The following is a 46,565-nucleotide window of genomic DNA, read 5'->3' on the forward strand; positions in this document are numbered from 1 at the left end:
GGTGTCGAAGACGAAGCCCGTGCCGGTGCCGCCCTCGCCGCTGCTGCTCTCCGCCTCGATGGTGACGGTGCTGGGCAGCGCCTTGGCGGCGACCGCCGCGACCGTGCCGGGCTCGCGCTTGAAGTCGCCGCCGCTGTCGGGGGCGGAGACCGTCGTCGAGCTGGTGCCGTCGTCGTTCTTGGCCAGGGTGTAGCCGATGCCGCCGCCCAGGCCGCCCGCGACCAGCGCGGCCACCAGGACCGCGGCGAGCAGTCCGCCGCGCCCGCCTCGGGACCGCTTGGCGGGGGGAGGGGTGGTGGCCTGGGGGTCGTGGTAGGCGGCGCCCCACGGCTGCTGCCCCGGGTCGTGCGGGTTGCCATACGGGTTGCCGTGCGGGTCGTCGTGCCGGCTGCCTTGCTGGTCGTTGTACAGACCGCCGTACTGGCCCCCCTGTGCGCCGCCGTGCTGGCTGTCGTGCTGGCCGCCGTACGGGTCGCCCTGCTGGCCGCCCTGTGCGCCGCCCTCGGCCGTCGTCGCCTGGGGCGCGGGCGGCGGGTATGCCGCGGGGGGCGGCGGCCAGTTGGCGTCCGGGGCCGAGCCCTCGTGCCCGGCTCCGGGCGGCGGTGGCGTCGGGGCGTCGCCCGCCTGCGGGGAAGCTGCGGGGGTGTCCACCGGCACGGGGGGTGCAGACGGGGCCGGGGGTACCTCAGTGCCCTCGTTCTCGGTGCTCACAGCTCTTCTCCTCGATCCACGGCTGGGTGGCTATGTGTTTGTATGCGGTCAGCTTTTCCCACGGGCCATCAGGGCACCATAAACGGTCGCTGTGGACTCACGACCATCCTTTATATAAGACATTTACGAACAAGAATATGCATCCGCGATAAAAGTGGATGAGCCGCCGGGTGTGGGCGGACGCCACCCCACCCGCCCGGATACCCCGTCCCGGTGGCACCATGACGCGGTGATGACTCACGCACGCCAGCAGCGGATCCAGGTCGTCGCGCACCGCGGCGCCTCCGAAGACGCGCCCGAGCACACCCTGGCCGCGTACAAGAAGGCGATCGAGGACGGCGCCGACGCCCTGGAGTGCGATGTGCGGCTGACCGCCGACGGCCATCTCGTCTGTGTGCACGACCGCCGCGTCAACCGGACGTCCAACGGCCGCGGCGCCGTCTCCGCCCTGGAACTCTCCGACCTCGCCGCCCTGGACTTCGGCTCCTGGAAGAACCGCGACGCCTGGCGCGGCCGGGACGAGGAGCCGGACTGGGAGCACCGCCCGGAAGACCCCGCCGACACCTCCGTACTCACCCTGGAGCGGCTGCTCGAACTCGTCGCCGACGCCGGGCGCCCGGTCGAGCTGGCCATCGAGACCAAGCACCCCACGCGGTGGGCCGGCCAGGTCGAGGAGCGGCTCCTGCTGCTGCTCAAGAGGTTCGGTCTGGACGCGCCGCGCACGCCGGAGGAGTCCCCGGTGCGGATCATGAGCTTTTCGGCGCGCTCCCTGCACCGCGTCCGCGTCGCCTCCCCGACGCTGCCGACGGTCTCCCTCATGCAGTTCGTCACACCACGGCTGCGCGACGGTCGGCTGCCGGAGGGCGTAGGGATCGCGGGCCCCTCGATCCGGCTGGTGCGCAACCACCCGGTGTACGTCGAGCGGCTGAAGCGGGCCGGGCACCAGGTGCACGTCTGGACCGTGAACGAGCCCGAGGACGTCGACCTCTGCGTCGACCTGGGCATCGACGCCATCATCACCAACCGCCCGCGCGAGGTGCTGCGCCGCCTCGGCCGCTGAGATCGCCTGCCCGCCGCACCCGTCACGGGGAGTGCTCCGGCGCGTTCGTTACGTGTTCGATCGTTGCGAATGCGTCACCGGAAGAGGATTGGCCGGTTTCCGGTACAGGCCAATGGGGCATCCACTCGATGGCGTGGGGCGAAGGAGGTCTCGGGGGTGGCGTTGGTGGTGGCACAGGAGGTGCCCACGTCGTCGAGCATGGCCGTACCCCATGGCCCTGCGGGCGTGGGGGAGGCAAGACATCGGATGCGGGCGCAGCTGCGCCGCGGCGGTGTGGCGGAATCGGTCATCGACGACGCCGTACTGATCCTTTCCGAACTGCTGAGCAACGCCTGCAAACACGGGCGGCCCCTGGGCGACGCCCTCTCCGGCGACGGTGACGTACGGGCCGCCTGGCGCGTCGACCCCGGCGGACGGCTCGTCGTCGAGGTGACGGACGGCGGCGGCCCGACCCGCCCGGCCCCCGCGACCCCCTCGGTCACGGCGCACGGCGGCCGGGGGCTGAACATCATCACCGCTCTCGCAGACGACTGGGGCGTACGGGACGACGTCCGCGGCGAGGTCACGGTCTGGGTCGTCGTCCATGACGACGTGTACGACCCCGACGCCGGGCGGCGCCGTGACGACTTCGCCACCCGGATCACCGCCCCGCCGATATCGGCCCTCCCGGACCTGGACTTCGCGGACGCCTTCGACGAACTCGACTGAGGGGGCCGGGCTGAGGGACCTCGACTGAGGGGCCTGGGCTGAGGGGCCCCGGCCCGCGCCCCTCACCCTCACCCCCGGTCCCGCCCGTTCCCGCCCCGCCCCCGAAGTTCGTCCACAGGGTCCCGCTGCCCGTGGCGTGAACGGCTAGGCTCCCGGCGTACCAGACGAGCCTTTCCGGGAGACACCCACCATGGCCAAGAAGCGACCCCAGACGAAGGCCAAGCGCCCGCAGCTCACGGACGGGGAGATCCCGGTCGTCGGCGCCCGCGAGCCCTGCCCCTGCGGCAGCGGCCGGCGTTACAAGGCCTGTCACGGCCGGGCCGCCGCGCAGGCCGAGACCGAGCTGGTGCAGCGCCCGTTCGAGGGGCTGCCCGGCGAGTGCGACTGGGTCGCCCTGCGCGAGCTGGTCCCCGCGGCCACGGTCGCGCTGACCCTCAAGGACGGCCTCCCCGAGGGCGTCCCGTCGGTCACGCTCGCCACGGTGCTGCCGATGGCCTGGCCCGCCCTGCGCCGCGACGACGGCTCGGTGCTGCTGGGCCTCCAGAACGACACGGCGTCGGGCGACATCAGCCGCGACCTCGCCGACACGCTCCGGCGCGCGCTGGAGGCGGAACCCGGGACTCCGGTCCAGGGCCGCCGCGCCCCGGCCGACGGTCCGCGGCTCCAGGACCTGCTCGACCCGGAAGGCGCGTTCGAGCCAGTTGTGCACCCGGGCTTCGAGTTCTGGGTCCCGGACGCGGAGAACGCCACCCCGGACGTGGCCGCCTCCCTGGAGCGGGCCAACGCCGCCGCCATCCCGACCGTCCGGCTCCAGGGCGTGGACGCCGCCTACTGGTGCGAGACCCCGGAGAAGAACCACCTGCGCTGGGTCATGCCGCATCCGGAGGAGCAGCTTCTGGACGCTCTCGCGCGGCTGCACGCGGAGGGCCGCTCCAGCCTCGGGGAGGGCACCCGGCTGGTGGGCTCCTTCCGGGCGCACGGCCTCACCGTGCCGGTCTGGGACCTGCCGAGCGGTGTCGGGGCGGACGACATCGAGAAGCCGGCCGCCGAGTTCGCCGAGCGGCTCGCCGCCGCCCTCGCCACCGACGCGCCGCTCACCGCCGACGAGCGCCGCGCCCGCGGCGGGCTGACCAACCGGCAGGTCACGCTCAGCTGACGCGCGGCACGGGGACGGTGTCCGGCTGACCGACCGGTCAGCCGGAACATCAGCCGTGAAAACGGGGCGGAATGACTGACTCCGGTTGCGCCTCCCTCGCCAACTGACGCTGGAGACAAGCCAGTCGATGTCCAAATACCCGAGCAAAAACCGAGATCGAATTTGCTAACTGCCGATCTCTTGTTACCGTTCCAGTAGCCCGGTTGCTGGTGCATCCCCCGTCGCCAGCAACCGGGTCTTTCTGTCTCCGTCCCTGTTTACGGAACGCCGTCACGTGTCAACCACGCGTAGGCGCCCCGGAGTTGGGAAAGTTGCCGGAGTTGCTTCCGGAACGCAGCAACAGCCGCCCCGCCCCGCCCGGCTCCGCGAACTCCGTCACGGCCGTGTAGTCGGCGGGCCGCCCCGTATCGCGGCCCCGCGGCGTGTCACAGGTGGCGGGCGCGTCCTCGGCGCCCACCGCGCAGTTCATCCGCACCGTGCGGTCGTCCGGGCCCATGAGGCTCAGTACGGCGTCCAGCGCGCCCCCGGTCGCGTTGCGGTAGTAGGTCCGGCCCCAGGTCTCCTCGCCCTGCGTCAGCACGCACGTCTGTGCCTCGATGCCCTCGGGGGAGGTGAGTTCCGGTCCGCAACGGGCGGCGGTGGCCAGGCCGAGGCCCAGGGTGAGCGGGGAGGCAGTGGCGGCGACGGCGCCCTTGGCATCGCCGGGGGGCGAGCGGTCCGGCCGTACGAAGACCGAGTGGTCCTGAACCAGCACCGTGCTGTCCGGTCGTACGACGGTGTGGTCCCGCTGGGCGGCCGGGTGGTCCCGGTCGCCCACCGGCCCCGCGGACGCCATGGCCAGGGGCAGTGCCACCGCGCAGGCGGCGACGCCCGCGAGGGCGAGCAGTCGGACGTTCATGGGCTGGAAGATAACGAGCGGGCGGGGGCGCGCGGTTGCCCGCGCGCCCGACACCCTAGAACTCGGGAGCGCTCACACCCGTACGAGTGAGGGCGTCGACCACGGCGTCCACCACCGCCTCCACATCGGGCACCCACGGCGAGGCGGAGCCGGGCAGCGGGGCGCGCTCCCAGCGGATGCCGCCCTGGCCGGTCCCGGAGGGCGGCAGCGCGAGGTAGCCGCCCTCGCCGTGGAAGCGCAGCGAGCCGGGTACGAAGTCCTTGGCGTAGAGCAGTTCGCCCAGCTGTTCCATGGTGTACGGCCGGACGAGCACCGCCCAGCGGGTGGGTGAGGCGACGACCGGGCCGAGGCGCGTCCCCGAGCGGTCCAGGGCGGCGAGGGCGCGCGCGGCCGCGGGGGCCGGGAGACTGACGGCACAGGGGGCCGTGCCCCCGGTGGCCAGGACGATCGGAGCCGTCGGCCTGTTCGTCCACCACCAGCGCACCATGCGCTCGTCGGTGGTGGCCGCGAGCAGGCCGGGGTCGAAGGGGTGGGCGCCGGGCACCGCGCACTCCGGGTCGGGGCAGCCGCAGCCGGACCGACCCTGGGGGTCGGACGCCACGCCCGGGAGTACGGGCCACTGCCATTCCGTCGCGAAGGTCACGGCCGCGCCGAGCAGCTCAGGCCCCCCGCCCTTCCGCCGGAACAGGTGCCTGCGTCGCCTTCCGAGCCTTCCGAGGATCTCGCGCATGAGCGCTCGTTCCTTTCCGTTGCACGCCTGGCAACACCGTGGTCCACATCACACCATGTGTCGATCACTTCACTGTGCGTACCTGCTGGCGCATCACACCCCGGCGTTCGAGCACGGGGAACCCCTCTGGGCCGAGCGTCGGCCACTGCGTCCGCGGCCGTTGCGTCCCTACTGCGTCTATCTAAAGCACGGGCGTGGCGTGGGGTGGCGAACTATGGCGTTTTGCCGTCCCGCGTATTTCTCTCCGCCTCCGCCACGGGAGGATGGGGCACGGTCGTCGGTGGATAGGACGCCCGGGTCCGTCGCCAGGTTCCGGGCGGTTCCCAACCACCCCTGGCCTTCACCGAGTAGGTACCCATCACGACCGCTGTGACGCTCCGTCGAACAAGGCCAGTCGACCTCAATAAGCCGTTGCCCGAGTCAGTTTTAAGCCAATTTTGCTTTTCTGCAAGGGAACCGAGTGAAGACCGCGAGAAGCCCCCTGTCCACCCCACTGGCCCCACTGACACCAGCAATCCCAGCAGGACAATGCTGGACATCCCCTCACGAGTGCGTGTACATGTGGAGACACTGCTAGCGGCGCAGATTGACATGGGGGTTTGCGATGCTTTTGAGCAATACGCACCGGTCGGAAAGCCGTACACCATGAACGCCCCGCACCCTCCGAAAGTGGCCGGAATCGATTCAACGGTTCCCGCTCCCGCACACACTGTCGCGCCCGCGCCTTCCGCCCCGGACACCCCCGGGGTCCACCCCGCCCCCGGCGCCCTCCTCCAGGACCGGCTCGCGGGCTGGGTCTCGGACCTCACCACGCTGCACGAGCTGACCGAGCGTCTGACCCGCACGAACACCCTCCCCGACGCCCTTCAGGAACTGCTGCGCGCCGGTGCCGCCCTGGTGGGCGCCCGGCGCGGTCTCGTCGTACTGGAACCCGGCGACGGCCTCGGCCCCGCCACCACCGTCGGGCTCGGGCTCGCCCGGTCCGATCTCGGCCACCTGGAGACCGTGCCGCGCGCCTCCCTGCCGTACGGCGAACTCCTCGACACCCGGGCCGGACTGCCCGGCGGTGTCACCGAGGTCGTACGGTCCGACCTGTTCGCCGAGAAGGGGCTGCATCCACGCCATCGCGAGGTGGCCGCCCGCCTTGGTTTCGCCGCGAGCTACGCGCTGCCGCTGTCCACCGAGGCCGCCGGACGACTGGGCGCCGCCGTCTGGCTGTACGACGAACCCGCCGAGCCGGACGAGCGGCGCCGCCATCTGGCCGGGCTGTACGTCCGCCACGCCACCGGGCACCTCGCCCGGCTGCTGGAGGTCGAGCGCACGCGCGCGTGCATGGCGACGATGACCGAGGAGCTGCTCCCCTCCCGGCTGCCCCGGGTCTCCGGCGTGCAGCTCGCCGTACGGCACCGCACCGGCCCGCGTGGGGGCGGCGACTGGTACGACGCGCTGCCGCTGCCGGACGCGGCCCTCGGGCTCGCCGTCGGGTCCGTCACCGGGTCGGGGCCCAGCGCGGTCGCCGCGATGGGACGGCTGCGGGCCAGCCTGCGGGCGTACGCCGTGATGGAGGGCGAGGACCCGGTCGCCGTCCTGTCCGACCTGGAGCTGCTGCTGCGGCTGACCGAGCCCGCCCGCTCGGCCACCGCGCTGTTCGCCTACTGCGAGCCCGCGCTGCACCGGATCACCCTGGCCGGGGCCGGGCACAGTCCGCCGCTGGTGGTCGGGGAGCGGCGCACCGAGTACGTGGAGACCACCGTGTCCGCGCCGCTCGGCATGCTCGCCTGCTGGGAGGCGCCCAGCGTGGAGTTCCAGGCCGCGCCCGGAGAGACGGTTCTGCTGTACACCGACGGGCTGCTGCACCGCACCGGCGACCCCGTCGACCGCGCCTTCGCCCGGCTGCACGCCGCTGCCGCCGGGGTGCCGAGGGCGGCGCGCCACGACCCCGGCGCGGTCGTCGACCACGTGCTGCGGACGGTGCTGCCGGACGGCGGCGCGGCCGACGCGGAGTCCACCGAGGACGTCGTCGTCCTGGCGGCGCGGTTCGAGTAGGGCCGCGCCGGGCGCGGTAACGGGCGCCACGGCCCTGGGCCCCCTTCCCGTCGGACGTGCGAACGTACGATGGACGGGGTCCAGTGCCGTATCAAGGAGGATGACCGTGGCGGACGAGCGGAACCCGGCGACCCCGGAGACCTCGGAAACCGAGTCCGAGGAGCCCATCAAGCGCCGGAAGAACGGCCTGTACCCGGGCGTCTCCGACGAGCTGGCCGAGAGCATGAAGTCCGGCTGGGCCGACACCGAGCTGCACGACCTGGAGCCGATCGCCCAGGCCGCCGAGACCGCCGCCCGGCGCGCCGCGCTCTCCGCGCGCTTCCCCGGCGACCGTCTGGTGATCCCCGCGGGCAACCTGAAGACCCGCTCGAACGACACCGAGTACCCCTTCCGCGCCTCCGTGGAGTACGCGTACCTCACCGGCAACCAGACGGAGGACGGCGTCCTCGTCATGGAGCCGAAGGCCGACGGGCACGAGGCGACGATCTACCTGCTGCCGCGCTCCGACCGCGAGAACGGCGAGTTCTGGCTCGACGGCCAGGGCGAGCTGTGGGTCGGCCGCCGCCACTCCCTCACCGAGGCCGGGAAGCTGTACGGCATCCCCGCCTCCGACGTGCGTGAGCTGGCCGACAAGCTGCGTGAGGCGACCGGGCCGGTGCGCGTCGTGCGCGGCTACGACGCCGGGGTCGAGGCCGCGCTGACCGACAAGGTCACCGCCGAGCGCGACGAGGAGCTGCGGGTCTTCCTCTCCGAGGCACGGCTGGTCAAGGACGAGTTCGAGATCGGCGAACTCCAGAAGGCCGTCGACTCCACCGTGCGCGGCTTCGAGGACGTGGTGAAGGTCCTCGACAAGGCCGAGGCGACCAGCGAGCGCTACATCGAGGGCACCTTCTTCCTCCGCGCGCGCGTGGAGGGCAACGACGTCGGCTACGGCTCCATCTGCGCCGCCGGCCCGCACGCCTGCACCCTGCACTGGGTGCGCAACGACGGCCCGGTCCGCTCCGGCGACCTGCTGCTGCTCGACGCGGGCGTGGAGACGCACACGTACTACACCGCCGACGTCACGCGCACGCTGCCGATCAACGGCCGCTACAGCGAGATCCAGAAGAAGATCTACGACGCCGTGTACGACGCCCAGGAGGCCGGTATCGCGGCGGTGAAGCCGGGCGCCAAGTACCGCGACTTCCACGACGCGTCGCAGCGCGTGCTGGCCGAGCGGCTCGTGGAGTGGGGCCTGGTCGAGGGGCCGGTGGAGCGGGTGCTGGAGCTGGGCCTCCAGCGCCGCTGGACGCTGCACGGCACCGGTCACATGCTCGGCATGGACGTCCACGACTGCGCCGCCGCGCGCACCGAGACGTACGTCGACGGGGTGCTGGAGCCGGGGATGTGCCTGACCGTCGAGCCGGGGCTGTACTTCCAGGCCGACGACCTGACCGTGCCGGAGGAGTACCGGGGCATCGGCGTCCGTATCGAGGACGACATCCTCGTCACGGAGGACGGCAACCGGAACCTGTCGGCCGCGCTGCCGCGCCGCTCCGACGAGGTCGAGGCGTGGATGGCCGGGCTCAAGGGCTGAGTTCGTACGGTGTTGTGGGGCCGGGTGCCTGGACGGGTGCCCGGCCCTTCACATGCTCTCAGGACGCTGTCACCAGCGGGGTGTTCGGGGCGTTCTCGCGCCACTTGAGGATCTTGTCGAAGCTCACCACGGTGCCGCGGCGGCCCGGCTTGGGGCCGATGTGGACGTGGTCGGCGAGTTCCCGGATGAGGCAGAGGCCGCGGCCGTGCTCGGCGTCGGCGCGGGGCGGCAGCCTGAACTGCGCTCGCCCGGTGTGGGCCGCCGGGAAGCCGGGTCCGGCGTCGGCCACCTCGATGCGGCACTTCTCGCCGTCGAGGTAGGCGGTGACGCGGTAGGCCTCCGAGGGGCCGCCGGTGGTGCCGTCGCCGCCGTGTTCGACGGCGTTGGCGCAGGCCTCGGTGAGGGCGACGGAGAGGTCGTAGGAGATGTCGGGGTCGACGCCCGCCGTCTCCATCGTGCCGAGCAGCAGGCGGCGGGCCAGGGGAACGCTCGCGGCTTCGCGGCGCAGATGGAGTGACCACCAGATGCTCATGCTCCAGCCTCCTGGCCGCGGCTCGACATACCGTTACGTATTGCCGCGACCGCTCCCGCGTAAGCGTGGATTTGACGTGATGCCGCCCATATGGGCGATGCGGTGAGGGTGGGAAGCGGTGTATGTGGGAGCAGTGGGGACCAGTTGGACCCTTGTCCACCAGGCGCAACAGAACGAGACCTTCCGGTTCGTAGGGCATCTTGTGGACCTGCCATGTGGCGGCGGTCGGGCCAGTGCGATGATGAGCCCGCCATGACTGCCCCCCACGCGCGCACGGCGCACTCCGGACACCCGGTCCGGTATCTGCGGGCCGCGGTGTTCGCCGCGGTCTGTGTCGTGCTGTCCGGGGCCTCCCACGCGATCGCCTCCTGTGTGTCGCTGCCGTGGTGGACGCTGGCCGCGGGCTTCCTGGGGGCCGCCGCCGTGGTGGTGCCGCTCGCGGGGCGGGAGCGGTCGCTCCCGGGGATCGCTGGGCTGCTCGCGGTCGGGCAGGTCGTGCTGCACACGTTGTTCGGTCTCGGGCAGCACGCGGGTGCCGCCGCGTCCGGTACGGCCGCGGGGGCGGGGCGCCTCAGTGACGCGGCGCTGGTCGAGCAGGCCGCGCGGCTGGTGTGCGGGACGACCGTGGCGGCGCTCAGTCCCGTGCAGGCCCACCGGATCCTGGTGGACGCGCGGGTGGTTCCGGCCGCGTCCGGATCGCCGGGCGCCGGGGCTCATGCCGGAGCGAGTCACCATCCCGCGGACGCGCTGTCCACGACCTCGGACTCGTTCGCCTCGCTGCTGCCGTCGCTGCCGATGCTGCTGGGGCACGTCCTCGCCGCCATCGCCGCGGGATGGCTGCTGCGCCACGGGGACCTGGCGCTGCGGCGCCTCGTCGAACTCTCGGCACAGGGTGTGAGCGAGGGCGCGCTCGTCCGCTCCCTGCGCGGGGCGCTGGCGCTGGCGCGCGCGCTGTACGCCGGGCTGCCCACGGCGCCGTCGACGGGGCCGCGCGTCCCGTGCGCCGCTGCCCACGCGCCCCCTGAGCCTCGTACGACCGCTCTTGAGCACACGGTGATCCGGCGGGGCCCTCCGGCCGCCGCCCTCGCGCTCGCTGCCTGAACACGACGCGACCACCCGTACTCACCCTGATCAGGGACGGGGCGGGAGGGACGCGCGTCGTGCGGCACGCGCGCGTACCCCTCTCCTCGCCGGAAGTCACCGGCTTCACCCAGACCTGACTCAGAGTGGAGTGCTCATCCTCATGACCGCCATGAAGGCGTCCCGTATCGCCGCCGTCGGTGCCGTCGCCGCGTCGGCCGTCGTCGTCCTGTCCTCGCCCGCCCTCGCGCACGTCAGCGTGCAGCCGGAGGGCGCGGCCGCCAAGGGCGGCTACGCGACCGTGAACTTCAAGGTCCCCAACGAGCGCGACAACGCCTCGACCACCAAGCTGGAGGTCACCTTCCCGGCCGACCACCCGCTCTCCTCCGCCATGCCCGCGCCCGTCCCGGGCTGGGACGCCAAGGTCACCAAGGCCGAGCTGGACAAGCCGCTCGAGGTACACGGCAACAAGGTCACCGAGGCCGTCTCGAAGATCACCTGGACCGCCACGGGCAAGGGTGTCGAGCCCGGCTTCTTCCAGAAGTTCCCGGTCTCCGTGGGCGCCCTGCCCGAGGACACCGACGAACTCGTCTTCAAGGCCGTCCAGACGTACTCCAACGACGAGGTCGTGCGCTGGATCGAGGTGCCGCAGGAAGGCGAGGAGGAGCCGGAGCACCCGGCCCCGGTGCTTGAGCTGTCCGCCGCCGAGGACGACCACCACGGCTCGTCCGGGGCGGAGGACGCCGCCGAGGACGACGCGGCGAGCGCCGAGGAGGCCTCCGACGACGCCTCGGCCGCCGCGGCGAACACCACCGCCGACTCCGGCGACTCCGACACCAGCGACACCACCGCCCGCGTCCTCGGCGTCGTCGGCATCGTCGTCGGCGCGGCGGGTGTCGCCTACGGCGTGCTCGCCGGCCGTAGGCGCGGCAACGCCTGAGGCACTGCCTCGTTCAGCGGTGCGCGCCGGGGGCGTGCGGGCGGTGGCCATGCCGCCCGCGTCGTCGGGGCTCCGGCCCGGCGGAACGACCCCGGCGCGTACCGGAACCATTACATCTGGGACATTTTTCTATGCGCAAGAAGACCCTCGCCGCGGCAGCACTGCTCGCCGCCGCCTCCCTGACCCTTTCCGCCTGCGGCAGTGGTGACGACGGCGGCTCGCCGGTCTCCGTGGTGTCGGAGGCCGCCGACAGCGCCAAGGCCGCCACCGTCCTCGACAAGCCCTTCGAGAAGCCGGACCTCGTGCTGACCGACACCAACGGCGACGAGTACGACCTCCGCGCGGAGACCGCTGGCAAGCCGACGCTGATCTACTTCGGGTACACCAACTGCCCCGACGTCTGCCCCCTGACGATGAGCAACATCGCCATCGCCAAGAAGCAGCTGTCCCAGGCCGAGCAGGACGAGCTGCGGATCGTGTTCGTCACCACCGACCCGGAGCGGGACACCCCGGAGGCGCTCGGCGAGTGGCTCAAGGGCATCGACTCCCAGGTCATCGGCCTGAGCGGCGACTTCGACACCATCCAGGCGGGCGCCCGCACCCTCGGCATCTCCATCGAGGCGCCGGAGAAGGACAAGGAGGGCAAGGTCGTGTCCACGCACGGCACCCAGGTCATCGCCTTCTCGCCGAAGACCGACGCCGGTTACGTGCTCTACGGCGAGGACGCCACCGTCGACGACTACACCGCCGACCTGCCCAAGCTCGTCAAGGGGCAGAACCCGTGAACCGCCTGCGGGGCGGGGCGGTCGCCGTGCTGGCCTCCGGGGCGCTGGCGCTCGTCCTCGCGGGCTGCGGCTCCGGCGACGGCGGCGAGGCGGGCGCCGGACTGTCCGTCGATGGCGCCTACATGCCGCAGCCCGTCTCCGACTCCCTCGCCGCCGGCTTCCTGACCGTCACCAACGACGGTGGCGACGACGACACCCTGGAGTCCGTCACCAGCGACATCGCGGGCCAGGTCACCGTCCACGAGACCGTGGGCCAGTCGATGCGCGAGGTCGACGGCCTGAACGTGCCCGCGCACGGGAAGCTCGTCCTGGAGAGCGGTGGCAACCACCTGATGTTCGAGCAGCTCAAGCGCAAGCCGAAGGAAGGCGAGACGGTGTCGGTGGTGCTGCACTTCGCCCACACCGATCCCGTCACCGTCGAGATGCCGGTCAAGCCGATGACGTACCGCCCCGCTTCGGGGAACTGAGGGAGGGACCACCTTGACAGCGACCGCCGCTCCACGCGTCCGGGCCCTGGCACTGCTGCTCCTGGCCGTCGTCTGCGCGCTCTTCGCCAGCGCCGGACCGGCCTCGGCGCATGCCGCGCTCACCGGCAGCGACCCCCGGCAGGGGGCGGTGGTCGACAAGGCCCCCGGCCAGATCGCCCTCACCTTCTCCGAGGAGGTCTCCCTCTCCGACGACTCGCTGCGGGTCCTCGGCCCCAAGGGCGAGCGCGCCGACACCGGCGAGGCGGGCAGCATCGGCGGGACGACGTACGGGGTACGGCTCCATGCGGGGCTGCCCGACGGCACCTACACCGTCACCTACCAGGTGGTGTCCGCCGACAGCCATCCCGTCGCCGGTGCCTTCACCTTCTCCATCGGCGCGCCCTCGGAGACCTCCGTGTCGGTCTCGGGGACGGAGGCGGGCGGCGGGGTCATCGGCTGGCTGTACGGGTTCGGGCGCTATATGTCGTACGCCGGGTTCATTCTTCTGGCGGGCGGTGCCGCCTTCGTCGTGGCCTGCTGGCCGCGCGGCTCCGGGGTGCGTGTCGTGCAGCGGCTCGTCGTCTCCGGGTGGGTCGCGCTGACCGCGGCCACCCTGGCGCTGTTGCTGCTGCGCGGCTCCTACACCCGGTCCGGCGGCATGGGTGACGTCTTCGACCTGGATCTGCTCGGGGAGGTCCTCCAGACCAAGACGGGTGCCGCGCTGGTCTCCCGGCTGCTGCTGCTCGCCGCCGCCGCGCTGTTCGTCGCCGTGCTCTTCGGCGCGTACGACAAGCGTGAGGACGAGGAGAAGAAGGACCTCACCTTCGGGCTCGCCGTGGGCGGGACCGTGGTCGCGGCCGGGCTGGCGGCGAGCTGGGCCATGGCCGAACACGCCTCCAGCGGGCTCCAGCCGGGCATCGCGATGCCCGTCGACGTGCTCCATCTGCTGGCCGTCGCCGCCTGGCTCGGCGGTCTCAGCGCGCTGCTGGTCTCCCTGCGCTGGGCGCCCGCCGACACCCCCGTCGACGCCTCGGCCGTACGGCGGTTCTCGAACGTCGCCCTCGGCAGTGTGCTCACGCTGGTGGCGACCGGCACCTACCAGGCCTGGCGGCAGGTCGGCTACTGGTCGGCGCTGACCGGCACCCGGTACGGGCAGCTGCTGCTGGTGAAGATCGGGCTGGTGGCGTTGCTGGTGGGGGTGGCCTGGATTTCCCGGCGGTGGACCCGGCAGTTGGCGGAGACGGGACAGGCCGAGGCGGTCCGGGAGCCGGAGCCGGTGGCCGCCGGTTCCGAGGGCTCCGCCGCCAAGGCCGAGGGTGCCGCCTCCGGTGACGACCCCCGGCGGGCCGCTCAGCTCGCCCGGCAGCGGGCCGCCGTGGACGCCGCACGGCAGAAGCGGCTGCGGGACGCCGATCCGCTCCGCCACGGGCTGCGCCGCTCGGTGCTGGCCGAGGCGGGCATCGCGGTGGTCGTGCTCGCCGTGACCACCGCGCTCACCGCCGCCGAGCCGGGGCGCACGGCACAGGACGCCAAGTCGGCCACCTCCGCCGCCGTCTCGGACTCCGCCACCGGGGCGCTGACCCTGGAGATGCCGTTCGACACCGGCGGGGAGGACGGCAAGGGCGTCGTCCGGCTGGACATCGACCCGGCGCGGGTCGGCGGTAATGACATGCACGTCTATGTGGAGCGGCCCAACGGCCGCGCCTTCGACATCCCCGAGGTGAAGGTCGCCTTCACCCTGGAGTCCGAGGACATCGGGCCGCTGCCCGTGGTCCCGGACCACATCACCACCGGACACTGGTCGGCGAGCGGAGTCCAGATCCCCATGGCAGGCACCTGGAGGGTCGCCGTGACCGTGCGGACCTCCGACATCGACCAGGTGACCGTCTCCAAGAACGCGCAGATCGGCTGAACCTCATCATGGCTGACCAGTCCATTCCGGAGGCCCGGCTCCCTCTCGTCGAGGAGAGCGTCACCGGCTCCCCCGACACGGGCATCTCCCGGCGGCGGCTCCTCGGCACCGCCGGTGCCACCGGGCTAGTCCTCGGCGCGGCGAGCGGGAGTGTGGGGTACGCCGCCCGGCCCGCCGAGGCCACCCCGCTGACCTCGCTGGGGGCGGGGCAGGTCGAGTTTCACGTGAAACATCAGCCCGGCATCACCACCCCCATGCAGGCCCGGGGCCATCTCGTCGCCTTCGACCTCGCGGCCGGTGCGGGGCGCAAGGAGGCCGCCGCGCTGCTGCGCCGCTGGTCGGAGACGACCCGACGGCTGATGGCGGGGGAACCGGCGACGCAGGGCGACACGGATGTGGCGACCGACGCCGGGCCCTCGTCGCTCACGGTCACCTTCGGGTTCGGCCACAGCTTCTTCGCGCGGACCGGTCTGGAGAAGCAGCGGCCGGTCGCCCTCGACCCGCTGCCCGACTTCTCCTCCGACCAGCTGGACAAGGGCCGCAGCAACGGCGACCTGTGGGTGCAGATCGGCGCCGATGACGCCCTGGTCGCCTTCCACGCGCTGCGGGCCCTCCAGAAGGACGCGGGCGGCGCGGCCCGGGTCCGGTGGCAGATGAACGGCTTCAACCGGTCGCCGGGCGCCACCGCCCAGCCGATGACGGCACGCAATCTGATGGGCCAGGTCGACGGCACCCGCAATCCGAAGCCGAGCGAGCCCGACTTCGCGCGGCGGATCTTCGTCCCCGAGAACGGCGAGCCCGCGTGGATGGCGAACGGCTCCTATGCCGTCGTACGCCGTATCCGCATGCTGCTCGACGACTGGGAGAAGCTGTCGGTGAAGGCGCAGGAGGCCGTCATCGGGCGCCGCAAGTCCGACGGGGCGCCGCTCTCCGGGGGCGGGGAGACCACGGAGATGGACCTGGAGAAGACCGACTCCGAGGGGGCTCTGGTGGTGCCGATCAACGCGCACGCGCGGATCACCCGGCCCGACCAGAACGGCGGTGCGGCGATGCTGCGGCGCCCGTTCTCCTTCCATGACGGCATCGACGCGGACGGGGTGCCCGACGCGGGGCTGCTGTTCGTCTGCTGGCAGGCCGATCCGCTGCGGGGCTTCGTACCGGTGCAGCGCAAGCTGGACCGCGGGGACGCGCTGTCGCCGTTCATCCGGCACGAGGCGAGCGGGCTGTTCGCGGTGCCGGGCGGGGCGGCGGAGGGCGAGTACGTGGGGCAGCGGTTGCTGGAGGGGTGAGGGTGACCCGTGGGGCGCTGCTCGGAAGTGTCCGGCCGGTGGGCCCATTAGGGTGAGGTCATGCCAGCGAGCTATGCGTATCTCGGCCCCGAGGGCACCTTCACCGAAGTCGCCCTGCGGACGCTTCCCGAGGCGGCGACCCGTGAGCTGATCCCGTACGTGTCCGTGCAGTCCGCGCTCGACGCGGTGCGGGGCGGCGAGGCCGAGGCCGCGTTCGTGCCGATCGAGAACTCCGTGGAGGGCGGGATCACCACCACGCTCGACGAGCTGGTGGCGGGCAGCCCGTTGATGATCTACCGCGAGGTGCTGCTGTCGATCACCTTCGCGCTGCTGGTCCGGCCCGGTACCAAGCTGTCCGACATCAAGACGGTCACCGCCCACCCGGCGGCGCAGCCGCAGGTGCGCAACTGGCTGAAGGCGCACCTCCCGGACGTCACCTGGGAGTCCGCCGCCTCCAACGCGGACGGCGCCCGGCTGGTCCAGGAGGGCCGCTACGACGCCGCCTTCGCCGGTGAGTTCGCCGCCGCTCGCTACGGTCTGGTGCCGCTGGAGACCGACATCCACGACGCGGAGAACGCGCAGACCCGGTTCGTGCTGGTGGGCAGGCCCGCCCGGCCCGCGGCGCCGACCGGCGCGGACAAGACGTCCGTGGTGCTGTGGCAGCGCGACGACCACCCCGGCGGGCTGCGTGATCTGCTGGGCGAGTTCGCCACCCGGGGCGTCAACCTGATGCTGCTCCAGTCCCGGCCCACCGGTGCCGGGATCGGGAACTACTGCTTCTGCATCGACGCCGAGGGCCACATCTCGGACCGTCGGGTCGCCGACGCCCTGCGCGGGCTCAAGCGGAGCTGCCGTGAGGTGCGGTTCCTGGGGTCGTACCCGCGGGCGGACGTGACGGTGGCGGACGTACGGAATCCGCTGCCGGGGACCTCGGACGAGGAGTTCATGGCGGCGGCCGACTGGGTGGCACGCTGCCAGGACGGCCGTTTCTAGCCACGTCCGGCTGGTCCTACCTGCATATCTTCGTTATCCACAGAAGTTATCCACAGGTCCGCTTCTCGATCTGGGGACAAGTCGACAGAGAAGCGCCAGTCAGTCGACAAATCGCCCTACGAGCCACCCTCGCGCGACCCGCCCCTCAGGTCACCCTTCGTCCACTCTTTTCCTTTGATCAATCCTTTGGGGCGACCTCTTTACACTCGAAAGTGCGGGTAAATGAGGTTCGCGCCGGGAATCCTCAACCTTGATCACAGAGAGCGGAGTGATCAATTCCAACATCCACAGATCTTGCGCACAGCCTGTGGATAACTCTTCGAAGAGTGGGGAACCCTGTGGACAACCGAGTACCCCGATAGCGCCAAGTCCCGTTCTCCACAAGGGAATCGAGTCAACCACGCGCCCGTTGACTGCCTCGTTCCGGGGAGTGGGGCACTGTTTATTGACAAAGATCGGCTATTTTCTCAGAACGGCACATAAGCCGCATCCCGGAATAGTGAGTCGTGGGCCCTCACCCCGCACCGGTAGCCTTGTCCGCGTGATTGACCTTCGCCTGCTCCGTGAGGACCCCGACCGTGTGCGCGCGTCCCAGCGCGCCCGTGGAGAGGACGTCGCGCTCGTCGACTCCCTCCTGTCCGCCGACGAACGGCGCAGGTCGTCCGGCGTCCGCTTCGACGAGCTGCGCGCCGAACAGAAGGCGCTCGGCAAGCTGATCCCCAAGGCCGCCGGGGACGAGAAGGCGGAGCTGCTGAAGAAGGCGAGCCAGCTCGCCGCCGACGTCAAGGCCGCCGACGCCGAGCGGGACGCCGCCGACGCCGAGACCCAGCAGCTGCTGCTCCAGCTCGGCAACCTCGTCCACCCCGACGTCCCCGTCGGCGGCGAGGAGGACTTCGTCACGCTGGAGACGCACGGCACCATCCGCGACTTCGACGGCGAGGGCTTCGCGCCCAAGGACCACCTGGAGCTGGGCCAGCTGCTCGGCGCCATCGACGTCGAACGCGGCGCCAAGGTCTCCGGGTCGCGCTTCTACTTCCTCACCGGCGTCGGCGCGCTGCTGGAGCTGGCCCTGGTGAACGCCGCGATCGCGCAGGCCACCGCGGCGGGCTTCACCCCGATGCTGACGCCGGCGCTGGTCCGGCCGCAGGCCATGGGCGGCACCGGCTTCCTCGGCCAGGCCTCGCAGGACGTCTACCACCTCGACAGCGACGACCTGTACCTGGTCGGCACCTCCGAGGTGGCGCTCGCGGGCTACCACATGGACGAGATCATCGAGGCCGACCGCCTCCCGCTGCGCTACGCGGGCTTCTCGCCCTGCTTCCGCCGCGAGGCCGGGTCGCACGGCAAGGACACCCGAGGCATCTTCCGCGTACACCAGTTCGACAAGGTCGAGATGTTCTCGTACGTCGCCCCCGAGGACTCCCAGGCCGAGCACCAGCGCCTCCTGGAGTGGGAGAAGCAGTGGCTGACCTCGCTGGAGCTGCCGTTCCGGGTCATCGACGTGGCCTCCGGCGACCTGGGGTCCTCGGCCGCGCGCAAGTTCGACTGCGAGGCGTGGATCCCCACCCAGGGCAAGTACCGCGAGCTGACCTCGACCTCGGACTGCACCGAGTTCCAGGCCCGGCGGCTGTCCATCCGCGTCCGTGAGGAGAAGAAGGTGCGCCCGCTGGCCACCCTCAACGGCACGCTGTGCGCCGTACCGCGCACCATCGTGGCGATCCTCGAGAACCACCAGCAGGCCGACGGTTCCGTACGCGTGCCCGAGGTGCTGCGGCCCTACCTGGGCGGCCGGGAGGTCCTGGAACCGGTGGCCAAGTGAGCACCGACGCCGGGCCCACCGCCGGAGGCTTCCCCTACCGGCTGATCGCCACCGACCTCGACGGGACGCTCCTGCGCTCCGACGAGTCGGTGTCGGCGCGCACCCGTGACGCGCTCGCCGCGGCCACCGCGGCGGGCGCCGCGCACATCGTCGTCACCGGCCGTGCGGTCCCCTGGACCCGGCACATCCTCGACGACCTCGGCTACCAGGGGCTCGCCGTCTGCGGGCAGGGCGCACAGGTCTACCACGCCGGTGAGCACCGCCTGCTGACCTCCGTCACCCTCGACCGGCAGCTGGCCGGGGTGGCGCTGGCCAAGATCGAGGCGGAGGTCGGCCCGCTCTTCCTGGCGGCGAGCCGGGACGGGCTGGACGGCGAGGTGCTGGTCGGCCCCGGGTACGCGGTCGCGGGGCACCTTCCGGCGATCCCCTTCACGGACGCGGCGGACCTGTGGACCGCCCCGCTGAACAAGCTCTACATCCAGCACCCGACCCTCACCGACGACGAGCTGGCCGCGGTCGCCGACCAGGTCGCGGGCGGCTTCGTCTCCGTCACCATGGCGGGCGAGGGCATCGTGGAACTCCTCCCCCTCGGCCTCTCCAAGGCGACGGGGCTCTCCCTCGCGGCCCGCCGCCTCGGCCTGAAGGCCGCCGACACCATCGCCTTCGGCGACATGCCCAACGACATCCCGATGTTCGCCTGGGCCGACCACGGCGTAGCCATGGCCAACGCCCACGAGACGCTCCGCGCGGTGGCGGACGAGGTAACGACCTCCAACGACGAGGACGGAATCGCCACGGTGGTGGAACGCCTGCTGGCGGGGGCGCGGTAGCTACGGGCTCATCCGCCTGGCTGCGTGCTGTCCCCGCATCCCGCGCCCCGCCCCAGGCGCACATCGCCTCCCCCAAGAGGCGACACCTGGGAAGGCGGCCCACGCAAGCGCAGCGCTCACGTGCTCGAAGCGACCGCCCCGGTCCTGCCCCAGAACAAGGCGTCCCAGAACAAGGCGCCGGTCCGACCCGGCGTCATGGACAACACCACTGTGCCGCTCCACAACGACGGGCCGCCACCGAATTACCGCCCCCTCGGCTCACTCCTCCCCGGCGAGCGTCAACGTCCGCAGTTTCTGCCCCGCGTACCAGGTCGCCACCGCGGTGACCCCGACGAGCAGCACCGTGGCCGTCGTCAGCCCGACGTCCGAGGTGACGATGGAACCGTCGGCGACCTCCTGGGCCACGGCCAGCGACCACTGCTGGACGCTGAGCGTGCGCGCACCCGGCACCAGCGAGCCGAACAGCGCCTCCCAGACGAGGGCGTACACCAGCCCGAACACCACCGCGTGCCGTGACACCGTCCCCAGCAGCAGGAACAGCGCGGCGTACGCGATGGAGGCGACCAGCGCGGCGACCGTGTAGGCGACGGCGATCTGCTGGCCGTTGCCGTTGAGGATCAGCCCCGCGATCAGCGTCGGCAGGGCGGAGAACACCATGGTGACGGCGATGGCCACGAAGAGCTTGGTGGAGATGATCGTCGGCCGCTTCAGCGGCTTGGACAGCAGGTACACCACGGAGCCGTCGTCGATCTCGGGTCCGATCGCGCCCGTGCCAGCGATGACACCGATGATCGGCACCATGGTGGCGAGGGCGAGCCCGCCGAGCACGTCGGCCGCGGTCTGGTCGTCGGCTCCGGCCAGTGCCCGCACCGCGACGGAGATCGCGATCAGCAGCAGCGGCAGCGCGCCGAGGATGAGGGCCCGGCGGCGGCCGAGCAGGGCTCGGTAGGTGAGCCGGGCGACTGTGGGGTCGTACATCTTCGGCCTCCTACGCCGCGACCAGATACGAGAAGACGGACTCGAGGGACTCGTCGGACGGGGAGACCGTCAGCAGCCGGATGCCGTGGTCGCGCGCGACCCGGGGCAGCAGGGTGGTGAAGCGGCCGAAGTCGACGGCCTGGACGCGCAGCGCGCCCTCCGCCAGGTCGACCTCGATGCCGGACGTCGACGGGTCGGCGATCAGGGCGGCCGCGAGGGCGCGGTCGTCGCTGGAGCGGACCAGGTAGCGGTGCGGGCGGTCGGTCATCAGACGGCGGATCTTGCGGAAGTCGCCGCTGGCCGCGTGCCGTCCGGCGACGACGACCTCGATGTGCCAGGCGAGCTGTTCGACCTCTTCGAGGATGTGGGAGGAGAACAGCACCGTGCGGCCCTCGTCGCCCATGCGTCGCAGCAGGTCCATCAGCTGCATGCGCTGACGGGGGTCCATGCCGTTGAAGGGTTCGTCGAGCAGCAGCAGTGAGGGCTCGTGGACCAGCGCGGACGCCATCTTCACGCGCTGGCGCATGCCCTTGGAGTACGTGGAGATCTTGCGGTCCTGGGCGTACTCCATCTCGACGGTGGCCAGGGCCCGCTGGGCGGCCTTGGCGCCGAGGCCGTGCAGTTCGGCGTTGGCGAGGACGAACTCGCGGCCGGTGAGGAAGTCGTACATCGCCTCCCGCTCGGGGACGATGCCGATGTGCTTGTAGATCTGCTCGTTGCGCCAGACCTGCTGGCCGTCGAGGGTGACGGTACCGGTGGAGGGGGCCAGGAAGCCACCCATCATGTTGATGAGGGTGGACTTTCCGGCGCCGTTGGGGCCGAGCAGGCCGGTGACGCCGGGGCCGATGGTCATGGTGATGTCGTTGACGGCGACCACGTTGCCGAACCAGCGGGAGACATGGTCGATGTTCAGCGTGGTCACAGGCCCACCTTTCGGTAGCGGCGCATCAGGAGGCCGTAGCTGGCGGCGATGAGCCCCAGGGCGACGAGGACGTAGACGAGTCCCTCGCCGGTGCCGGGGCCCTCCCCGCCGGGGAAGGCGGAGGGCGCGCCGAGGAAGGCGGACTGCACCCCGTCGATGAGGGTGGTCGGCGAGAAGAGGCCGAGCCAGGCGATCGCGCCGGTGCTGGACTGCTCGTAGGCGATGGCCTGGACGACGGAGACCGTGCCGTAGGAGATGGTGAGTACGGCGATGACGGCGGCGATGCCGAAGCCCCGGCGCGGGGTGACCGCGGCGATCACCAGGCCGATTCCGGCGAAGAGCAGGGAGAGCAGTGCCACGGAGACGAGTCCCTGTGCGAAGCCTTCGGTCTGGTCGGTGAAGTCGAGCTTGGCCAGCAGCGCGCCGATGTAGAGCACCAGCAGCGGGGCTGCGGTCAGGACGAACAGCGCCGAGGTCAGCGCCGCGTACTTGGCGAGGACGTAGTCGGCGGTCTCGATGGGCCGCGAGAAGTACAGCGGTACGGTCTTGAAGCGCAGGTCGCGCGAGACCGACTGGGGTGCCTGCGCGGCGACGTACAGGCTGATCACGGCCTGCATGATGATCGCGTAGCGGGTGTAGTCGACGGGCAGGTCGTTTGCGTCGGTAGCGACGGCGACCGCGACCATGATGCCCGCGGGCAGGCACATCACCACGAACAGCAGCATCGGCAGGACCTTGGACTTCGCCGAGCGGCCGAGTCCGTAGGCGCCGCGCAGGGACTGCGAGTACAGCGAGCGGCGGGCGTAGGCGCGGCCGAGGCGGGGGCCGTCGTAGTCGCGGTAGCCGATGTTGTGGATGCGGGTCTCGTCGCCGCCCGGTGGCGTCGCGACGGGGTGGTCAACGGCCATGGCCCACGGCCTCCTTCCTTTCCTCAGCGGGTTCGCTGTCGGCGTTCTTGAAGACCTCGGAGATGTGGTGGCGCCGCTGTTCCATGCGGACCAGGCCGAGGCCCAGGTCGGCGACGACGTCCCGGACCAGGTCGTAGGTCTCCTCGCCCGCCGCGGTGAGCAGCAGGATGTGTCCGGCGCCGGGGAGGCCGCCACTGCCGTCGAGGACGTCGACCCCGCGCGCGCCGAGCGCCTCACGCACCGCGCGGGTGCCGTCGGGGTGTTCGTCGGAGTCGGTGACCTCGATGGCGAGGGTGGTGGTGGTCTGGGTGAAGTCTGTGGTGGAGCTGGAGCGCAGCAGCTTGCCGCCGTCGATGACGACGACGTGGTCGCAGGTGCGTTCGAGTTCGCCGAGGAGGTGCGAGGTGACCAGGACCGAGATGCCGAAGTCGGTGTGGATACGGCGGATCAGGCCGAGCATGTCGTCGCGGCCGACGGGGTCGAGGCCGTTGGTCGGCTCGTCGAGGAAGACCAGCTTGGGGTCGTGGACGAGAGCCTGGGCCAGCTTGACGCGCTGCTTCATGCCGGTGGAGTAGCCGCCGATGGGGCGGTACCGCTCCTCGTAGAGGCCGACGTGGCGCAGGGTGTCGGCGGTGCGCTCGCGCGCGGCGGTCGGCGGCAGGCCGGACATGCGCGCCATGTGGACGACGAACTCGGTGGCCGAGACGTCGGGTGGCAGGCAGTCGTGCTCCGGCATGTAGCCCACGCGCTCGCGGATGGCGGCGCCCTTGGTGGCGACATCGAGTCCGAGCACTTCGGCGCGGCCCTCGGTGGCCGGGGAGAGACCCAGCAGGATCTTGATCAGGGTCGACTTGCCGGCGCCGTTGGCTCCGACGAGTCCGGTGACACCGGGCCCGACGTCCACGGAGAGCCGGTCAAGCGCGGTCACCCGGGGGAACCGCTTGCTCAGGCTTTCGGTCGCGATCACAGTCACGTCCTAGACAGTAGTGACGCGGACCACTGCCGGTCGTCAGACCGCAGATCTGTCTTCCGGTCACTCTCGAGTATTACGGGCCCGTAGGGGGCGCCCTGCCTGAGAGCTACGGAGGCCCGGGGGGGGGAGTGGCCTATTGACGCTTTCTCTAACAACTGGAAGATTCGCGGACGTCACGTTACTGGCACGTACCGCGGTCGGGCGGTGGAGGAGGTCCAGGGTGCTCAAGGGCGCGCGGGAACGCTGGGTGCGGACCGGGGGCGTGGAGTTGTGCGTGGCCGAACTGGGCGACCCCGGGCGGCCGACCGTCGTCCTGGTGCACGGCTATCCCGACAGCAAGGAGGTCTGGTCGCAGGTGGCCCACCACCTCGCGGACCGCTTCCACGTGGTGCTCTACGACGTACGCGGCCACGGCCGCTCCTCGGCACCGCAGCCGCTGCGCGGCGGGTTCACCCTGGAGAAGCTGACGGACGACTTCCTGGCCGTCGCCGACGCGGTGAGCCCGGACCGGCCGGTGCACCTGGTGGGACACGACTGGGGTTCGGTGCAGGGCTGGGAGTTCGCCACCGTCCGCCGCACCGAGGGCCGGGTGGCCTCCTTCACCTCCATGTCGGGGCCGTCGCTCGACCACTTCGGCCACTGGATCAAGCGGCGCGTGCGGCGCCCCACCCCGCGCCGGGTCGGCCAGCTCCTCGGCCAGGGCGCCAAGTCCTGGTACGTCTACCTCCTGCACACGCCCGCCCTGCCCGAACTGGCCTGGCGCGGCCCGCTCGGCAAGGCGTGGCCGAGGCTCCTGGAACGCGCCGAGCGGGTGCCCGGGGCCGGATACCCGACCGCGTCGCTGCCCATGGACGCGGCCCACGGCGCCTGGCTCTACCGGGACAACGTACGGCCCCGGCTGCGCCGCCCGCGCGACGACGCGTACGCGCACGTGCCCGTGCAGCTCATCACACCCCTGGACGACGTGTTCCTGTCCAAGCGCCTCTACGACGACCTGGAGCGGTGGGCCCCGAGGCTGACCCGAAGGACCCTGCCCGCCAAGCACTGGGTGCCGCGCAGCCGCCCCGATCAGCTGGCCGCCTGGATCGCCGAGTTCGTGACCGGCGCCGAGGCCGGGCGACCCGCGCCGAAGGTGACCGGGCGGTACGCCGAGCGGTTCGGCGGGCAGCTGGTGCTGGTCACCGGCGCGGGCAGCGGTATCGGCAGGGCGACGGCGTACGCCTTCGCGGGGGCCGGTGCGCGCGTGGTCGCCGTCGACCGGGACGCCGAGAGCGCCGCCCGCACCGCCGAGATGGCCCGGCTGCTCGGCGCCCCGGCCGCCTGGGCCGAGACCGTGGACGTCTCCGACGAACAGGCCATGGAGAAGCTCGCCGACAAGGTCGCCACCGAGTACGGCGTGGTCGACGTCCTCGTCAACAACGCCGGGATCGGACTGGCGGGCTCGTTCCTGGACACCACGCCGGAGGACTGGCGCCGGGTGCTGGACGTCAACCTGTGGGGGGTCATCCACGGCTGCCGTCTCTTCGGGCGGCAGATGGCCGAGCGCGGCCAGGGCGGTCACATCGTCAACACGGCTTCTGCGGCGGCGTACCAGCCGTCCAGGGCGCTGCCCGCCTACAGCACCTCCAAGGCCGCCGTGCTGATGCTGAGCGAGTGTCTGCGGGCCGAGCTGGCGGGGCGGGGCATCGGGGTGACGGCCGTCTGTCCCGGGTTCGTCAACACCAACATCACCTCCACGGCCCGCTTCGCCGGCGTCGACGCCGACGAGGAGCAGCGCCGCCAGAAGCGCACCGCCCGGCTGTACGGCCTGCGCAACTACCCGCCGGAGAAGGTCGCCGACGCCGTGCTGCGTGCCGTGGTCCGCAACGAGGCGGTCGTGCCGGTGACGGCGGAGGCGCGCGGGCTTCGGGCGCTGTCCCGGTTCGCGCCGGGGGCGTTGCGCGCGATCGCCCGGCTGGAACCGCCCGTGTGAGACGGGGAGTTGGAGGGCCTGACGGGGCCATGTTGTCCACAGGATCGCCAAATCCCCTGTGGATAACTACCGTTGCTTGTGGATCAAACCTCTTCCACAAAAGAATATGCGTGATCCAGGTCTCTCCCGGCACCCTGGGGCCATGGATGAAAGCTCTGGGGCCAGGGATGAAATCTCTGAGGCCATGGACGAAAGACGCACCGTCAAGGTGTCCAAGTACCTCTCCAAACACCTCCGTCACCAGCCCGAGCGGATCGGCCTCACCCTCGACGAGGGTGGCTGGGTCGAGATCGACACGCTGATGGCTGCGGCCAGGGCGCACGGTTTCCGGTTCACCCGGGAGGAGCTGGACCATGTGGTCGCCCACAACGACAAGAAGCGCTTCGCGGTCGACGGCACCCGTATCCGGGCCAGTCAGGGGCACAGCATCGAGGTCAACCTCGGGCTGCCCGCGGCGACCCCGCCGCCGTACCTCTACCACGGCACCGTGGCCCGTCTTCTGGACGCCATCCGCGCCGAGGGACTGCGACCCATGAACCGGCACGACGTGCACCTCTCCGCCGACCGGGAGACCGCCACCCGTGTGGGCGCCCGGCGCGGGCGCCCGGTCGTGCTGCCGGTGGACGCCGGGGCCATGCACCGCGACGGCCATGAGTTCCGGGTCAGCGCGAACGGCGTCTGGCTGACCGAGGCCGTACCGCCGCAGTACCTGCGCTTTCCCGAGGGACACTGACAGCGCCGCTCCCGCGGTCCATGATCAGAGGTATGGACCAGCACCTGCCCAGCACCGAGGCCGCCGTCAACGCCCTGCGCGCCATCGCCGAGGAGTACGGCCGTGAGATCGACGTCACGCATGACATCGGCGCCGACCAGACCTCCCGCCGCAGCGCCGCGGGCATCGGCGTCATCACCGACCCGGACGGTTCGCTGCCGCACGAGGCGTTCGTCGAGTTCGGCGGCCTGCCCCGGCTGAGCGTGCGGCTCTACCCCGACGACGACGCGCTGATCACCGTGGAGGGCGTCGAGTGCCCCGACATCCCGCGCGACGACGTCCCGGCCTTCCTCCGCTCCGTGTTCGACGGCCTCGCCCATGTCAGGGCGCGGCGCTTCCCGCCCGGGTACTTCCTGATCGTGCCGTTGCCCGGCGACCGCACGCACAAGGAGTACATGCCGATGATCACCCTGAGCCCGTGGCTCAGCAGCCGCGTCCGATGACCGCCTCGCCGGGTGTTTCACGTGAAACACCGCTGGCCACATAGGCTCGGTGCCATGAGTCTGCGACTGAGCACCGTGATCCTCCCGTACCGCCGCTGGCACGAGGGCGGCCGTCAGGCCTGGACACGGGCCGAGCAACTCGGCTTCCACACCGCCTACACCTACGACCATCTGTCCTGGCGGACCTTCCGGGACGGCCCCTGGTTCGGTGCCGTACCGACGCTGACCGCCGCCGCGGCCCTCACCGAGCGGCTGCGTCTGGGCACGCTGGTGACCTCGCCGAACTTCCGGCACCCGGTGACCCTCGCCAAGGATCTGATCACCCTGGACGATGTCTCGGGCGGCCGGATCACCCTGGGCATCGGCGCGGGCGGCACCGGCTTCGACGCCACCGCGATGGGGCAGGAGCCGTGGACGCCGCGCGAGCGGGCCGACCGGTTCGCCGAGTTCGTGCCGCTGCTCGACCGGCTGCTGACCGAGGACTCGGTGTCGTACGAGGGCGACTACTACTCGGCGCACGAGGCGCGGAACATCCCCGGCTGTGTGCAGCGGCCCAGGCTGCCCTTCGCGGTCGCCGCCACCGGCCCGCGCGGGCTGGCGCTCGCCGCCGGGTACGGGCAGGCGTGGGTGACCACGGGCGATCCCCGGCTTTACGAGAACGGCACCCCCGAGCAGTCGGTGCAGGCCCTGCGTGGGCAGGCCGAGAAGCTGGCCGACGCCTGCGCCGCCATCGGCCGTGATGTGTCCGCAGTGGAGAAAATCCTGCTCACCGGCTTCACCCCGGACCGCGGGCGTCCGCTCGAGTCCCTCGACGCGTTCGTGGACTTCGCCGGACGCCACCGCGAGCTGGGCTTCACCGAGCTGGTGCTCCACTGGCCGATCCCCGACTCCGACTTCGCCGCCGACGAGAAGGTCTTCGAGAAGATCGCGACCGAGGCCCTCGCACAGCTGGACTGAGCGGCTGGCCCGATGGGCTGGACCGATGGACCGGGCGGCTGGACCGACGGACCGGGCGGCTGGACCGAGCGGCCCTTTCGGGCCTCACAAGGCCACATCCACTCACATGTGCGGACTCCCGCACGGTCGTGCAGGCATATGCGGGACAATGGCGGGGTGACCTCAGCGACCCGACAGCCCGACACCCAGGCCCCCGCCACACCGCCGCGGCTGATCGCGACCGATCTCGACGGCACCCTCCTGCGCGACGACAAGTCCGTCTCCCCACGGACGATCGCCGCGCTGGCCGCCGCCGAGGAAGCGGGCATCGAAGTCTTCTTCGTCACCGGCCGCCCGGCCCGCTGGATGGACGTCGTCAGCGACCACGTCCACGGCCACGGCCTCGCCATCTGCGGCAACGGCGCCGCCGTGGTCGACCTGCACGGCGGCCCCGGCGCCCACCGGTTCGTGAAGGTCCGCGAGCTGGCCCGGGAGAACGCGCTGGACAGCGTGCGACTGCTGCGCGAGGCGGCCCCGGGCACGATGTTCGCGGTCGAGCAGACCTACGGCTTCCACCAGGAGCCCGACTACCCCAAGATGCACCTGGAGGTCCCGGACACCCTGGAACCGGCCGAGCGGCTGCTGGCACCGGACGCCGCCCATGCCGACGAGCCCGTCCTCAAGATCCTCGCCTTCCACCACGAGCTGGACCCCGACGGCTTCCTCACCCTCGCCCGGCTCGCCATCGGCGACCGCGCCAACGTCACCCGCTCCAGCCCCAGCGCCCTGCTGGAGATCAGCGGCCCCGGCGTCTCCAAGGCCAGCACCCTCGCCCTGTGCTGCGCCGAGCGCGGCATCTCCCACGAGGAGGTCGTCGCCTTCGGCGACATGCCCAACGACGTCGAGATGCTCACCTGGGCCGGTCAGTCGTACGCCATGGGCAACGCCCACCCGGATGTGATCGCGGCGGCGTCGGGCCGTACGGTCGCCAACAACGACGACGGCGTGGCCGTGGTGATCGAGCGGATGCTGGCGGAACGGGTGTAGGCGCGGCGGCCCTCGTGCCGGGGGCCCGCCGTCTCACAGGTGCACGCCCCGCGTGGCCAGCCACGGCACCGGGTCGACCGCCGATCCCAGTTCCGGAGTGACCCGCACCTCGAAGTGCAGATGCGGGCCGGTGGAGTTGCCGGTCGAGCCCGACTGGCCGATCCACTGCCCGGTGCGCACCCGCTCCCCCTGGTCGACGGCGGCGGACGCGAGATGGGCGTACTGCGTGTAGTAGCCGCCGGGATGCTGGACCACGATCTGCATCCCGAAGGCTCCCCCGCAGGCCACCTTCACCACCCTGCCGTCGCCGACCGCCCGTACCGGCGTGCCGATCGGTACCGCGAAGTCCTGCCCGGTGTGCCGGTTCGCCCACCGCGTGCCACCGCTGCCGAAGCCTGCCGACATCTCGTACGTCTCCACCGGCGCCACCCACCCGTCCTGGAGGCCGCTCTCCGGCTGGTCGAGCCGGACCGCGCCCCGGCAGGAGCCCGCGGCGGCCGAGACATCGGCCTGTCCCTGCAACCGTTCCCTGGCCTCCTCAAGCTTCCGCTGGAGGGTGTCCTTCATGGCGGCCAGTTCGGCGTTCCGCCGGTCCAGCCGCTCCCACTGTGCCCTCGCCCTCGCCTCGTCGGCGGAGAGCCTGGCCTCGGCACGGCGGCTCTTGCTGATCGCGTTGTTGACGGCGAGATCGGCCTGCCACACCGCGTGCTGACCGCGCATCAGCTCCTCCGGGCTGTCCGCCAGCAGCATCCGCGCCGCGACCGGCAGCCCACCGCCGGTGCGGTACTGGGCGCGCGCGATCCGCCCCAGGTCCTCGTGCAGCACCGAGATGTCCTGCCGCTGCCGGTCCAGCAGCCCTTCCAGATGCCGGGCCCGCTCCCGCTGCGCCTCGGCCTCGCGCCGCCCCGCCTCGTACTGCTCCGTCGCCACCGCCGCGTCCTCGTACAGCCGCGCGACCTCGGCGCTGATCCGGGAACCTGCGATGCCGTCCCCGCCGTCCGAGGCGCTGGACGGCCGCGCCACGAACACCACGAGAGCGCACAGCAGCACCGGAACGAGCAGCGGATGGCGGCGACGTGAGCGCATGTCAGCGATCGTGGCCCCAACGGGTGCGCCGGGTCCTGTTCAAGTCGTACGCCTGGGGGACCGCACGGCCCGGATGGGTCAGTCGTAGGACCGCACGGCCCCCAGCCCCGCGCTCAGGCGGGCAGGGGGCCCGCGCCGACCAACAGCTCCGACTCGGCCTCCCGCGCCGCCATCTCCCACAGCGGTCCGTCCGTCGCGGCCAGCTCCGCGTACGTGCCGCGCTGCACCACCCGGCCCTCGTCCAGGACGATCACCTCGTCGACGGCGTCGAGACCGGCCAGCCGGTGGGTGATGAGCAGCGTCGTACGGCCCTCGGTGGCGGCCAGCAGATCCGCCGTGAGCGCGTCCGCGGTGGGCAGGTCGAGGTGTTCCGCGGGCTCGTCGAGGACGAGGACGGGGAAGTCGGCGAGCAGCGCCCGGGCCAGCGCCAGCCGCTGCCGCTGGCCCCCGGACAGCCGCGCCCCGTGCTCTCCGACGAGCGTGTCCAGTCCGTCGGGCAGCCCGTCCACCCAGTCCAGCAGCCGCGCCCGGCCGAGCGCGTCCCGCAGCTCCGCCTCGCTGGCGTCCTTCTTCGCCAGCAGCAGGTTCTCCCGCACCGAGCTGTCGAAGAGGTGCGCGTCCTGCGCGCACAGCCCCACCAGCCGCCGTACGTCGTCGCCGTCGAGGGCGTAGGCGTCCACGCCGCCGAGCGTGTACGAGCCCGCCCGGGCGTCGAGGAACCGCAGCAGCACCTGCGCCAGCGTCGTCTTGCCGGACCCGGACGGCCCGACCACCGCCACCCGGCGCCCCTCCTCCAGCCGCAGCCCGGCCCCGGCCAGCGCGTCCCGGTCCTGCCCGGCATGACGGGCCGTCAGCTCCTTCACCACGAGCGGGAAGGGCGAGGCGGGCGCCTGTCGGGGCCGCTCCGGCTCCCGTACCGGCTCCGGCGCGTCCAGCACCTCGTACACCCGCTCGGCGCTCTTGCGCATCCGCTGCCGGAACTGCGCCGCGAGCGGCATCCCGAGGACGGCCTCGAAGGCGGCCAGCGGGGTGAGGACCACGACGGCCATCGCCACGCCGCTCAGCCGCCCGCCGGCGACCGCCTGCGCGCCGACCAGGGCCGCGGCGGCGACGGTCAGACCGCAGACCAGTGCGGTGAGCCCGGCGCCGAGCGCGGTCGCCGTCGCGGTGCGCGAGGTGATCCGGGTCAGCCTGCCGTCGGCCTGCCGCACCTCGGCGGTACGGGCGGGCAGCGCCCCGGCGACGGTCAGCTCGGCGGTGCCGGTGAGCAGGTCGGTCACCCGCGTCGACAGCACTCCCCGCGCGGGCGCCAGACGGCGTTCGGCGCGTCGCGCAACGACGCCGGTGAGGAGCGGCACCCCCGCCCCGGCCGCCAGCAGCCCCACCGCCAGCACCGCACCGGCCTCGGGCAGCAGCCACGCCGTGAACCCCACGGAGACGGCCGAGACCAGCGCCGCGGCACCGGCGGGCAGCAGCCACCGCAGCCAGTAGTCCTGGAGCGCGTCCACATCAGCGACGAGCCGCGAGAGCAGATCGCCGCGGCGGGTCCGGCGCAGTCCGGCGGGCGCCAGCCGCTCCAGCCGCCGGTACACCGCGACACGGGTGTCGGCGAGCATCCGCAGCACCGCGTCGTGGGACACCAGCCGCTCCGCGTACCGGAACACGGCCCGCCCGATACCGAAGGCGCGGGTCGCCGTCACGGCCATCATCAGGTACAGCACGGGCGGCTGCTGCGAGGCCCGTGAGATCAGATAGCCGGAGGTGGCCATCAGGCCGACGGCGCTGCCGAGTGCCAGGCTGCCGAGCAGCAGCGCGAGGCCGAGCCGCCCGTGCCGGGCACGAGACATGGCGCGCACGCGGGTGAGCACATCGCGGGCGGGCGGCGGGGCAACGGGTTCCCGATCCGTGGAGGCCTCAAGAGTGCCGGTCGGCCGTGCCTCGACGCGACGGGTCCGGCGGGCGGTCTCCCACTCGGTGGGCGTCGGCGCGGGGGTTTCCGTCAGGCGCACCACCCGGTCCGCGACCTCCAGCAGCGCGGGCCGGTGCACCACCAGCAGGACCGTCCGCCCAGCGGCGAGCCGCCGTACCGCCGCGACGACCTCGGCCTCGGTCGCCCCATCAAGCGCGGCCGTCGGCTCGTCGAGCAGCAGCACGGGCCGGTCCGCGAGGAACGCCCGCGCCAGCGCCAGCCGCTGCCGCTGCCCGGCGGACAGCCCGGTGCCGTCCTCCCCGAGCGGGGTTGCGACGCCCTGCGGCAGCGCGTCCACGAACTCCAGCGCCCCGGCGTCCGCGAGGGCCCGCCGTACGGCCTCGTCACCGGCGTCGGGCCGGGCCAGCCGTACGTTCTCGGCGATCGTCCCGGCGTACAGATGCGGGCGCTGTGGCACCCAGGCGATCCGGGACCGCCACTGCTCCAGATCGAGGTCGGCGAGGTCGACTCCGCCGACACGCACGCGTCCGCCGGTCGTCGGAACGAAGCCGAGGAGCACGTTCAGCAGGGTCGACTTGCCCACGCCGCTGGGGCCGACCAGCGCCACCGTCTCGCCGGGCGCCACGGTGAAGGACGCCCCGCAGACCGCGTCGGAGGACCGGCCCGGGTAGCGGACCGACACCTCCTCGAAGGCGACCTCCCCGGTCGGCACCGGCCGCCCGCCCGACTCCGGCACCGGCGTCTCCAGCACCTCGAAGATCTCCTCGGCGGCCGACAGCCCCTCCGCGGCGGCGTGGTACTGCGCGCCCACCTGCCGCAGCGGCAGATAGGCCTCGGGTGCCAGGATCAGCACGACCAGACCGGTGTAGAGGTCCATCTCGCCATGGACGAGCCGCATGCCGATGGTGACCGCGACCAGCGCGACCGAGATGGTGGCGAGCAGTTCCAGGGCGAGCGACGACAGGAAGGCGATCCGCAGGGTCCGCATCGTCGCCTGCCGGTACTCGCCGGTGATCCGCTTGATCGACTCGGCCTGGGCCTTCGCCCGCCCGAACACCTTCAGGGTCGGCAGCCCGGCGACCACGTCCAGGAAGTGCCCGGACAGCCGGGACAGCAGCCGCCACTGACGGTCCGTACGGGACTGGGTGGCCCAGCCGATCAGCATCATGAAGACGGGGATCAGCGGCAGGGTGACGACGATGATGGCGGCGGAGACCCAGTCCTCGGTGACGATCCGCGCCAGCACCGCCACCGGCACCACCACCGCGAGCCCCAACTGCGGCAGATAGCGCGAGAAGTAGTCGTCGAGGGCGTCGACCCCCCGGGTGGCGAGGGCCACCAACGATCCGGTCCGCTGCCCGCTCAGCCAGCCGGGGCCCAGCCGCACGGCCCGCTCCAGCAGCCGTCCACGCAGCTCCGACTTGACCGACGCGCTCGCCCGGTGGGCGGCGAGTTCGGTGAGCCAGGCCACCAGCGCCCGGCCACAGGCGACCGCGGCCAGGAGCAGCAGGGGAGTGCGGAGGTCGGCGGCCGACATCCCGTGCTGGAAGGCTCCCACCACCGTCTCGGCGATGAGCATCGCCTGAGCGATGACCAGCACCGCTCCCACGGTGCCGAGACCGACCACGGCCATCAGGAAGAGCCGGGTGGCACGGGCGTGGCGCAGCAGACGCGGATCGATTGGTTTCACGTGAAACACACCTCAGTGGGCGACTTCGGAGGGGGAGGGCTGTGTCTCGGATGCGATGTGCTGAGTACCGATCCGCTTGCGGAACACCCAGTAGGTCCACGACTGGTAGAGCAGGACCACCGGAGTGGCGATGCCCGCGCACCAGGTCATGATCTTCAGGGTGTAGGGGCTCGACGAGGCGTTGGTGACGGTGAGGCTCCAGTCCGCGTTCAGCGAGGACGGCATCACGTTCGGGAAGAGCGTGAGGAAGAGCATCGCGACGGCGGCCACGATGGTCAGCCCCGAGAGCGTGAACGCCCATCCCTCACGTCCGGCCCCGGTCGCCGCCAGCGCCGCGACCAGCGACACCACGGCGACCACCAGCGCCGCCAGCGAGGCCGCGTCACCCTTGTCCGCCTGCGTCCAGACCAGGAAGACGAGCGCCAGCGCGGCGGTCACGGTGCCGACCTGAAGCGCCAGCCTCCGTGCCCGTTCCCGGATGTCCCCGATGGTCTTCAGACCGACGAACACGGTCCCGTGGAAGGTGAACAGCGACAGCGTCACCAGTCCGCCGAGCAGGGCGTACGGGTTGAGCAGGTCGAAGAAGGTGCCCACGTACTCCAGATCCTGGTCGATCTTCACGCCGCGCACGATGTTGCCGAAGGCGACGCCCCACAGGAACGCGGGGATCAGCGAGGTCCAGAAGATCGCGGTCTCCCAGTTGCGCTGCCACTGCTCCTCCGACCGCTTGTGCCGGTACTCGAAGGCGACACCCCGGACGATCAGACACACCAGGATGATCAGCAGCGGGAGGTAGAAGCCGGAGAAGAGCGTGGCGTACCACTCGGGGAAGGCCGCGAAGGTGGCGCCACCGGCGGTGAGCAGCCAGACCTCGTTGCCGTCCCAGACGGGGCCGATCGTGTTGATCAGCACCCGCTTCTCCGCTCGGTCACGGGCCAGCAGCCGGGTGAGGACGCCGACCCCGAAGTCGAAACCCTCCAGGAAGAAGTAGCCGATCCACAGGACGGCGATCAGGACGAACCAGACGTCATGCAGTTCCATGACTGTGCAGCTCCCTCGGCCTAGTACGAGAAGGCCATCGGCTTGTCGGCGTCACGGGCATCGCCGCCGATCTTCGTGGGCGGGTTGAGGTCGGCCTCGGTGAGCTGGGGCGGCCCGGCCTTGACGTACTTCGCCAGCAGCTTGACCTCGATCACGGCGAGGATGGCGTAGAGGGCGGTGAAGACGATCATCGAGGTGAGGACCTCGCCCTGGGAGACACCGGGGGAGACCGCGTCGCGGGTCTGGAACAGGCCGTAGACGACCCAGGGCTGACGGCCCATCTCGGTGAAGATCCAGCCCCAGGAGTTGGCGATCAGCGGGAAGGCCATGGTCCACAGGGCCAGCAGCCAGTACAGACGGGTGAGCCGGGACCCGAGCGGCTTGCGCAGCAGCACCAGATGCGGTACCTCGTCGTCCCCGGTCCGGAAGGCGGCCGGGAGCAGGAACTTCTTCCGGGTGAGCCACAGCCCGAGCATGCCGAGGGTCAGGGACGCCATTCCGAAGCCGATCATCCAGCGGAAGCCCCAGTAGGCGACGGGGACGATGGGCTTGTAGTCGCCGGGGCCGAACTGCTCCTGAAGGGCCTCGTTGGTGTCATTGATGCCGGGCACATAGGTGTCGAAGTCGTTGTGCGCCAGGAAGGACAGCAGTCCGGGGATCTCCAGGGCGACCTTGTTGTGGCCCTCGTCGACATCGCCGTAGGCGAAGACGGAGAAGGGCGCCGGGCCCTCGCCGTCCCAGAGCGCCTCGGCGGCGGCCATCTTCATCGGCTGCTGCTCGTACATGATCTTGCCCAGGTGGTCGCCGCTGAGCGCGGTGAGCAGACCGCCGAGGGTCAGGGTGACCAGGCCGAGGCGGAGCGAGGTGCGCATCACCGGTATGTGCTTCTTGCGCATCAGGTGGAACGCGGCGATGCCCACCATGAAGGCACCACCGGTCAGGAACGCCGCCGAGAAGGTGTGCCAGACCTGGGCGATGGTGGTGTTCTGGGTCAGGACCAGCCAGAAGTCGGTGAGTTCGGCGCGGCCCCTCTCCTCGTTGATCCGGTAGCCGACGGGGTGCTGCATCCAGGAGTTCGCGGCCAGGATGAAGTACGCCGACAGCAACGTGCCTATGGAGACCATCCACATACAGGCGACGTGGATCTTCTTGGGCAGCTTGTCCCAGCCGAAGATCCACAGACCGATGAAGGTCGACTCGAAGAAGAAGGCGAGCAGCGCCTCGAAGGCGAGCGGGGCACCGAAGACATCACCGACGAAGCGCGAGTAGTCGGACCAGTTCATGCCGAACTGGAACTCCTGCACGATGCCGGTGACGACGCCCATCGCGATATTGATCAGGAAGAGCTTTCCCCAGAACTTGGTCGCCTGGAGGTACTTCTCCTTGCCCGTGCGGACCCAGGCGGTCTCCAGGCCGGCCGTGAGGGCGGCGAGGGAGATCGTCAGTGGAACGAACAGGAAGTGGTAGACGGTGGTGATGCCGAACTGCCAACGCGCCAGTGTCTCCGGCGCCAATGCCAATTCCACGTCGTCAGTCTCCTTACCTCGCCGTGGACAACGCGGCGACTTGCCCCTTTTGTCACGTACATCGACGGAGCAACCGGGACACGCTTGTGAACGCGTTCACATTCACAAGCAATTATGACGCATACAAGTTCGACGTCCGAGAGCCGGGGGGTACCCAAGGCGACCCGACGGTCCCCAGCGAGCGGGGACCGGACGGCCCCTGGCGCCAAAGGGCTTGCTGGGCCTCCGCGGAGCCCGGCTGAGGACGCGAAAAGGCCCCGGCCGTGAGAAGCCTCACAACCGGAGCCCCACGGTCCGCGGGCCTGCCGCTACTGGTCCTTCACTGCTCCTTGCGGAACGCCTCCGCGACCTTCAGGAAGATGTCGTTGCCCTCGGTCTCCCCGATCGTCACCCGCACACCCTCACCCGGGAACGGCCGCACGACCACGCCCGCCTGATCGCAGGCCGCGGCGAACGCCACCGTGCGCTCCCCCAGCCGCAGCCAGACGAAGTTCGCCTGGGTCTCGGGCACCGTCCAGCCCTGCGCGCGCAGCCCCTCGATCACACGCTTGCGTTCGCACACGAGTGAGCCGACCCGGCCGAGCAGCTCGTCCTCGGCCCGCAGCGAGGCGATCGCCGCCTCCTGCGCCAGCGCGGTCACCCCGAACGGCACCGCCGTCTTGCGCAGCGCGGCCGCCACCGGCTCATGGGCGATCGCGAAGCCGACCCGCAGCCCGGCGAGGCCGTAGGCCTTGGAGAAGGTCCGCAGCACACAGACGTTGGGCCGCTCGCGGTACAGCTCGACACCGTCCGGCACCTCGGGGTCGCGGATGAACTCACGGTAGGCCTCGTCCAGCACCACCAGCACATCGCCGGGCACCCGGTCCAGGAAGCGCTCCAGCTCGGCCCGCCGTACGACCGTGCCGGTCGGGTTGTTCGGGTTGCAGACGAAAATCAGCCGGGTGCGGTCGGTAATGGCGTCCGCCATCGCGTCCAGGTCGTGCACATCGCCCGGTGTCAGCGGCACCCGCACCGACCTGGCACCACTGATCTGCGTGATGATCGGGTACGCCTCGAAGGACCGCCAGGCGTAGATGACCTCGTCGCCGGGGCCGGAGGTCGCCTGGATCAGCTGCTGCGCCACGCCGACCGAGCCGGTGCCGGTGGCCAGGTGGGTGACGGGGACGCCGAACCGGTCGGCCAGCTCGTTCATCAGCGCCGTACAGAACATGTCCGGGTAGCGGTTGAAGGAGGCGGCCGCCGCGGTCACGGTCTCCATCACGCCGGGGAGCGGCGGATACGGGTTCTCGTTGGAGGACAGCTTGTAGGCCACCGTGCCACCCGCGGCGGCGGGCCTGCCGGGCTTGTAGGTGGGGATCCCCTCCAGCTCGGCGCGCAGCTTGGGGCTCGTCTCGCTCACCGCAGTCCTCCTCGCAACCACCGGCGGCGCCTCACCACCGCCGGCCTCCAATACTCCTCACCTTATGAGGATTCGGCGCCCCTGCGTACAGGTGGGAACCCACCTCGTCCACCGCACAAGGCCCCGCGGGGGTGAGGACCGTATGAACGTGCATGAAGGCGTACGAACCGGGGGGCGCGCCCTACATATATCTATGCGCCGGTGGCTCACGCCGTGGCGCGCATCCCTCGTGAAGGTGAGTTGAGACCTCTTCGAAACATCGACTGCTTGGCAGGCGGGTGCGCGCCGACAAGTCACCTCCTGTTGTGAAGCGGCCGAACTCCCTCACTTTCCAAGGGGGTTGACCCGCTTTGACCATGCAGAAACGTGCCTGTCAACGGGTGCATATGCGTCCGCACTACCCCACCTCATGAGCCCTACTATCGGCTCGCCATGACAGCAGCAGGGAAGCACCAGGTGAGCCGCGCGGAAACCTCACGTCGAGGCAGCCGGCCGGGCCGGGCGGGCATCAGAGACGTCGCCGCCGCCGCCGGAGTCTCCATCACGACCGTCTCCGACGCCCTCAACGGCAAGGGCCGGCTCCCGGACGCCACCCGCCGCCATGTCCGTGAGGTCGCCGACCGGCTGGGCTACCGCCCCTCAGCCGCAGCCCGCACACTCCGAACCGGCAAGTCCGGTCTGATCGGCCTGACCGTGACGACCTACGGGGATGAACCTTTCACCTTCACCGAGTTCGCGTACTTCGCCGAGATGGCCCGCGCGGCCACCTCCGCCGCCCTCGCCCGCGGCTACGCACTCGTCATCCTCCCGGCGACCTCCCGCCACGACGTGTGGTCCAACGTCGCCCTGGACGGCACGGTCGTCATCGACCCCTCCGACCAGGATCCGGTCGTCAGCGAACTGGTCCGGCAGGGTTTACCGGTCGTCTCCGACGGCCGCCCGGCCGGAGCGCTCCCGGTCACCGCCTGGGTCGACAACGACCACGAGGCCGCCGTACTGGGCATCCTCGACCATCTGGCCGCCGCGGGCGCCCGGCGCATCGGCCTGCTGACCGGCACGAGCACCGACACCTACACCCACCTGTCGACCACCGCCTATCTGCGCTGGTGCGAACGCGTCGGCCAGGACCCCGTCTACGAGGCCTATCCCGCCCACGACCCCTGCGCGGGCGCCGTCGCCGCCGACCGGCTGCTCGCCCGCCCGGACCGCCCCGACGCCGTCTACGGCCTGTTCGACCCGAACGGCACCGATCTGCTCGCCGCCGCCCGTCGCTACGGGCTACGGGTACCGGACGACCTGCTTCTGGTCTGTTGCAGCGAGTCCACCGTCTACGCCAACACCGAACCGCCCATCACCACCCTCTCCCTGAAACCGCGCCGCATCGGCACGGCCGTGGTGCAGCTGCTCATCGACGCGATCGAGGGGGTCGAGTCGGAGCAGCCGGTGGAGCAGGTCATACCGACCGAGATGATCGTGCGTACGTCGTCCCAGCGGCGCCCGTCGCGTACGACGGTCAGCCCACCGCGGTCGTCCGAGGAGGGGGAGTAGGCGAGGGCCGGCGGCATCCGGTGGAGCCCGTCGAGCGGGTCGCAGCCGGGCAGCCGATGGTGTGGGCCCTGGGTTCCGGCTTGGCGCGACGCGCCACGCCGGACCGGAGACGATCGCGGTGTGGGGTGTGCGGGGTGCGGTGGGTGTGCGCGGCGCCGCGCCGAAGGCGTCCGCACCCCGTGTCACTCCGGTCGCTGACGCCTCTCCCTCCTCCGAGTGGCACGTCGGCGGCCACCCGGCGGGACGAAGTCCCGGCCAATCGGGGCGAAAGCCGCGATGAACTGGAGTCCTGCCTGGATTCACCACCCCTGGGTCATCACATGGCACGATCCGCATTCCTATGATGGGCCCACGACACCGCGGGCCGCTGCGACCAGGCAGTCCGAAAGCGGTGCAGCGGCGGCGCGATGGTGGAGGGGTCGATGACTCAGGGGGCCGGTCAGGGACCCGAGGTGGAGCGGACGGCGACACTGCGTGACTTCCGGGTGCCCGCGTACGTCCACCAGAGCGGCCCGTACCCCCAGGACGGCCACCCCGGCGAGAGCGCGACCGGTCCGGTCACCGAGCCGGTGGGCTACCCGGACGAGTACACGCCCACACAGCGCGACCTCCCCGTCATCAACCGTGGTGACACGCTTCAGGTGACCGTCGACCCCGCGCCCGCACCGGCCGCCCAGCCCGGCACCGGCCCGGGCCCGCTCTATGTCGTCGGCGATGTGCACGGCTACCTCGACGAGCTGCTGGCCGCACTGCGGGAGAAGGGCCTGATCGACGCCGCCGGGCAGTGGTGCGCGGGCACCGCCCGGCTGTGGTTCCTGGGCGACTTCACCGACCGCGGCCCGGACGGCATCGGCGTCATCGACCTCGTGATGCGGCTGTCCGCGGAGGCCGCGGCGGCGGGCGGCTACTGCAAGGCGCTGATGGGCAACCACGAGCTGCTGCTGATCGGCGCCAAGCGGTTCGGCGACACCCCCGTCAACTCCGGCGCCGGCACCGCCACCTTCCAGGCGGCCTGGCTGCTCAACGGCGGGCAGAAGACCGACATGGACCGCCTCCAGGACCACCATCTGCAGTGGATGGCCCGCCTCGACGCGATCGAGGAGGTCGAGGGCCATCTGCTCGTCCACTCCGACACCACCGCCTATCTCGACTACGGCCGCTCCATCGAGGAGGTCAACGACACCGTCCGCGAGACCCTCACCCGCAATGACGCGGACGAGGTCTGGGACCTCTTCCGCAAGTTCACCAAGCGGTTCTCCTTCCGCGACGAGGGCGGCGCGGACGCCGTGCGCTCCCTGCTCGATACGTACGGCGGCACCCGCATCGTTCACGGCCACAGCCCCATCCCCTATCTGCTGGGCGAAGTCGGCTCCGAGGACGGCGACGACGACAGCGGCCCCGTGGTCGAGGGACCGCACGTCTACGCCGACGGCTTGGCCATCGCCATGGACGGTGGAGTGACCATGGCCGGAAAACTGCTGGTCCAGCAACTTCCCCTGACTAACTGAGCGTTCATCGGGCAGGCGCTCCTCCCACGGAGGATCACCGCGACCGCGCAGGGCGGGGCAGGGCCAGGGCCCAATTTCTGCAAACCCCCTGTCACCGCGCGCCGTCACCGCTCTACCATCGGCTTATCCGTAGCAGGCTCCCCTCCGTTTCTGCCCGACGGCTCGTCAGCGTGCGAGCCCCAAGCCCTACGGAGCATCGGGGGATGCAGAAGATGAACAGCGTTCCGCAGCACCTGCTCAGTGAGGACCGCCAGGACTACGAGCGGATCCTCGATGAGGCGCTGCGCTCCGCACCACACCGCCCGGAACTGGCCACTGTCGGCCAACGGCTCAACCCGGAACAACTGCGCACCATGGCGCTGGGCGCCTCCGCACTCATCACGGCGGCCGCGGCCACCGAGTACCAGCACTATGTGAAAGTCCGTGAGGAACTGCGTCAACCGGCGCCGTCCGCCTCGTCGTCCGTGCGTGAACCCGACTCCGCGGAGCAGGGACACGGCGCGATGGGGCTCGCCGCCACCATGGGCGAGGTCGCCGAGACCGCGGGAGCGGGCGCCGTCGCCGTCGTCGCGGTCCTGGCACCCGTCCTCGCCGGAACCGCCGCGGCGATATTCCTGCTCGTCGGCTACATCCTGAAGATGCTCGACCCCGGAGTGGAGATCGCCCAGTCCATGATCACCACCGGATGGGTGTTCGGCGCCGTGACCGCGGTCGCGATCCTGGTCGCCGCCGTCGGGCTCCTCATCACCGCCCTGCGCAACCGGCCCGCCCTCGAGGTGGGGCCGTACGCGGAGCTGAACGAGGAGGTCGGCCGAGCCAGGGAAGCCTGGCGCCAGGCCCTGCTGGAGCGCGGCATCATCCCGTTCCTGCGGGAGGCCCTCACCGAGCAGGACCCGGCCGTGCACCGTACGACCCCGTCCGCCCCGGCCGGACGCATGCCCCACCTGGGCTACGACCGGCCGGGATTCAGCAGCCCCGGCGACGGCAGGGGCTCCCGCCCCAGCTTCAGCAGCCCGGACTACAGCAGCCCGGACTTCGGCGGCCCGGACCACAAACCCGAGTGATCCACGGCTTGCGCCCCCACCCAGGGGAGCGCAAGCCACCGTGCACCCGGCCGACGGCCGTGCCTCCCCCACCGAACCCCGTGGAGAGCACGGCACCACACCGTCAGTCCGCGATCGGCAGATACACCCGGTTCCCGGCCGCCGCGAACTCCCGCGACTTCTCGGCCATGCCCTCCTCGATCTCCACCCGAGTACCACCGTGCTCACGACGGATGTCCTGGGAGATCTTCATCGAGTAAAGCATTACTAGAACCCCCACACGCGCTACGGTCGTACCAGCAGCCCGACTTGGACCGAGGGGGAACACCGTGGGCAAGCGCGATGAGCTGGTCAGCAAGCTGCGAGGCGTGCCCGAGGGACTGCCGTCCGTCGAGGAAGTTCGCGGCATGCTGGCCGCCGATCCCAACTTGAAGTGCGTCGTCTGCTACGCCCGGATCTCGTTCGACGGCCGAGTGAAGGACGCCCACGGCATCGAGGACCAGCACCGCGACATGACGGATGCCGCCCGCAGGTTCGGGTGGCTGGTCGTCTACCGCTACACGGACAACGACAAGAGCGCGAGCAAGGAGAGCGTCGTACGAGACGACTTCGAGCAGCTGATTGCCGATCTTTCGGCCGGAGCGACGCCGGAGGGGTACCCGATTCACGGCGTCATGGCGGTGAACGACGACCGGCTGTACCGACGCCCGAGTGACTGGGAGCGGTATCTGAAGGCGTTCACCTCACATGAGGGGCGCGTCTACCACGACTCGAACGGCATGCAGGATCTCTACGCCGAGGGGTTCGAGATCAAGGGACTTGTGGGGGTCGCCATGTCCCTCAGCGAGACGAGGAAGAAGCAGCGCAGGAGCCGTAACAGCCACCGCAGCCGCGCGATTCGCGGGCAGTCCGTGTCGGCGTGGCGTCCCTTCGGTTGGGAGGACGACAAGCTCACGTTGCGGACGAAGGAGGCCGACGCAATCCGGGGGGCCGTGCACGACGTGATCGCGGGGGCCTCTATCTCGGAGATCACCCGGCGGTGGAAGGAAGCCGAGTTCCTGACGAGCCGTGGGAATGCTTTCCAGTACCAGACGGTCAAGCAGGTCCTGATGAACGCGAGGCTGTGTGGGTACCGCGAGATCAAGGGTGAGCTTGTCCGGGATGGCGATGACCAGCCGATCACTGGCGAGTGGGACCCAATCATCACTCCGAAGGAGTGGTTCGCCGTTACGGCCAAGATCAGGGAGCGGGGTGGCGGGACGGGGACGCCGCGCGGCGGTCTTGTCCACAAGTACCTGCTGACCGGCATCCTGCGCTGTGGCCACGTGTTCGAGGACGGCACGGTCTGCAACAACAAGATGATCGGGCTCAAAGCGAACGACTGGCTGAAGTACCAGCACGCCTACATGTGCAAGAAGACCGTGGATGGCGGCTGCAACAAGACGTACAAGCGCGGTGACAAGACAGACGCGGCCATCGAGGAACTGGTGATCGCGAAACTGGAGCGCGAAGCCGCGACCAAGGCCCAGGAAGTACCGGACTGGGACAAGGCCGATGCGTTGGAGCGAGCCCTGAAGAGTCGGCGTGAACTCGAACGACGTTGGCACGATGACACAGACACGGACATCGACGATCACGCGTTCTTCCGTAATCTCCCTGTCCTCGAACGGCGCATCAAGGAGCTGCGCGCCGATCAGCGAGCACATGAAGCGCTGAAGGCGGAAGCCGAGGAGGCACAGGAAGACATCCGGAAGTCATGGGAATCGAAGACGCTCACGCAGAAGCGCGAGGCGATCAAGAAGGTATTGAGCACAGTGATCGCCGTGCCGGGCGGCAAGGGCAACAAGGCGTTCGACCCCGACCTACTCAAGCCCGTGTGGGGGACTTCCGAATGAGCTGAAGACCCAGGATCTCCCCCAGGCTCCGGAGCTGATCGTCGGAGAGTGGGGGAGATTCACGTACGTGGCGGTCGATCCACGCACGTAGCGAGGCGTCTTCGGACTGTGTGCCCTCTGTCTTCCTCGTGGGAGTGCTCAGGACACATCACCACCGGTCGAGAGAGCTTCCCGCGCGGCCTCACGATTCCGGGCGAGATCTTCGGTGATGCCAGCGGCGATGAGTGCTGCGCCGGGGGTGTGGCCGGAGCCGACGTAGCGCCACTGCCGTTCGGTGATCGTGTCGGGGGTGTCTGTGTGGCCGAGGTGTTGGGCGCGTTCGGCACGTAGTGCGGCGTAGGTGGTGGAGTAGGCGCGGGATTTGGTGAGGATGTGGCCGCGGTAGCCGAGGGTGTGGGCCCAGGCGCGGAGGCGGAGGTGTGCGTATTCGGGGAGGCCGCCGAGGCGCCAGCAGGTTCGTATGAGGGTGCGGACGTGGGTGTTGACGGGGGCGGTGTCGATGTCGTGCCAGGTGGTGAGTGGTTGATCGGTACCTGAGCCGGTATCGCTGGCCCCTTTGGTGACGTACTTGGCGACGTACGCGGCTACAGCGTCGTCATCCGGTCCGTCGCCGTCGGCGTGCAGAGGCCGGATGTCGAGCTGGGCGCCCCAGGCGAGGGTGAGTTCACCGACCGCTGGACTGTAGGGGCTGCGGACCAGGACTCGCCCGGCAGCCGTGCTTACGGCGTCGGTGAGGTGGTCAGTCGTGGCCCAGGTGGGGGATTCGGTGGCGGGTCCGTCTGGTCCGTCGAGGCGGATGATGGCGTGCACGTGGACGGCTGCGCGCTTTTGGTATTCGGCGACGCGGGCGAAGGACAGCCGGGCGTGTGTGCGGAAGTGGGACTGTACGAGGCCGACTGAGGAGGCCAGGCGTCGTCGTACGTCGATGGCGAAGCGGTCCCACAGCTTGGAGGCGTGTGCGTGCCAAAGGACGTGGCCGGTGTAGTCGTAGCAGTCGGCGCACAGAGGCTGTCCGACGGTCGCATCATCCGGCGCGTGGATGGCTCCGCAGCCGAGGGGACGACCGTGTTCGCACTGGCCGCCGTCGCGGCGCGGGCGGCACGGTTCCCCGGTGCGGTGGACGGGCCCGAAGGAGGGTGCGGTCAGGGTGACGAAGAGCCGGGGGCGGTGGCGGACCGTGGCGGGGACGTTCTTCCCTCCGAGGAGGCCCGCGCGGATGAGGTGGTAGGTGTCCCCGGCGTGGAGGCGTGAGCAGGCCGGGCAGATGGTGGCGCGGCGGTTGCGGCAGCGGACGAGGAGGCGTTCGCCGGGTTCGGTGCGGGTGTCGTAGTGGTGGAGGATCTCGCCGGTTGCCGCATCCAGAGTGGTGGTCGAGCCGGACAGGTGGATGGGGTGGGCGCAGCCGCCGGTGGCGGTGACCTGTTCCAGCCAGCGCGGGAACTGGGGGTCTTGGGCGAGGCGGATGGCGTCGCGGTCGGTTTCGGGGAGCTGACGCAGGCGCGCCGCGCGGTCGAGGAGGGCGCGCCTGTCAGCCGGGGTGGCCTCCGGGGTGATGGTGGTGACCTTCCAGGGTGGGCCGCCGAAGCGGCACGGTGGATGAGTGGTGGCGCGGTGTCGGTCATGGCGATCGCTCCCTTGTGTGGGTGGGGGTGGTGGGGTTCAGCGGATGGTTCCGGTGCCCCGGCAGACGCGGCAGCGCCGCAGGCGTCCGGTCCAGGTCTTGCGGGCTCCGTCGCCTTTGCAGTGGGGGCAGCGCACGCGCGGCATGGGCATGGCCGTGTGTCCTTTCTGCTCAGGTGTGGGAGAAGCCGGTGATGGTCCAGGTGACGAGCCCGTGGATGGTGTGGATCACGGGGGTCTGGCCGAGGTAGACGCCGAAGAGGCCGACGCAGACCGCTTCCCAGGCGCGGACATCGCGGGAGCGGACGAGGAGGACGGTGATGATCCCGAAGATCACCGCGAACGTGAACGCCGTTCCTTCGCTGATCACTTGTCGTCTCCTTCCAGCGCGGCCAGCGCACGGCCGAGGGCGGGCAGGTCCGGAGTCATTGCCGCGTGCTTGCGTGCCGTTGCTACGGCTTCCTCAGTCGGTGTGAGGTGGGAGCGGGCGCGGCTCCAGCCGCCGTCCGGCCCGGTGCACACGGCTACACCCCGTTCTTCAGCGGTGATGGCTTGGGCGACGGCCACGGCGTCCTTGTTGAGGTCACCGAGGGTCATTTCGGCGGTGCCGGGGTCGTTGACGCGGTGGCAGATCCGGCCGCCGAGCTGGGCGCGCAGGGCGGTGGCGCCGGGCCCGAGGTCGGAGCCGACCCGCTGTCCGGCGACGACCAGATGCACGCCGAGCGCGGCCCCGAGCTGCGCCAGGCGCAGCAGGAGGGTGGAGCACTGGTCGGCTTCCGCCTTGCTCTCGCGGGTGCCGTCGGACAGGTACAGTTCCGCGATCTCGTCGACGATGACGACGACCGGCACCGGCCGCAGGGTGTCGGGCAGTTCCCAGATGGAGCGGACTCCGGCCGTCCGGCAGGCGCTCATCCGGTCCTGCATGTCGACGACGAGGGCGGACAGGATCGCGACCGCTTCGCGTCGGCAGGTGGCCAGCGAGGACAGCCGTCCGGCGAACAGGCCGAGTTCCATGCCGCCCTTGCAGTCGATGCCGACCAAAGCGACCGGTTGCGGGGCGAGCTGGGTGATGAGCCGGGCCAGCAGGGTGGACTTGCCCGAGCGGGTGGCCCCGGCGATGAGCCAGTGCGGGACCAGGCGCAGGTTCATCACCCACGCCCCGCCGCTCTCCAGTGCGCCGATGAGGGCGGACAGGAGGGCGGTGGGGGCGGTGGCCAGGCCGGGCCGCTGTAAGGGGTCGGTTGCTGTCGCGGTGAGCAGGACGAGCCCGCGTTCGGGCGAGGTGACCCGTACCGCGTGCACTTTCCAGGCGTGCATGAGTGCATCGGCCGCCGCCATGTAGGTGGCCGGGGTCTGGCCTGCGTGCAGCCGCACGGTCACGGTCAGGCCCATGCGGGTGGCGCGGGGGAAGGAGGCCCTGGGGGCCACTGGCCGCAGCGGGTCGCCCTTGACCATCAGGTCCCCGAGCAGCCCGCGGGGCGGGCGCCGGGACACGGCGAGGTCGTTGAGGAGGGCGACCTTGCGCCAGGTGAACACGACCCGGCACGCGGTCAGCGGGTATCCGGTGAGGTACCAGTGCCAGGCCGGACGGTGGCGGCGTACCAGGTCACCGAGCACCAGCATCCAGGCCAGCACTGCCAGGGCGAAGGCGAGCAGCATCGGGCCCATTACGCGTCACTGCCCTTGCCGTGCGCTGCCGGTCCGGTTGCGGGGGTGATGGTGTCGGCGCGGAAGCTGACGCCGCTGCGGTCGCCCATCGACCAGACGAACGCCGTCAGCCCGGTCACCTTCACGAC

Annotated in this window: 40 protein-coding genes (1 of these 40 cut by a window edge); 23 read left to right on the plus strand and 17 right to left on the minus strand. The window is 71.0% G+C overall.

The features are described 5' to 3' along the window. Positions 1-711, minus strand: the 5' end (the start) of a protein-coding gene (locus tag KBY47_RS22005) for a S1C family serine protease (protein WP_210923298.1). Its footprint begins 846 nt before the window's first position; the window shows 711 of its 1,557 coding nt (coding positions 1-711); the start codon lies at positions 709-711; its stop codon lies off the left edge, out of view. Positions 712-943: 232 nt separating this feature from the next. On the opposite strand from KBY47_RS22005, the gene KBY47_RS22010 reads away from it, so the two are divergent. The 3 genes from KBY47_RS22010 to KBY47_RS22020 all read left to right on the plus strand — a co-directional run bounded on the left by KBY47_RS22010 (position 944) and on the right by KBY47_RS22020 (position 3,635). Beyond that, positions 944-1,771: a glycerophosphodiester phosphodiesterase gene (locus KBY47_RS22010; protein ID WP_210923300.1), complete on the plus strand. Its 828-nt coding sequence runs from the start codon at positions 944-946 to the stop codon at positions 1,769-1,771. A gap of 69 nt (positions 1,772-1,840) precedes the next feature. Next, positions 1,841-2,479 carry an ATP-binding protein gene (locus KBY47_RS22015; protein WP_210923301.1) on the plus strand — a complete coding sequence of 213 codons (639 nt, stop codon included), beginning with the start codon at positions 1,841-1,843 and terminating at the stop codon, positions 2,477-2,479. 190 nt (positions 2,480-2,669) lie between these two features. Beyond that, positions 2,670-3,635, plus strand: coding sequence for a DUF5926 family protein (locus KBY47_RS22020; protein WP_210923303.1), 966 nt, complete (start codon positions 2,670-2,672; stop codon positions 3,633-3,635). Between the two features lie 277 nt (positions 3,636-3,912). Here the strand turns inward: KBY47_RS22020 and KBY47_RS22025 are convergent, their stop codons facing one another. Both KBY47_RS22025 and KBY47_RS22030 read right to left on the minus strand, forming a co-directional pair. Further along, positions 3,913-4,533, minus strand: a complete 621-nt coding sequence (locus KBY47_RS22025; RefSeq protein WP_210923305.1) for a hypothetical protein — start codon at positions 4,531-4,533, stop codon at positions 3,913-3,915. A 55-nt stretch (positions 4,534-4,588) separates the two neighbouring features. Then, positions 4,589-5,263: a bifunctional DNA primase/polymerase gene (locus KBY47_RS22030; RefSeq protein ID WP_210923307.1), complete on the minus strand. Its 675-nt coding sequence runs from the start codon at positions 5,261-5,263 to the stop codon at positions 4,589-4,591. Between the two features lie 528 nt (positions 5,264-5,791). Between KBY47_RS22030 and KBY47_RS22035 the strand changes: the two genes are divergently transcribed. Then, positions 5,792-7,309, plus strand: a complete 1,518-nt coding sequence (locus KBY47_RS22035; protein WP_210923309.1) for a PP2C family protein-serine/threonine phosphatase — start codon at positions 5,792-5,794, stop codon at positions 7,307-7,309. A gap of 100 nt (positions 7,310-7,409) precedes the next feature. Then, complete coding sequence (locus tag KBY47_RS22040; RefSeq protein WP_247695038.1) at positions 7,410-8,885, plus strand: aminopeptidase P family protein; 1,476 nt, start codon at positions 7,410-7,412, stop codon at positions 8,883-8,885. A 58-nt stretch (positions 8,886-8,943) separates the two neighbouring features. Here the strand turns inward: KBY47_RS22040 and KBY47_RS22045 are convergent, their stop codons facing one another. Further along, positions 8,944-9,417, minus strand: a complete 474-nt coding sequence (locus tag KBY47_RS22045) for an ATP-binding protein (protein ID WP_210923311.1) — start codon at positions 9,415-9,417, stop codon at positions 8,944-8,946. 252 nt (positions 9,418-9,669) lie between these two features. On the opposite strand from KBY47_RS22045, the gene KBY47_RS22050 reads away from it, so the two are divergent. The 9 genes from KBY47_RS22050 (at position 9,670) to KBY47_RS22090 (ending at position 19,532) form a co-directional block, all read left to right on the plus strand. Further along, positions 9,670-10,518, plus strand: coding sequence for a hypothetical protein (locus KBY47_RS22050; RefSeq protein WP_210923312.1), 849 nt, complete (start codon positions 9,670-9,672; stop codon positions 10,516-10,518). A 151-nt stretch (positions 10,519-10,669) separates the two neighbouring features. Beyond that, positions 10,670-11,437, plus strand: a complete 768-nt coding sequence (locus KBY47_RS22055; RefSeq protein ID WP_210923365.1) for a YcnI family protein — start codon at positions 10,670-10,672, stop codon at positions 11,435-11,437. A gap of 131 nt (positions 11,438-11,568) precedes the next feature. Then, positions 11,569-12,222 (plus strand): SCO family protein, encoded by a 654-nt coding sequence (locus KBY47_RS22060; RefSeq protein WP_210923313.1) that lies wholly within the window; start codon positions 11,569-11,571, stop codon positions 12,220-12,222. 5 nt (positions 12,223-12,227) lie between these two features. Then, complete coding sequence (locus KBY47_RS22065) at positions 12,228-12,689, plus strand: copper chaperone PCu(A)C (protein WP_247695049.1); 462 nt, start codon at positions 12,228-12,230, stop codon at positions 12,687-12,689. 13 nt (positions 12,690-12,702) lie between these two features. After that, positions 12,703-14,601 carry a copper resistance CopC/CopD family protein gene (locus KBY47_RS22070; RefSeq protein ID WP_210923315.1) on the plus strand — a complete coding sequence of 633 codons (1,899 nt, stop codon included), beginning with the start codon at positions 12,703-12,705 and terminating at the stop codon, positions 14,599-14,601. Between the two features lie 8 nt (positions 14,602-14,609). Continuing rightward, complete coding sequence (gene efeB, locus KBY47_RS22075; protein WP_210923317.1) at positions 14,610-15,890, plus strand: iron uptake transporter deferrochelatase/peroxidase subunit; 1,281 nt, start codon at positions 14,610-14,612, stop codon at positions 15,888-15,890. Between the two features lie 60 nt (positions 15,891-15,950). Beyond that, positions 15,951-16,883 carry a prephenate dehydratase gene (pheA, locus tag KBY47_RS22080; RefSeq protein WP_210923319.1) on the plus strand — a complete coding sequence of 311 codons (933 nt, stop codon included), beginning with the start codon at positions 15,951-15,953 and terminating at the stop codon, positions 16,881-16,883. A gap of 541 nt (positions 16,884-17,424) precedes the next feature. After that, complete coding sequence (gene serS, locus KBY47_RS22085; RefSeq protein ID WP_210923321.1) at positions 17,425-18,702, plus strand: serine--tRNA ligase; 1,278 nt, start codon at positions 17,425-17,427, stop codon at positions 18,700-18,702. Further along, on the plus strand, positions 18,699-19,532 hold the full coding sequence (locus tag KBY47_RS22090; protein ID WP_210923323.1) for an HAD family hydrolase: 834 nt from the start codon (positions 18,699-18,701) through the stop codon (positions 19,530-19,532). Before serS ends, KBY47_RS22090 begins: the two co-directional genes overlap by 4 nt. 258 nt (positions 19,533-19,790) lie before the next feature. Here KBY47_RS22090 and KBY47_RS22095 read toward each other — a convergent pair whose 3' ends face one another. Genes KBY47_RS22095 through KBY47_RS22110 form a run of 4 tightly spaced genes read right to left on the minus strand, consistent with a single transcriptional unit; the run spans position 19,791 to position 23,307 of the window. Further along, positions 19,791-20,510, minus strand: coding sequence for an ABC transporter permease subunit (locus KBY47_RS22095; RefSeq protein WP_210923326.1), 720 nt, complete (start codon positions 20,508-20,510; stop codon positions 19,791-19,793). A gap of 10 nt (positions 20,511-20,520) precedes the next feature. Continuing rightward, entirely contained in the window at positions 20,521-21,432 is a 912-nt protein-coding gene (locus KBY47_RS22100; protein WP_210923328.1) for an ABC transporter ATP-binding protein, read from the minus strand. After that, positions 21,429-22,340: an ABC transporter permease gene (locus tag KBY47_RS22105; protein ID WP_210923330.1), complete on the minus strand. Its 912-nt coding sequence runs from the start codon at positions 22,338-22,340 to the stop codon at positions 21,429-21,431. The genes KBY47_RS22100 and KBY47_RS22105 overlap by 4 nt, the downstream gene beginning before the upstream one ends. Next, on the minus strand, positions 22,330-23,307 hold the full coding sequence (locus KBY47_RS22110; protein WP_210923367.1) for an ABC transporter ATP-binding protein: 978 nt from the start codon (positions 23,305-23,307) through the stop codon (positions 22,330-22,332). The genes KBY47_RS22105 and KBY47_RS22110 overlap by 11 nt, the downstream gene beginning before the upstream one ends. Positions 23,308-23,533: 226 nt before the next feature. Between KBY47_RS22110 and KBY47_RS22115 the strand changes: the two genes are divergently transcribed. The 5 genes from KBY47_RS22115 to KBY47_RS22135 all read left to right on the plus strand — a co-directional run bounded on the left by KBY47_RS22115 (position 23,534) and on the right by KBY47_RS22135 (position 28,483). After that, entirely contained in the window at positions 23,534-25,285 is a 1,752-nt protein-coding gene (locus tag KBY47_RS22115; RefSeq protein ID WP_210923332.1) for an SDR family oxidoreductase, read from the plus strand. Positions 25,286-25,469: 184 nt separating this feature from the next. Continuing rightward, complete coding sequence (locus tag KBY47_RS22120) at positions 25,470-26,018, plus strand: RNA 2'-phosphotransferase (RefSeq protein WP_210923334.1); 549 nt, start codon at positions 25,470-25,472, stop codon at positions 26,016-26,018. Positions 26,019-26,038: 20 nt separating this feature from the next. Beyond that, positions 26,039-26,500, plus strand: a complete 462-nt coding sequence (locus tag KBY47_RS22125) for a hypothetical protein (protein WP_210923336.1) — start codon at positions 26,039-26,041, stop codon at positions 26,498-26,500. A gap of 54 nt (positions 26,501-26,554) precedes the next feature. Then, positions 26,555-27,457, plus strand: coding sequence for an LLM class flavin-dependent oxidoreductase (locus tag KBY47_RS22130; RefSeq protein WP_210923339.1), 903 nt, complete (start codon positions 26,555-26,557; stop codon positions 27,455-27,457). Positions 27,458-27,595: 138 nt separating this feature from the next. After that, complete coding sequence (locus tag KBY47_RS22135; protein ID WP_210923341.1) at positions 27,596-28,483, plus strand: Cof-type HAD-IIB family hydrolase; 888 nt, start codon at positions 27,596-27,598, stop codon at positions 28,481-28,483. Between the two features lie 33 nt (positions 28,484-28,516). Here the strand turns inward: KBY47_RS22135 and KBY47_RS22140 are convergent, their stop codons facing one another. The 5 genes from KBY47_RS22140 to hisC all read right to left on the minus strand — a co-directional run bounded on the left by KBY47_RS22140 (position 28,517) and on the right by hisC (position 37,155). Next, positions 28,517-29,569, minus strand: a complete 1,053-nt coding sequence (locus KBY47_RS22140; RefSeq protein WP_210923342.1) for a M23 family metallopeptidase — start codon at positions 29,567-29,569, stop codon at positions 28,517-28,519. A 113-nt stretch (positions 29,570-29,682) separates the two neighbouring features. Then, positions 29,683-33,189 (minus strand): thiol reductant ABC exporter subunit CydD, encoded by a 3,507-nt coding sequence (cydD, locus tag KBY47_RS22145; protein WP_210923343.1) that lies wholly within the window; start codon positions 33,187-33,189, stop codon positions 29,683-29,685. A gap of 12 nt (positions 33,190-33,201) precedes the next feature. Then, positions 33,202-34,230: a cytochrome d ubiquinol oxidase subunit II gene (gene cydB / locus KBY47_RS22150; RefSeq protein ID WP_210923344.1), complete on the minus strand. Its 1,029-nt coding sequence runs from the start codon at positions 34,228-34,230 to the stop codon at positions 33,202-33,204. Between the two features lie 20 nt (positions 34,231-34,250). Then, entirely contained in the window at positions 34,251-35,756 is a 1,506-nt protein-coding gene (locus KBY47_RS22155; protein WP_210923345.1) for a cytochrome ubiquinol oxidase subunit I, read from the minus strand. Positions 35,757-36,075: 319 nt separating this feature from the next. Further along, positions 36,076-37,155 carry a histidinol-phosphate transaminase gene (gene hisC, locus KBY47_RS22160; protein WP_210923346.1) on the minus strand — a complete coding sequence of 360 codons (1,080 nt, stop codon included), beginning with the start codon at positions 37,153-37,155 and terminating at the stop codon, positions 36,076-36,078. Positions 37,156-37,587: 432 nt separating this feature from the next. On the opposite strand from hisC, the gene KBY47_RS22165 reads away from it, so the two are divergent. The 3 genes from KBY47_RS22165 to KBY47_RS22175 all read left to right on the plus strand — a co-directional run bounded on the left by KBY47_RS22165 (position 37,588) and on the right by KBY47_RS22175 (position 41,275). Next, positions 37,588-38,703 (plus strand): LacI family DNA-binding transcriptional regulator, encoded by a 1,116-nt coding sequence (locus KBY47_RS22165; protein WP_210923347.1) that lies wholly within the window; start codon positions 37,588-37,590, stop codon positions 38,701-38,703. 407 nt (positions 38,704-39,110) lie between these two features. Continuing rightward, complete coding sequence (locus KBY47_RS22170; RefSeq protein ID WP_247695039.1) at positions 39,111-40,211, plus strand: metallophosphoesterase family protein; 1,101 nt, start codon at positions 39,111-39,113, stop codon at positions 40,209-40,211. A gap of 203 nt (positions 40,212-40,414) precedes the next feature. Continuing rightward, positions 40,415-41,275 carry a hypothetical protein gene (locus tag KBY47_RS22175; RefSeq protein WP_247695040.1) on the plus strand — a complete coding sequence of 287 codons (861 nt, stop codon included), beginning with the start codon at positions 40,415-40,417 and terminating at the stop codon, positions 41,273-41,275. Positions 41,276-41,378: 103 nt separating this feature from the next. On the opposite strand, the gene KBY47_RS37075 is transcribed toward KBY47_RS22175, so the two are convergent. Continuing rightward, entirely contained in the window at positions 41,379-41,507 is a 129-nt protein-coding gene (locus tag KBY47_RS37075) for a hypothetical protein (RefSeq protein ID WP_282108434.1), read from the minus strand. Positions 41,508-41,583: 76 nt separating this feature from the next. Between KBY47_RS37075 and KBY47_RS22180 the strand changes: the two genes are divergently transcribed. Further along, a complete protein-coding gene (locus KBY47_RS22180; protein WP_308405231.1) occupies positions 41,584-43,149 on the plus strand; it encodes a recombinase family protein in 1,566 nt (521 codons plus the stop codon). A 138-nt stretch (positions 43,150-43,287) separates the two neighbouring features. Here KBY47_RS22180 and KBY47_RS22185 read toward each other — a convergent pair whose 3' ends face one another. The 3 genes from KBY47_RS22185 to KBY47_RS22195 form a co-directional block, all read right to left on the minus strand. Further along, entirely contained in the window at positions 43,288-44,646 is a 1,359-nt protein-coding gene (locus KBY47_RS22185) for a replication initiator (RefSeq protein WP_210923373.1), read from the minus strand. Positions 44,647-44,941: 295 nt separating this feature from the next. Further along, a complete protein-coding gene (locus KBY47_RS22190) occupies positions 44,942-45,139 on the minus strand; it encodes a hypothetical protein (RefSeq protein ID WP_210923351.1) in 198 nt (65 codons plus the stop codon). Then, positions 45,136-46,437, minus strand: coding sequence for an FtsK/SpoIIIE domain-containing protein (locus tag KBY47_RS22195; protein ID WP_210923352.1), 1,302 nt, complete (start codon positions 46,435-46,437; stop codon positions 45,136-45,138). Before KBY47_RS22195 ends, KBY47_RS22190 begins: the two co-directional genes overlap by 4 nt. Positions 46,438-46,565: the final 128 nt, after the last annotated feature.

It is taken from the genome of Streptomyces sp. B93, assembly GCF_018070565.1.
Lineage (GTDB): Bacteria > Actinomycetota > Actinomycetes > Streptomycetales > Streptomycetaceae > Streptomyces.

What these genes read in the sequence shown, in the direction of transcription:
- KBY47_RS22010 (WP_210923300.1), top strand. Translation starts at nt 944, where the DNA reads ATGACTCACGCACGCCAGCAGCGGATCCAGGTCGTCGCGCACCGCGGC.
- KBY47_RS22015 (WP_210923301.1), top strand. Translation starts at nt 1,841, where the DNA reads ATGCGTCACCGGAAGAGGATTGGCCGGTTTCCGGTACAGGCCAATGGG.
- KBY47_RS22020 (WP_210923303.1), top strand. Translation starts at nt 2,670, where the DNA reads ATGGCCAAGAAGCGACCCCAGACGAAGGCCAAGCGCCCGCAGCTCACG.
- KBY47_RS22025 (WP_210923305.1), bottom strand. Translation starts at nt 4,533, where the DNA reads ATGAACGTCCGACTGCTCGCCCTCGCGGGCGTCGCCGCCTGCGCGGTG.
- KBY47_RS22030 (WP_210923307.1), bottom strand. Translation starts at nt 5,263, where the DNA reads ATGCGCGAGATCCTCGGAAGGCTCGGAAGGCGACGCAGGCACCTGTTC.
- KBY47_RS22035 (WP_210923309.1), top strand. Translation starts at nt 5,792, where the DNA reads ATGCTGGACATCCCCTCACGAGTGCGTGTACATGTGGAGACACTGCTA.
- KBY47_RS22040 (WP_247695038.1), top strand. Translation starts at nt 7,410, where the DNA reads ATGACCGTGGCGGACGAGCGGAACCCGGCGACCCCGGAGACCTCGGAA.
- KBY47_RS22045 (WP_210923311.1), bottom strand. Translation starts at nt 9,417, where the DNA reads ATGAGCATCTGGTGGTCACTCCATCTGCGCCGCGAAGCCGCGAGCGTT.
- KBY47_RS22050 (WP_210923312.1), top strand. Translation starts at nt 9,670, where the DNA reads ATGACTGCCCCCCACGCGCGCACGGCGCACTCCGGACACCCGGTCCGG.
- KBY47_RS22055 (WP_210923365.1), top strand. Translation starts at nt 10,670, where the DNA reads ATGAAGGCGTCCCGTATCGCCGCCGTCGGTGCCGTCGCCGCGTCGGCC.
- KBY47_RS22060 (WP_210923313.1), top strand. Translation starts at nt 11,569, where the DNA reads ATGCGCAAGAAGACCCTCGCCGCGGCAGCACTGCTCGCCGCCGCCTCC.
- efeB (WP_210923317.1), top strand. Translation starts at nt 14,610, where the DNA reads ATGGCTGACCAGTCCATTCCGGAGGCCCGGCTCCCTCTCGTCGAGGAG.
- pheA (WP_210923319.1), top strand. Translation starts at nt 15,951, where the DNA reads ATGCCAGCGAGCTATGCGTATCTCGGCCCCGAGGGCACCTTCACCGAA.
- KBY47_RS22095 (WP_210923326.1), bottom strand. Translation starts at nt 20,510, where the DNA reads ATGTACGACCCCACAGTCGCCCGGCTCACCTACCGAGCCCTGCTCGGC.
- KBY47_RS22105 (WP_210923330.1), bottom strand. Translation starts at nt 22,340, where the DNA reads ATGGCCGTTGACCACCCCGTCGCGACGCCACCGGGCGGCGACGAGACC.
- KBY47_RS22120 (WP_210923334.1), top strand. Translation starts at nt 25,470, where the DNA reads ATGGACGAAAGACGCACCGTCAAGGTGTCCAAGTACCTCTCCAAACAC.
- KBY47_RS22125 (WP_210923336.1), top strand. Translation starts at nt 26,039, where the DNA reads ATGATCAGAGGTATGGACCAGCACCTGCCCAGCACCGAGGCCGCCGTC.
- KBY47_RS22130 (WP_210923339.1), top strand. Translation starts at nt 26,555, where the DNA reads ATGAGTCTGCGACTGAGCACCGTGATCCTCCCGTACCGCCGCTGGCAC.
- KBY47_RS22135 (WP_210923341.1), top strand. Translation starts at nt 27,596, where the DNA reads ATGCGGGACAATGGCGGGGTGACCTCAGCGACCCGACAGCCCGACACC.
- KBY47_RS22140 (WP_210923342.1), bottom strand. Translation starts at nt 29,569, where the DNA reads ATGCGCTCACGTCGCCGCCATCCGCTGCTCGTTCCGGTGCTGCTGTGC.
- cydB (WP_210923344.1), bottom strand. Translation starts at nt 34,230, where the DNA reads ATGGAACTGCATGACGTCTGGTTCGTCCTGATCGCCGTCCTGTGGATC.
- KBY47_RS22165 (WP_210923347.1), top strand. Translation starts at nt 37,588, where the DNA reads ATGACAGCAGCAGGGAAGCACCAGGTGAGCCGCGCGGAAACCTCACGT.
- KBY47_RS22170 (WP_247695039.1), top strand. Translation starts at nt 39,111, where the DNA reads ATGGTGGAGGGGTCGATGACTCAGGGGGCCGGTCAGGGACCCGAGGTG.
- KBY47_RS22175 (WP_247695040.1), top strand. Translation starts at nt 40,415, where the DNA reads ATGCAGAAGATGAACAGCGTTCCGCAGCACCTGCTCAGTGAGGACCGC.
- KBY47_RS37075 (WP_282108434.1), bottom strand. Translation starts at nt 41,507, where the DNA reads ATGAAGATCTCCCAGGACATCCGTCGTGAGCACGGTGGTACTCGGGTG.
- KBY47_RS22195 (WP_210923352.1), bottom strand. Translation starts at nt 46,437, where the DNA reads ATGGGCCCGATGCTGCTCGCCTTCGCCCTGGCAGTGCTGGCCTGGATG.